The organism is Listeria grayi (genome assembly GCF_900638015.1).
In the GTDB taxonomy this organism is placed as follows: domain Bacteria; phylum Bacillota; class Bacilli; order Lactobacillales; family Listeriaceae; genus Listeria; species Listeria grayi.
This window is the reverse complement of the sequence record NZ_LR134483.1, coordinates 686,373-744,043: the sequence shown is the minus strand read 5'-3', so window position 1 is coordinate 744,043 and position 57,671 is coordinate 686,373. Positions and strand designations below refer to the sequence as shown.

Here is a 57,671-nt window from a genome sequence, read left to right as displayed (position 1 = left end):
CACCACAAAATTAGCAAATGAAGATCAAGGCTACGACAGTGCTTTAGAAAATTTCGAAGGCAGTTTGGAACGTCTAGGTTTAGATTATTTAGACCTTTACTTGATTCACTGGCCTGTGACTGGTAAATATAAAGAATCATGGAAAGCATTGGAAAAACTCTACGCGGAGAAAAAAGTCCGTGCGATCGGTGTCTGTAATTTTGACATTGAAACTATGGAAGATCTGCTTACAGATGCCAAAGTAGTGCCTGCAGTCGATCAAGTAGAGCTGCATCCGCTCTTGCAACAACCGGAACTGCGCGAGTATCTGGCGGATAAAGGGATTCACTTAGAAGCCTGGTCACCACTTGGCGGCGGTCAAGTACTCGGCAATAAAAATCTTGCCAAGATCGCTGCACGTTATAATAAATCCGTTGCCCAATTGATTATACGTTGGGGCTTGCAATTAGGTTTTACAACGATCCCAAAATCTGTTCATGAAGAGCGGATCATCGAGAACGCTGATGTTTTTGATTTCGAGATTTCAGAAGCAGATTTGAAAGAGATCGAGAAATTAGACGAAAATTACCGTAGCAGTTTTTGGGTAACAAGCTTTGATTGGTATAATATGAAATAGACTAAACAAGCTTTGCTCCCCACATTTTTATTGATATTAAAAAACACTACTATATAAATAGTAGTGTTTTTTAGCGGAATGCATTCAAAATCTGATGATTCAACATCGATTCCAGTACAGCCACAGCATCCTGTTTACTGCGTGTGTCCAATGCTTGAAACAGTTGATTTATATTCACGATCAAACGATCCAATGAACGATCGATCAGACTGCGAACATCTTGGTCACTAAATTCCTGCAGCTTTAGGAAAAGTTCTTTTACAATAAGGTTGTACTGGCTATTTGGAATAGCTTGTAAGATTGTATAAATAAATGTCTGCTCATACGTGAAGCCTTCTAAACCCGATTTATGATAAGCTTCTCGCCCTTCAGACACATCCAGCCGCCAAGATAGCGAATCGATCGACAGCTGCTTATCACAGATCTTTCCAATTGCTTCTTTTACAAACAAAAACATGACTTCAATGATTTCAAGATAGGACTCTTTCGTCACGATGCAGTCCTTTACAGTTGCCCCTCGATAATCTTCATACGTGGCATAGCCGTCTGCAGCAAGCATCCCCACCGCTTTTCGGATCGGCGTCCTACTCATCTCCAGTTGCTTCGACAGGGCACTTTCCACCAATCTAGTCCCCGCTGCTAGTTCGCCTGTTCGTATTTGATTTTTAAGTATCCGGTAGCACTTCCGCTCTGCCGTCTCGCGTTTTTCACTATCCATGAGCTTCCTACTTTCCTGTAAAGATTAGAAAAATGTCTTCGCGTTCACTAGTTCTGTGAGGAAATCATTTTTTTCCACTTTACTCTTCATTTCTAAAAACGGATGATACGTTGTGTTTTCTCCTACTAATAACAACGTTTGAATCGCAATGATCTCTTGTTTTAAATGATAGGTGCTTTGCAGCTTCAGCACTGCTCCTCTCGTTACAAGGCGCCAAATAGCTCGAATCAGGAAATATAACAAAATAGTTCCTATTAATAATAGTACAGCAGTGATGATTTTTTCAAGTGGTGTATATAAAGGAAAGAGGGCATTTTCAATCAAAACAGTAAAGATACTGGCACAAATGAGTCCAAAAATGAAAGTGAGCATCAATGGTGTTTGTCTGAAAACATGTTTATTTGTCAGTGTAGTATCTAGTAATACTAATAAGCGGTCTAAATCGTCTTTCGTTGCAAAACCGTTTTTGCGGAGATAGGCAGCCAAGATATAACGCTTTAATTTGGCAATATCATCAAAGTTATTTAGCCGATAATGAATGCGGATATGTTTACGCGCCCGCCGGATGATCAATAAATAATAAACGAACGGCAATCCTAGAAAAAGTAGTATGGTACTAACAATGAGGAGTGCAAGTTGCGTGGTTATCAACGCCACGATAAAAAAAGCAATCATCAGTAAGGCAATACTAATAAAAATTACCCAATAACGCTTCAAAAAACTATGTATTAATTGCCACTCACTAAGTTTTTTAAAATAAAAAACTTTTAATTTTTCTATTTCCATTGCGACACTCTTTTCTATTTTTACCTTATCTTAGTAGTTTACCATGAGTTAATCGTTTATTAAAGCTAGTCCAAATAAATTTTATTAAAAAAAGCCTAGATTAATCTAGGCTTTCTTACAATTATTTAGCAAAAGTGATAACAATTTTACCAACAGCATGATGCGTTTCACTCAAAGCATGTGCATCGTAGAGATCTTTTTCAGAAAACGGGAAGGTTTCTCCAACGATCGCTTTGACGCTGCCATCTGCTAACAGATCAGCAATTTCTTGCAATTCCTGACCATTTGGTTCCAACCATATGGATTCAGCTTTGATTCCTTTTTCTTTCGCATACTCTTCATCTTCTAAACCGACGATACTTACTAAACGTCCTTTTCCAGTCCGCAGTACTTGTAAACTTTTGCGCTGCACATCGCCGCCCATTGTATCAAAGACAACATCGATATCAGAAAGCACATCGACAAAATCAGTAGTCTTATAATCGATCACTTCATCTGCTCCCAAGTCTTTGACAAGCTGATGGTTGCGTTCGCTTGCCGTCGTTATCACATAGGCACCAGCATGTTTGGCAAATTGGATCGCAAGGGAACCAACACCACCCGCGCCTGCATGGATCAATACTTTTTCACCTGCTTGCAGTTTTGCATGATCAAATAATGCTTGCCATGCTGTCAATCCTGCTAACGGGATCGAAGCTGCTTCTTCAAAAGAGATCTCCCGTGGTTTTTTTGCTAATAAATGGCTATCTACTAAGGTATATTCCGCGTATGTTCCAAAGCGTGTTGTTTCGGGACGAGCAAATACCTCATCGCCGACTTTAAAATCCGTTACTTCTTCGCCAACTTCAGAAATCACACCGGCAACATCCCAACCTAGAATGATCGGGAATTCCCAGTCCATCATTTGTTTCAAATATCCTTCTCTAAGCTTCCAATCGATTGGGTTGATCGAGGTTGCATATTCTTTAACGACTACTTGGTTCTTACCAGGTTTTGGTGTTGCTACCTCTTTCTCTTTCAATACTTCTTTTCCACCATACTGTTCAATGACAACTGCTTTCATTGATATGACCTCCTCTATCCATTTAACCCTATCCTTTATCCGTTTTCTTAACTTTTTAAACTTTTTATTTGTTACTTTGTTTACAAACTAAAACAAAAGCGGTAGAATTAATAAGGTAATTACTTTTTGTAAGGGAGAATGAGTTATATGTCTAATGTTTTATTTATCAAGGCAAATGGTTTGCCTGCAGAACGTTCTGTAAGTGTTACTTTGTACGAAACGTTTTTAAAAAACTACAAAAGTTCTCATCCAGAAGATACGATTACAGAATTAAATCTATTTGAGGAAAACCTGCCTTATTACGATGTAACCATGATGAACGGTTTATTCAAAGAAGCTGCCGGCGAACCTCGGACAGAAGAAGAGCAAAAACTAGCGGATATTGCTAATGGCTACTTGGATCAATTCCTAGCTGCTGATAAAATCGTTATCGCGTTCCCGCTTTGGAACTTAACGATTCCTGCTCAATTCTCAACGTATTTATTCTACTTGAACCAAGCAGGCAAGACTTTCAAATACACAGAACAAGGACCTGTTGGCCTTGTGACTGGCAAAAAAGTCGCACTTTTAAATGCCCGTGGCGGTATTTATTCCGACGGCCCTGGCGTGGCACTAGAAATGTCTGTGAACTATGTTAGAAATATCTTTAACCATTTTGGTATCACTAGTTCTGATATCCAAGCTGTTGTCGTGGAAGGTCACAATGCTAACCCGGCAAAAGCACAAGATATTATCAGCGTAGGAAAAGAAGAAGCAGCTGCATTAGCTGAAAAATTCTAAAAAGCACTTTTCATTTTCAGACGTACCTAACACTTACTGTTAGGTACGTCTTTTTGATTTCCGCAGAGCCAGACCGCTCAAAAGCAGAAGAAGTCCTGCAATTATCAAAATACCGGAAAGCTGATCACCTGTTTGCGGCAATAACGGATTCCGCTTTTCCACCTTCACTTCCACTTCACAAGTAGACTGATGCGGACGAGAATCTTTAGTAGCGGGTGGATTTACCAATAGTGCAGTATTTCTAATACGTTTGCTTCCTTTTTTAGCTTTTATTTTCACTTGGAAGCGAAGAATATGCATTTCTCCTGCCGTTAATGGATCTAAACGACTGGTCAAATGATTCGCTTTCCAACCTGCTTTTTCATCGCTTACCGGGCGTCCGTTGATCGTTGTCGTTCCAGCTACATATTCTAATTGCTCTTCTAAATCATCCACTACCGTCGGATCCAACCATTTTCCACTTTTCGCTTCATTTCCGACTTTTATCATATAGGTCACTATTTGATTATTTGTCACTTTTTCCGGTGTTACTTCTTTTTCGATAAATGGCTGTGGTGTAGTCGTATTGGTTACAGGTTTAGACTGGCGATCCGGCATGTCCGGTAAGGAACCGACTGCTACATTTTTGATTTCTCCAGAGGCATTTTCATTAACGATGACTTTAAAATGTAAAATTGCCTGCTGCTCGATCGTAGCTAGTTTTACCTGAAGGTCATTCGCTGTTGTGTTATCTTCATAATCCAGCATCTTCCCCTCTTGGTCGACCACTTCCAAACTTTCTGGCACAAAGGTAAGCCCTGCCGGCAATTGATCTTTTATGGTAATTTGCTTCAATTTTGTATTCGGTATCAAATTATTTACACTGATCGAATAATGCAATTGATCCCCTACCTGTACCTGTTTGTTCTGGATAGCTTTTTCATTGGCATCATACACTTTCTTTTCCAAATTGATCGCATTATCAGGATTATCAACTGGAGTGGTCGTATTTACCTCTTCTGTTTTTGCTTCTTGCCGATCGCCGTCTTTACCATTTGCTGAAGCATAAGACTGTAGTTCCTTGGTTGGAGGCATTTCCCGAACGCGTACTTTCAGCGTGATGATATGCTTTTCGCCTGCTTCTAGATCATCTGCAGCCAAAGCAAGATTTCCAATCGTCGTGAAACCAGCCTGCTGATCTGAAATGGGGATCCCATCCATTGTAGTACTCTCAGGAATGTAGTCTAAATGCGCATCCAATTTGTTATTTACAACTATTTCCAACCATTTTCCAGCTTGTGCTTGATTGCTGACTTCGATCGTGTACATGAATGTATCGCCAACTTTTGTGCGTTCCACATCTGCTTTTTGGGTGATCAATGGTTTTGGCTTGATTTGATTTAGGACTGGCGCGGTATCTGTAGCCTCCGTATTTTTCAAGATCACGCTAGCGATATTTTCTACCGTTCCACTGGCAGCTGGTTTCACTCTCACTGCAAAGGTAATCGTTACTGGACTCTTATTGTCAAGCTGGTTTATCTGCAGATCCAAGTCCTGCCCACTCAATCCTCCTGAATAAGAAACTTGCTCGCCGTTAGCTTGACGTATTTGTAAGGAATCAGGGGCGACCTCGAAGACTTCGGGCACACGATCCAGGATTTGCAATTCATGCATGACCGTATCTTCTAGAGAGTTATTCACGGTAAGCTGGTAGTAGATCTGCTCGCCCACCTGTACCTCCTGTTGATGAATATCCTTTTTTTTCTCATTGAGAACTTGTTTTTGGATCGTTACTGCATGATTAGGATTCACCACAGGCAATTCAGATATCGATTCTTTCGCGGAGACTGAACGGCCATCATTGTCTTCACCCGATGAAGTTGCTATATTTTGGATTTTCTGTTGTTTTGGGATCTCACTTATCTTCGCTTTGAATTTGATTTCGTGGGTTTCCCCAGCAGTAAGAGCAGAAAAATTGATCCGAAGCCTATTATCGGTCCAGTCCTTTTCCTCTTCTTGCGGTTCAAGCAGCTCGCCGTCGATCTTAGTTGTTCCTTTCAGATACATCAGCTCTTTGGGAAGAGTATCTTCGACATGTGCTTCAAACCATTTACCACCAGCTTCATCATTTTTAACTACAAGCGTATATTCCACTATTTCTCCTAAAACGGCTTGGTCATGGCTTACCGTTTTTTTGACGTATGGATGTGGTTCAACAATGGTGCTGACTTCATTGGAAAAAATCGGTTTTTCGCCAGACAGATTTACTGTAGCTTTATTTTTTACGATCCCGCTGGCTTCACTTGTTACCACGACATCGAAACGAATGATGGCACTTTTTCCTGCTTTTAATTCGGCTAGATCCAGAGCAAGCGTTTGTTGGTCAAAGCCACCCGTATAAGCGCTCGACTCGGAAGTTTCCAAGGTATGCGGCAGTACTTGGAAGACGGAAGGTACCTGGTCTTTGATGTGAAGATCTCGTAATTTTGTTCCGCTGGTAAGATTCTCAACTTCTATTTCGTACTGGAGTCTATCTCCAACTGCCGCATATTTTGCATCGATATCTTGTCCAGCTTCATTTTGCACTCGTTTTTTTATTTGCAAGGAATCAGGATTGTTCTCAGCTTGGATAGTCGTTTTCGCTTCCTCTGGCTGATAGATCCTCCCATCCGCATCTTGTCCACTTCCCTGCATAGTGTTGATGATCCATTTATTTGTTGGTGTTTCAATGTTTTTTGCTTGGAAAGTAACTTGGTGGACTTCTTGTTCCTGCATATCTAGCAAGGAGACCGTCAACCTATTATCTTTCCAACATGCCGCATCATCTAGCACTTTTTTACCATCTACCTGCAATGTCCCGCTTTGATATTGTAGATGTTCTGGCAATTGGTCTGTGATGAACGGAGAAAGCCACTTCCCTGCTTTTGGCTGATTGGCTGCTGTGAGTGTAAACGTAATGCTCTCTCCTAATTTGATTGATTGTTTATCCGCTTCTTTTTTCAAGTATGGATTTGGTAGCGCACGCATACTTACTTCATTGGAGTCTATAGCAGGCTGGTTTGGTAGATTTGCCTGTGCCGTATTTTTTATATCGCCACTTGCGTCAGGTTTTACAGTTACCGCAAAAGTGATGAAGACAGGTTCTTTTTCAGTAATCGTTAGGTTTTGAAGATCCAATCCGGATTCGCTAAAACCACCTTGGTAAGGTACTGAGTTGCCGTTTGCCTCCACTTGCAAGGAAGATTTGTCGATTGCGAGCACGGCTGCCAATTTATCTATTACCTGTACATCCTTCAATGTCGTATTGGCTACTTTATTGGTTACTTGCAAGCGATAATATACTTTATCCCCCACATTGATAATCGCGTTCTCCAAATGTTTTCCTTTTTCATCTATGATTTCTTTGCTGATATCGAGATCATCTTCCCCATAATCACTAGAGACCACCACTTCGGCCGGTGGCGGCGAATGCTCTTTTCCATCTTTATCAAAGCCTGTCACTGTCGCTGTATTGACTAATTTATTGGCAGGAGGTATTTCTACTACGCGTACTTGGAATCGTAGGAGATGGGTTTCACCAGCTTGTAATTTTTCAATTGTGGTCTCGTAACTATTCTCCTTCCAGCCTTTATCCCCTATCGGCTTTTCATTGATCGTCGTAGTTCCCGGTATATAGTGTAAATAGGACGGTAATCTGTCTTTTAAACTGATCAGCTGCCACTCGCCGCCTCCCGCATTATTTTTCACTTCTATTTCGTAAGTAAAAATATCGCCTAATGTAGCTTTTTCAACGGAAGCCCGTTTTTGAACGCTTGGTCGTGGCGGATTTATCACATCACTAGGATTGGATTCTTTTTCCGGAATCCCATCTAAGACAGCCGCCGCAACATTCTTGATCTCTCCGGATGCTTCTGGCGTGATCGTTGCTGCAAAACGGATAATGATAGGTGCTGTTCCTTTTAATTCCGCTAAGTCGATTGCGAGGTTGCCATTTTGAAACCCTCCGGTATAATCAGTAGTTTTTTCCTCTTGGGTCACCGTTAGCGTCTCTGGTTCAGCGCGGAGACCTTTTGGTATCATATCGCTGATGCGGATATGTTGTTGAACACTGTCAGCTATTTGATTCGTAACTAAAATCGAGTAGTAGACCTTATCGCCTGTCTGTACTTCTTTTTTATCCATATCCTTTCCAGCTTCGTCAGCGACTTGTTTTTCAATACGGATACCGTCCGGAGAATTTGAAGCTGGAATTTCTTTTTCTGTTTTCACTGGAGGCGTTTCCTTCCCCTCAGCGTCTTCACCAGTTGCTTGTGCTTGATTGCGAATTTTATTATTGACTGGTTTTTTCGTTACTTTCACTTGGAAAGTGATCACTCTTTTTTCTCCTGCTTGTAGTTCTGGAAACTCAGTAGTCAATTCTTGATCTTGCCAAACTGCTGTCTGGTCACTTATGCTTTTCCCGTCTATTTTAGTACTGTCAGCGATATACTGCAGTTCTTCTGGCAACTTATCCTTGATCACCGGATGATGCCAAGCACCGCCGCCTTTGCCATTTTCGACAGTAAGCTGATAAGTAAGAAGCTCTCCGATTGTCGCTTCTTGCTTATTGACACTTTTTTGAATGCTTGGCTGCGGTGGTGTAGTGGAGGAAGTTTCCGTTTTTTTCTCTGGTGTATCTGGAATTTGTGCAAAAGCAATATTTTTAATGGTTCCTGATGCGTTTGCTAGAATTTCTGCCTGGAAAGAAATTGTAATAGGTTTACTGTGCACTAATTCTGCTATGGTCAGTGCCAATTCATTTTTGTTGAATCCGCCGTGATAGTTTACATTGACCCCACCTGTCGCTACTTTCAAACTCGCCGTATCGACTTTCAAGCTGTTTGGAACGGCATCTTTGACATCGATAGCTTTTAAAGTCGTTCCGGCGATTTCGTTGGTTAGCTGGATGTGGTAATTCATCTTGGTACCTACTTCTACATTTTTCCCTTCTAAACTTTCCCCTTTAAGTGATCGGACTTGTTTCTGAATAGCCATTCCCTCATGATTTTGGACCGAGACGCTGCAGCTGGATTCTGACGGATTGCGAGGAGAGCCATCCGTGTCTTGACCTGTCGCGATCCCCCTATTTTCCACTATTCCATTTGGAGGCAAGGAAAGTACTTTTGCTTGAAATGTAATCCGTTTACTGGCACCTGCTGCTATATGATCGGTTCTATAGATCAGATGTTTGTTCGTCCATACCGCTTCTTTATCGGACACAGATCTGCCATCGATCTGTGTACTTCCTGGAATGTATGCTAGCTGTTCTGCAAGGTCGTCTTCTAATTTAACAGCTTCCCAACTGCCTGCTCCCGCTGCATTTTTAAGTTCTATGGTATAAGTGATCGTATCTCCTATCTTTACTTGCGTTTGATCAGCGGTTTTAGTAAGTAACGGTTTTGCTTGTAAAACATTTGGGACGATTTGAGTCACCGGCTCTGTCTGACCAGTCGGAATAATGACTTTATACGCCGTGTTATTTGGAGAATATCCAGCTAATGGTTTTATTTCTTTGACATAGTATTCCCCTGGCGACAAATGTGTGAAAACTAATTCTCCATTTGCATCTGTTTTTCCATCTGCTAATGACTCTTTTTTGGAATTGAGTAATGTAAATTCCACGCCTTGGAGCGATTTTTTTGAAACCGCATCTTGTTTGATGATTTTCATATCTCCGCTAGCGATTTTGGTATTGTTTGTTTTGATTGGCGCGGTCAGGTCGCTTTCAATCGTCGCAGCGTTATGGATCACGCCATATTTTTTAACACTTGCTTGAAAAGTGATGCGGATCTTGCTCCCGGCTTCTACTTCTTTTAGAGTAACGACGCCATTTTCCCATTTGGAAGCCACAGCTTTACCGTCAACGGTCACATTTAAACCACCTAGATAGGATAAAGAAGGATCTAACTGATCCGTGACCTTCACCGTTGGCAGCGTGACATTGTTTCTTTGGTCTGCCTCTGCAGAAATCTCATACTCGACGATGTCCCCTTTGGAAACGATCTGTTCCGTTTGAAAAGAAGTGTTTTTACTGACGTTCTTTACTTTCTTTTGCGTATTTAGAAAGCCTTGATCTGGTAGTTTGTTGATGCTGACAGCTTGGAAATTATGCATTCCACCGGTCGATCCGGTAAATCCCCAATATACTTTGGTGCCTCCGAAAACTTTCTGCACATCGGAAACCGTATATCTTTGTTCTGGATAACCTGCAAATTTATAAATGAATGTTTTGGTGGCTGCATCCCAGCGCATATTCAGCTTCTGCCATTTTCCATTTGCTAAGCGCGAACCATATAAGAGGTTCTCATGTTTCTTGACCGATAATGCCGGTTTTGTGATCGCGATATGACCGCTTTCTTTTGCTATATCCGGAACTTGTTCGTCATTTGTATTGGGTTCTGAACCGCCTTTTGCGTTGTAATAAGTATCGAATTCTAGCGTCAGTGCATTTTGAATATAGCTCGATTTTGAAATATTTGCATAAGCACCAATCCCAGCTCCAGTGGCACCAGTGGCTTCAAGACCGCGTGGATCATTTTGGAAGGTGAACGTCAGTCCGTCCGCACCGCCCTCAGAATGTGACTTGTTTCCTAAGTAATAATACATCTCCGTCGAAAAATCCGCACTTAAATTCAGCGGATATTTATACCATGCCCCGCCATACTGCCACTTTTCATCATCCGTTACGACGACTTCACTAGGGTATTGCTTATGTACATACGAATTCGCTTGCGAAATGACATTAAAACTTTTGCTGATGTCGATATCGCTGGCTGGAGGTGCAATTCCAAGGTCTGCTGCGAGCGGAGCCGCTTTTGTTTTCGGGAGCGCTTTGCTTTCTTTTTTAGGAATTGCTGATGGCACTTTTTCCGTTGGTTCTTTAGGATCTTTTGGAACTTGCTGTTCTTGTTGCTTTTCTTCCCTTTTTTTATCTGTTTCCAGATTTTCTTTCTTTTCAGGCTCGATTACTTCAAAAGGGATAGGCTCGCTTTGCACCTCTCCATTTTCTAGGGACTGTCTCGCAGATAAAACTTCCTCCCCTAATACCGCCTCCTTATCTGCCTCCACCACTAAAAGTAGCTCGCCCGTTTTTTCAGGCGTTTTTTCCCAGTCTAAAATAAGCTGATTCGTATTGGCTTGATATTGCAATTTCATCTCAGCTAAATCGTTTTTTTCCTGTGTTTTTACTAGATTCAGTTTTGTCTTTTTAGGTAGCAAAATCGTGACTAGTTTATCAAATCCGTTTTTTTGTTTGAATTTTATCACATCGGCCTGCTTATTTTCCATCCGCCATTTTTTTAAAGGCTCATTTCTTTCTGTTTCGAAAAGCAGATCATTTGTTACCTGTTTTTCTTCTGTTGCTTGTCCCGTCTTTGTCTCCATCAAATAGTGATAGACATTCTGTACAAGCGGCTGGCATAGATAGAAAAAAAATATCCATGAGAGAGCGGTGAGTGTGATTTTTTTGAGTGACATCTATTCTTCCCCCTAAAAAATAATAACTTGTTCCTTTTATAATACGGGGAGGAATTTAATTTAGAAATAACTCCAAATGCCAGTTTTGATCACTTGCCAGTTTTTTCGCCATAGTTTCAACACAAAAAATCATTTTACACTTTCGCTTTTTTAAATAACGGCTGGTTTGGCTCCTTTTCCTCGGAAAACAGTTTGGGAATATGCTACAATGAAATCATTTAAAAGGAGTGAAAAACATGAAACGACGGAACAAATGGGCGATTTTTGGCTTCTTTGGGGTCATTCTTATCATGGTGATCTTATTTCACTCTTCTTCGCAGCCTTATTCGCAGCAGTCTTTGGTGCCAACGATCGAGAAACTGCTTCCTGGCCATCCTTTTGAATCACAACTGGAGAAAATAGCATTTCCTTATGGTGGATCGGAAGTGAGTGTGAAACAGATGGGGTATGCCAAATTTTTGGAATTCTTTCTTCGCAAGGGGGCTCATTTTCTGACGTATTTTATAATGGGGCTTTGTTTATTTGTCGGCACTAATGCTACTTCTAGAAAGCCTCGATTTGCTTTTCTGGTTGCCGCGCTTTTATCGTTGGCATTTGCTGCCAGTGATGAGTTTCATCAAATGCTGACCGGTGATCGCACACCGCTTGTTCAAGATGTGCTGCTCGATTTTATTGGCGCTATTTGTGGGGCTTTGGTTGGAAGTCGTTTTTCAAAAAAATATTTTATAAAATAAAAAACCGTTTGCTAAATCACTTTTTAGCAAACGGCTTTTTATTATTTCGCTACTTTTTTCTTCGTAGCTTTGCTGGTATTTTTAGCTTTATCTTGGAGGGTTACAGCTAGGATCGTACCGCGTTTTTGTTTTTTGATTTTCACGGTGAATTTTCCTTTGCTGCTTACTTTTCCTTTAGCGATCGTCTTGTCTTTTACTTTAATGAACACCGTAGCTGCTTTTTCGCCGCTGCCGGTCACTTTTGTTGTTTTCGTTGTCACCTTATTTACTTTTGGTGCGGCTGGTGCTGTAGCGTCTTTTACTGTTATTTTTGTAGCTTTGCTAGTGTAGCCAGCTTCATCTTTTACTGTTGCTGTTAATTTAGTAGCTGCTTTTTGTTTTTTGACTTTCAGACGGAACTTGCCTTGTTGATTGGCTTTCCCGGAAGCAATGACTCTATTTTTTTGGTTTTTGACAACGATTTTTCCTGCTGGTACGGTTTTCCCAGTGATGACTGTCGTCTTATCCGTTACTTTATTTAGTTTTGGTGCCGCTGGTGCTGTCCCTTTTACTACTAAAGCATGTAGCTGTGTTTCCAGCTTTTTACTTGGATTTGTGTAAACTGTATATAATTCTGTATTTTTCTTCTGACGCGGGAATTTCAGTTTATAGTTTCCTTTACTATCAGCTTTTGCAGTTGCGATGACTTTCGTTTTTTTATAGAGTTTGACGGTCGTGCCGGCAATCGTTTTGCCGCTTACTTCCCGTTTGTTATCGTATATTTTATTGATTACCGGATGTAAGGATTGTTTGGATAGCGTGTGCCACACATTTACAACACCATAACCATCATCTAATTGGAAGAATTTCGGCAATGGGAGCTTGTGTATTTCCCCCTCTTCGTCAATGATGATATTTTCATCCATGTCAGGGCTTTCTTCCCCGTAAAAATCAACGTGGTCGGCGTTCATTCTTAGATCAGCACGGACAGATGCCAAGCTGATTTTCTTGTTTTGCCCTTTCAGCAAGGCTACTAGCGCTGCCACATGAGGCGTTGCCATACTTGTTCCGTCCATATATTGGATATTGCCATTTGGAACTGTACTTGGGATTTTTGATCCTGGTGCGGCAACATCTAATTCCATTCCTTTATTAGAGTAATCGGCGATGATGCCGAATGGATTGGTTGCCCCTACTGCGATCGCATATTTGGAAGCACCTGGATAAGATACTGGTCCACTTTCGTTTCCGCTTGCTACTACAACGGGAATATTTTTAGCTGCTGCTTGCTTCATCATGTATTCCAATGTTGGGCTGTAGTCGCCGCCGAGGCTCATATTAATGACATCTGCTTTTTGTTTGATCGCATATTGGATACCTAAAGCGATACTGTCAGTTTCCCCCTCGCCGCTCTCATCTAGCACCTTGATTGGAAGAATCTTGGCATTTGCTGCGATACCGTTGATACCATATTGATTTGAAGCGTTAGCAGCAATGATTCCGGAAACATGTGTCCCGTGTTCATTGTCGTCTATATAGGAACCCTCGCCATTCGGATCGACGAAGTTTTTCCCTTCACTGCCTAGTACCTTACCTTGTAATTCGCGCAAACGATCATCTACACCTGTATCGATCACGGCTACTTTAACAGATGCTAGGTTTTTATTGGCAGTCGACTGCAAGAACTGCGACTGCTTGATGTCGACGTTGTTTCGGCCTTTATTGCTGGCTTTGCTATTGATGCTCCATTGATAATTTGCGTAGCTGGCTTCGGACGCTTTGTAGGTTTTTACTTCTTCGACAAAATCAACATTAGAAAGCTTATTGAAGCTCGCTTTTCTATTACTTGCTTCTTGTTTGGAAAATGATTTTAACACGTTTGCTTTTTTCTCTTGATAAACAACATAAAAATCTTTCAATGCATTATCGGATGCTGGTGCGATACGTTCTGCTTTCATAGCAAACGCAGCTGTTTTTTGCTTCAATGATGCTGCAGAAGCATTGGGTTTCATTTTAACGATAAATTTCGACACACCTGGATCTGATAATTGTGTATCGATATGCAGCTGTTTCAAAATATCACTGACATGCGTCCCAGCTAGATCAGCGCTTTGAATATCATTTTGGATCTTTTCGATGTCTTTTTTTAATGGTGTTGGTACTTTTCCTTTTGTATATTCGGCTAGATCTTGGATCGCCTTTGCTTCCTCTTTGGATAGGACATAATCTTGTTTTGCAGCTAATGCTTTGAGCACTTTATTTATTTTTTTCAGATTTCCTGCTACTTGATTGCGTTCTGTAGCATTCACTAGTAATGATTTTACTAAATACGGAGAAGCACTGTAATATAATTTATTCAGTTTTTTCCCTGCATCGGATTTCAACAAAATCCCATCGCGGATCGTGCGCATATTTTTTAATTGGGTGATCGCGTCGCTTTTCCCTTGTTCTGCGACTTCCACCGCACAGTTACTGTCTTCCGCTGCGCCATATTGTGGCGCTACGAAAACTTGTTCATAACTTAATGTATAGGTTGCTTCTACTTGCTTATCGTCTTCTGGAATATACGAAACTTTTACCCAATAGTCCCCTTCCCAAGCTTTTGGAAAGTGGATCGTTGCTGTTCCGTCTTTCGTGCTTGTATCCGCTATGTACTCTGGAAAGCCCTCATCTTTTTCTGCTTGTTCTTTATTCGCGTATACGCTCAATTGAACGATCTGTTTGCTGCTCAAGGTGATTTTCAAATGCGTATCGGCTGTGTTTTGCAGATTTGGTGTAATCTTGTACCATGCCTCAGATTCTTTGGCAGGCAATTCCCCATTGATCGTTTCCCCATCAAATTGCTGTGCCTGATCGATCGTAGTAGCAGCGGCTAGTGCGCTGTTTCCTAACGGGATCATAAAAAATGATACAAACAACATAGTAATAATCAGTATGCTAAAAATTTTTTTCATTGTTCTCATTCACTCCTTTTTTTATATTTCAAATTTAACATTATCGTAATCTTTTTGCAATAATTTTCTAGGATAAAAAAGAATTTTGTGAAATTTTTATAAATTCGCTCCCTTGACAGCAGTCACTGACATGTTATAATATATTTTGTCAGTCACTGACATTTATAGACTGCACTTATTTTGGGTAATCAAAGGGGATGAAAATTTGTTTAAAGTGACACAAAAAAGATTTTATTTAATCACAAGAATCACGACATTGACGCTCACTACTGCGCTGATGTCTTTTGCTTTAACGTTGCTCAATCGAGGTATCGATGCGTTCCAAGTAACTGCTTGGTTAAAAGCATGGCTTTATGCTTTTGTCGCAATCGCTGTACTTAATCTGTTTCTTCCTAAAACGATCATTTCGTTGCTCCGCTTTATCATGCGGGCTGAGGATTAGCGATAGGCACAGGTTCTCTTCATTAAAAAAACGAACTCCTCTTCCTATTAAATAGAAAGAGGAGTTCGTTTTTTGTTATTGTCTTGCATATTTCGCATAGATAAAAAGAGCTATCACGAGGCAGACAAGTGAGACGATCGGTCGAAAATAGATACCTGTATAAGTTGGAACGAAAAGAATGCCGAAGATCAAACTGAAACTCCAGATCAAAATCGATAAAGAAATCAAAAACATACTTTTCCTGGCTAAAAGCATCAATATTCCCGCGAGGATCATCCCGACTGTCAATGAATAACTGGTGATATGTGTTAATTTGGTAGAATAGCCTATCAAATTCAGACTTGTATTCTCGCCTTTTGTCAAATACTCTGCCACCCAGCTTATCACGCCTGTCTGGATGGATAAAATGCCACAAAAAATCCGCATACCTGTGTTCACCCACTTGTTTTTAAATAGCCTGGGCTCCTGTGAACTGACTATTATAGAGATCAGCATAGAAACCATCTTTGGCAAGTAAGGATTGGTGAGTCCCTTTTTCGATAACATTCCCGTGGTCCATTACCAAGATCAAATCCGCATTACGAATAGTCGATAATCGATGCGCAATGACAAAACTTGTGCGGTCTTTCATCAAATTACCCATAGCCAACTGGATATTGAGTTCTGTTCGGGTATCTACACTGGAAGTCGCCTCATCCAAAATAAGAATAGAAGGGTCTGACAAGATCGCTCTAGCAATGGTAAGTAATTGTTTTTGTCCTTGGGAGATATTGCTTCCTTCTTCATTTAATATTGTATCATACCCATCTGGCAAGCGCCGAATAAATTCATCCGCATAAGCAGCTTTCGATGCGGCAATGATCTCTTCTTCGGTTGCACCGTTCTTTCCGTAAGCGATATTTTCCCGAATCGTGCCATTGAAAAGCCAAGTGTCTTGTAAAACCATTCCGAATTTTTCTCGAACTTCTTCTTTTGTCATGTTTTTCGTATCGACGCCATCGATCCGGATCTCTCCTGCATCCACATCATAAAAACGCATCAGCAGGTTGATGATCGTGGTCTTCCCTGCTCCGGTCGGGCCTACGATCGCTACCATCTGTCCTTTGTTCACGTAGAAATTTAGATCTTTCATTAAAGGTGTTTCTTCGTCATATCCGAATTTAACATGGTCAAAAATGATTGTATCTTCTTCTTCCGCATGAACAGGAATTTGTTCAGGAATAATGTCTTTTTCTTCTTCTGCGTCCATCATATCGAAAACGCGTTCTGCAGAGGCGATCGTCGATTGGATAACGTTCGCGATATTGGCAACACTGGAGATCGGTTGGGTAAATAATTGGACATATTGCGTGAATGATTGGATATCACCGACTTGGATCCGGCCATTCGTCACAAAGATCCCGCCGACTACGCAGACTGCTACATAACCTAAGTTGCCGACAAACATCATGACTGGCATCATGATCCCGGAAATGAATTGGGCTGTTTTTGCTGATTCATAGTATTCATTATTTACTTGATGAAATTTCTTCAGCGTTTTATTTTCTTGACCGAATGCCTTCACAACTGTTTGTCCACTAAATGTTTCTTCTACTGTATCATTAAGGATACCGAGATTCGATTGTTGAGAAGCAAAATATTTTTGTGATTTGCCGGCGATCAGCGAAATAAATGCGAAACTGATCGGCACAGTGGCTAGAACGATCAATGTCATTTGCCAACTGATCGTAAGCATCATGATCAATACGCCGACGATTTGAACAATAGCGGTAATCGCTTGTGTCAATGACTGCTGCAAGGTATTTGCGATGTTGTCCATATCATTGACTGCACGGCTCAAAATATCGCCGTTCGATCGTTTATCGTAATATCGCAACGGCAAGCGCGCCATTTTTTCTTTGAGATCTTTACGCATATCATAAACGGTTTGCTGTGCCACGCTCGACATGACAAATTGTTGGATAAAGTTAAAAATCGAAGAGCCGATGTAAAGTATCAAAACAAAGAATAAAATATGAAAGACTTTATCACTGTCGACTCCGGCAGGCGACATAATGCCTTTGAAAATTTCCGTTGTTGCTTTTCCGAGCTCTTTTGGACTGAAAATATTAAAAATAGTGGATAGAATGGCGAAGAGGAACACCACACTGATAGCAATTGTCCGCGGCTTCATATAACCAAGTAAGCGGAACAATGTCTTTTTGAAATTTTTGGGTTTCGCTTTTTGAAGACCGGGACCGTTTGTCTTCCCGCCTTGTCGTGCTGCACTCATGCTATTTCCTCCTCTGATAACTGCGACTTCATAATTTCTTGGTAAATTTGATTATTTGCCTTGAGTTCATCATGCGTTCCGATCCCGGCAATTTCTCCTTCATTTAAAACGATGATCTGGTCGGAGTCGATAACCGATGTAATTCGCTGAGCAACGATGATCGTTACCGCATCTGTGATAGTTTCTTTTAAGCCTTTTCGTAATTTCGCATCTGTTTTGAAATCCAATGCAGAGAAACTATCATCAAATAAATAGATCGCCGGTTTGCGGATCAATGCTCTGGCGATCGCCAAACGCTGCTTTTGTCCGCCGGAGAAATTATTACCGCCTTGGGTAACGTGATGTGCTAATTTTTCAGGTAGTTTGGAAACAAATCCTTGCGCCTGAGCAAGCTCCAATGCTTCCCAAATTTCTGTATCGGTCGCATCTTCTTTTCCGTATTTCATATTAGAAGTGATCGTTCCGGTAAATAAATTCGCTTTTTGCGGTACTAACCCGATCAAACTCCTTAATTCTTCTTGTTCCATGTCTTTCACATCAATACCATTGATCCGGACACTTCCTGTCTCAGCATCATAAAAGCGTGGGATCATATTGAGTAGCGTTGATTTTCCTGAACCGGTACTGCCGATGATCGCCACTGTTTCGCCTGCTTTCGCGGAAAAACTGATATGTTGGATAACCGGTTTTTCGGCGCCTTCATAGCGGAAAGATACATTGTCAAAACTGATCATTGCTCCTTGACCAGCTGTTTGCGGCTGCTCTGGATCGAGGATCTCTGCTTCGATGTCTAATACTTCGTTGATACGTTCTGCGGAAGCTCCTGCACGAGGGATAAAAATGAAGACAGCTGATAACATCATAAATGCCATCATGATCTGCATCGCGTATTGGATAAATGCCATTAAGTCCCCAACTTGCATATTGCCGTCTTTGATCAGCATACTTCCGATCCAAATGATCGCAATGCTCGTCAAGTTCATGATCAGCATCATCAGCGGGCTCATTAGCGACAATAGTCGGTTGACACTGATCGCAGTTTTAGCATAATCCCGGTTGGCGCCTTCAAATTTCGTCAATTCATCTTTATTATGATTAAACGCTCGGATAACGCGGATACCTGTCAATCCTTCCCGGATCACACGGTTTAGTTTATCCATCTTTTTTTGCAGCGATTTGAACTTCGGCATTGCCTTGCTCCCAAGTAAAACTACTAATAGTAGTAAAACAGGCAACACGACAACGAAGATCAATGATAATTTTGCGTTGTGCGATACAGCCATGATGATACCGCCGATAAGCATGATCGGTGCCATGACCATCATTCGCAGCATCATGTAGACAACGTTTTGGATCTGAACGACATCATTGGTCGTTCTTGTGATCAGTGAAGCTGTTCCTACTTTATCGAATTCCTGCAAGGAAAAACTTTCTACTTTCTTAAAAATGGTATCCCGAATATTGCGGCCAAATCCCATTGATACGCGCGACGCCAAAAATACGACGATGATCGAGATGATTCCTGATAATAGCGAGATGCCTAGCATTTTAAATCCGGTGGTCCAAATATAATGATTATCACCTTGGACAATTCCTTTATCAATGATATTAGACATCAATGTCGGTAAATACAACTGCCCCATCACTTGCGCAAAGGTCAGTACTAATACCGCTGTGATCCCTAACCAATATTCTTTCAATCGTTTCATTAATTTCAGCATTATTTCAATTATGCCTCCTCTTTCTCAGCCTTTTCATGGAGATATTCTGTCAATTTGTTCAATAGTTCTATGAGCATTTTCATATTATCTTCTCCGAGGTAACTGCTCATATCATCGAAATTCCCTTGGAAACGTTGCATACCATCTTGGATTGCTTCTTTGCCTTTTTCCGTCAGAATGATATGTGTCGAGCGTTTATCCTCAGGATTTTGAACACGTTCCACCAAATTTTTGCTTTCTAGTGTCTGAAGGGTTTGCGTCACACTCGGTTTGGAGATCCGTAGCATTTTCCCGAGGTCGGAACCACGGATTTTTTTACCGTGATGTTCGCCAGCATGGAAAAGCATGAATAAAAATCGTGTTTCTGATTTGCCTAAGCCGTCGATCATAAAATTGCTCATCTCTGCTTTTTTGAAATCCATAAATGCTTTGATGACGGAATTACCTAAGTTTTGTTGTTCTTGCATGTCTGTCACCTCACTTTAATTAGTTAGCCTAACTAATTATATAAACCTTCTATTTGATTGTCAAGCATCTTTTTCGAGTATTTTCTTTAGATGTATATACTTTTAGAAACGCTTAGCATATAATGGCTCTATTAGTCTAAAAACGGATATACTTTATATGTTTTTTTCAGTCTTCCCTGCCCGCTATATCTGTTTAGAAAGGAGTTTAATTTCATCTATGAGCAATTTAGAAAGAGCTAGCAAATTAGGGCTCTTCACATTAGCTTGGCCTATTTTTTTAGAACAGTTTCTGCGGATCATGATCAATTATGTCGATGTTTTTATGTTGGGACATTATTCGGATGATGCCGTCGCAGCAACTGGTGTTGCCAACCAAGTCTTGACGATCTCGATTATTATGTATGGTTTTATCAGTGTTGGTGTACAGATCTTAGTAGCACAGATGATCGGTGCCAAAAAACCGCAAATGATCGAACGCATCATTACCAATGGCATCGTTGTCGCCTTTTTGATTGGGGTCATCATGAGCGTTGTTTTCCTATTATTCTCCAGTTCTTTCCTTCGAGCATTGGGACTCAACGAACACCTAGTGGAAACAGGTCTCCCCTTCTTGCAGATCATTGGCGGAAGTTCGCTGATCATTGCGATCCATTCTGCGATCTTACCGATTTTGCGAACCTATGGTTATGTAAGACAAGCGATGTTTGTTCCTATTACTATCAGCGTTATTAATGTGATCGGCAATTATCTCTTCTTATACGGACCGCTTTCTTATTTAGATATGGGTGTAGCAGGGGTCGGTATTTCTACTGCCATCGCGAACCTTGTCGGTATGGTCATGGCTATTATTTTATTGCAGAAATTGATCGGTTACCGGTTTTCATTCAAAAAAATCCAAGAGGTTTCCCGAAAACTGCTCGGTTCTATTTTACGACTAGGGCTTCCTTCTGCTGGGGAAAACTTGTCCTATGCGGGTTCTCAATTAGTGGTGACCGCGATCGTGGCCATTTTAGGAAGTGAGGCTTTGACGACAAAAGTATATGCGTCGAGTGTCAGTCAATTCGTCGCCTTGTTTTCGATCGCGATCGGCCAAGCTTCGCAGATCATGATCGGCCGGGCTGTTGGCGCAAAGGAAGTTGATAAGGCTTATAAACAAGGACTGCGAAGCTGGAAGATCGGCTTGATCATTTCGATCAGTGTGAGTATTTGTATTTACGTATTCTCTGAACCGATCATGCACTTGTTTACTTCCAATGCGACGATCATCCAGATGACGAAGCAATTATTCTTGCTAGCGATTTTACTGGAAATTGGTAGGGCCACCAATATCATATTGATCAGCAGTTTAAATGCTACCGGCGATGTCCGTTTTCCATTTATTGTCGGGATCATCGTCATGTGGATAGTCAGTTTGCCATTTTCTTATGTATTGGGAATTTCAGCTGGACTTGCTTTAGTAGGGGTGTGGATCGCTTATATCATTGATGAGGGCGTACGCGCTTTCATGATGTATCGGCGCTGGCGAAGTAAAGTATGGTCGCTACGCTCGATAATTTAACCAGGTATCCATATCGACAAGCGGAAAGATAATTTGGTATAATGCACGGTGGAGGAGGCGAATGCATTGCGATTCGTAATTGCGTATTTAAGCGTATTTATTTTAGGCGTTTTTGCTGTGATGGGGCTTGGCTTTATCTGGTTCGGCGCTTTCACTGTAAAATTGATTTTTACGTCGATTCTATTTGCTGCTCCGATCATTTTGGTCGGTTCGACAGCAGCCGAAATTTTTTATGGTTTTAGCAGAAAAGCCACTTTATCGCGTTTCTTACTTTGGGGCTTCATTTTCGGGATCATCATGACAGTCTTAGTATCAAGCGTGATCGATTTTAGAGCTTCTTTCCTGATCGTCATAGTAGCCATCCTAGCCGGTATCATTGCCAGCATTTTAGCACTGCTATTTTATTTTATCCGCGGCGGACATGGCGGACACGGAAAAGCATCGCTTTAAATAAAAACAGACGAAGCAGCAACGCTTCGTCTGTTTTTATTATTCGACTTCTTCTTCTAAATGATGATTAAGGAATAGTCTTACTGTTTCCAGATCATGCCCGTAAAAATCTTCTGTGAACGTTTCCAAAACAACGAATCCTCGTGCCTTGTAAAACTCGATCGCGTCTGTATTTGCTTTTTCAACATTAACATACATCGGAAGTGGGATATGGAAAAGGCTTGTTCCTTCTTCCAATAGTTTCGTACCTACGCCTTTTTTCGTCCGGTTCGGGAGCAGATAAAAAGCTGCCAGTTCACTTTTTCCTTTATCCAATTCAATAAAGTTAGCGAATCCGATTACTTGATCCGCCTCTTCTGCTACGGCAAAAGGAGTCGCAGAAATGCGGTTCGATAATGTTTCTTCACTATAAAACGTATTCAAAAAGTCATCTTGTACCTTTCTTGGAATAATATCCTCATATGTGGCATGCCAGGATTGGTGCGCAATCTCTTGAATGGCTTTTACATCTTCTGTATTTGCTTTACGAATATTCACACCCATGTTGCTTCTCCCCTTTCGGTTTATATGTTAAAAAGTTTAATCTATTTATACCCTTTTTCAAAGTATTTTAACCTGAAAGCATTACACACTAAGAATAAAGAAAGCGATCATCATCAGTAGAAAGGGCACGACCAGAAATACAATTACTAGGATAAGTCCGCCGATCAACCAATATTTACGGCGATTGTTTTTTACCGGAGTCAGCTGTTCATCTTTTAAAAGATAGATATCTGCTACCAACTCACCCATATCTCCTAGATCAAAAGCGACTTCTTCCTCGCTTTTGCCACGCTCTTTACCAATTGCAAAGTGGGCTTGATATTCTGCCAATAGATTTTTGCGCTCCTGCGGGTCTAGGCTTGCTAAACGCCCATTTAGTTCATTTAAAAATTGTTTTTCATTCATTCGCTTTTCCCCCCTGTTAGCAGCTCTTCCATTTGCTGTGTGAATTGTTGCCATTCTCTGGTCAATACTTGTAAATGTTGTTCTCCCGCCGCTGTGATCTGGTAATATTTTCGGGATGGTCCCTCCGAAGAATCCTGCAAATATGTCGTACACCAACCATCGCTGACCAGCCTACGAAGTATCGGATAAATCACGCCCTCGCCTACTTTGATATAAGTGGAAACTTGCTGCGCTAGTTCATAACCATAGCAGTCTTTTTCCTGGATCAAATGCAGACAGCACAGTTCCAATGTTCCTTTTTTAAACTGAGAAACAATTGCCATGATACACGCTCCTTTGTTTTATGCTTTCAGTATACGCTTCACTACTAATTTATACAAGGTACTGAAAAAATAAAATAGTGACAAAAGCTGCTCTATAATGTTAACCTTTAAAAATAAAAAGTTGACATTAAAAAGGGGATTATTATGCGGAATCAAAAATTACAGCTACTCATTATCAATAGTTTATTTGCGGTCATCATCGCTATCTTGGCGCAGATCACCATTCCACTCGGCATCATCCCATTTACAGGACAAACGCTTGCTGTTGGGTTAGCTGCTACGATTCTAGGTTGGAAAAATGGTACGATCGCTATTCTTTTTTATATTTTTCTAGGCGCGATCGGCTTACCGGTTTTTCAAGGAGCAACATCGGGAGTCGGTGTTCTGCTCAGTCCAACAGGCGGTTTCCTGATCGGTTTCATCTTTAATGCAGCGATTACCGGCTATATGATCGAAAAAACAAATTTCCGTCCGATTCCGGCAGCGATCGCTAATGTGATCGGCGCATTCGTGACTCTAGTTTTCGGCACTTTCTGGCTGGCTTTTCAAGCACATTTAACCCTGCATCAAGCGTTTTTAGGTGGTTTTATTCCTTTTATCATTCCGGGAATAGTAAAAGCTGTCCTAGCCTCCTATCTCGGCTTGTTAATTCGAAACCGCTTGGTAAAAGCCAAATTGTTACCTACTGCACTTTTAAAATAGTTCCTAAATAGCCGATTCTCCTTTATAATGAATTTGTATCATAAAAAAAGGGGACTCGGTTTTATGCTATTCAAAAAAAATAAAGCGCTTGCTTCTAGCAGCCTGCTGGATCTATTGCGCATTTCTAATGACACTAAGCTGCCTTACGAAAGACTGCAGTTTAAGCGCAATCAAGTAATGATCGAAGAAAATCGGTCCAACGATACCTTGTATATTTTGATCGAAGGTGTTGCCGTAGCTTATCAATCTACTAGCAAAGAAGACAGTATCCTGTATTTCTGCGGAAAAAATGAGTTGATCGGTTTCTTACAACCGGAAATCGACAATCAGACATTATTCGGCTTCCGAGCCATCAGCGATGTGATCGTTTATAAATTCGATCATTCCTACTTACTGGAACGCATCAATGCCACTGCTGAACCAGTTCGCCTCATTCAGCAGCTATATATCGCTAATACGGAAGCTTTGTTGTGGCGCGAACAGCTACTTCACCTTCCTACCGATAAACGCATCCTTGCAGCCCTACTTGCGATCGGCGAAAAGTTTGGACGCACAGAACCAGACGGCTCGTATTTGATTCCATATTATTTCACTCAGAAAATTCTTGGGAGCTATTTACATATCGCTCGCACCTATGTAGCCATTAATCTGCAAAAGTTAGAAAAAGAGGGTATCCTTACGCTTTCCCCAAAACCATGGCAAATATACAAACCGGAAGAGCAGCAACTATTATTAAATGAATATTTTGCTTAGCTTGCCAACTTTTTGTCAAAAATCCGCCATTTTTCCCACTCCCTATTACTTATTCACTTATTATTTATAGCGGCAACATTGCTATTCTATAAAAAACATATAAAAGGAGCAAAAGAATGACAACAACGATCAAGAAATCACTTATTTGTTGGCTTGCTGTGCTTTTACTAATTTGTCTAAGCATCCCAAGCCATGTTTCGGCAGCTGCACCACTTGAAGGGCAAAAGATTGTCCATCCAAAAACGGCAGTAAGTTTCTCTACAGGACAAGTACCAACTCCACAAGACTTTGTTGCTCTTTCCGAACAGGAAACAATAGAAAAAGTCCACTTTAAAGGCGACGTGCCAGATACGGCAACAGCAGGAATGCATACTGCAACGCTAGTAGTGAACTATCAAGATGGTAGTCTGGAAACAATCACCGTTCCTTATAAAGTGGTTGCGATCCAGACGACAAATGTAACAGCCAAGCAAGATCTCCACTTCAAGCAAGGAGAAAAAACACCAGCAGCATCGGCGTTTATTACTGCGGAAGATCCTTCTAAGGTAAAATCCGCGGATTTCAAATCCGGAGCCGTACCTGATTTCACAACTGCTGGTCAAAAAACGATAGCGATCACGGTTGTATTTGCCGATGATACGTCCACAGAACTGCAAGTAAGCTATACGGTCACAGCGGTGCCACTCGCTCATCCAAAAACGGCACTTCGATTCCCAATCGGGAAAAAATTAGCAACAAGTGATCTACTTACAGCTGAATCCGGCGTTGCCCTTCGTGTCATAAAGGGACAGCTTTCTACTAGCAAAGTCGGTACTTTTTCTACAACAATCGAAGCTAAAAAAGGAGACCGCACCGAAACTTTTACAGTCAGCTACCAAGTAATCGATACCGAAAAACCACTTATCCAACCGAAAAAAGATCAACTTTTTGTATTCGACAAAGGTACTACCATCAAGCCACAAGATCTAGTGACAGCTACAGATAACAGCGGCAAGGTTTCACTTACTTTCAAAAAAGGATGGGCACCAAAACCGAATCAACTGGGCGATCAGCTTGTAAGAGTAGTGGCTACTGATCCAGCAGGGAATTTTTCCGATATCGAAATAGCCATTATGATCTGGAATGATGTACCAACTTTAAAAACACCAAAGCTCGATTTTTCCAAAACAACGGATCTCAAACTCGTTGGCACTGCCGATCCTCACACGCTAGTGTTTATTTTGGACGGATATAGCGAACTGATCGGGTCTACCTATGCGGATAAAAACGGCCATTTCGCACTTGAACTTGAAACAGCGCTTCCTGAAGGGATGATCGTCTCTTTGACTGCGACAGATGAAGCGGGAAATTATAGCGGTATGAGTACCTACTTCTATGATGAGGAGGAAGAGGATTATACGGATCACGAAGATGGCGGACCGGATGGCGATGACCTGCAAGTTATCATCACGAGCCAGCGGGAAAGCGGCTTAGACAACCAAAACAATACCCTCGTGCTTCGCTCTGCTCGTGTCAAAAAACTGCCTAAAACTGGCGATTCGTTTCCAGCAGCTTCAGCCGGCGGACTGCTAATTCTTTCAGCAGCCTATCTCTTGCTTCGGAAACCCAATATGCGCTGAGGACACCTTGACAATCCTTGCAATTAAGCGTAGTATAAAACTAATTTTATAACTATTTCTTATCTAGAAAGGTGGAGGGACTGGCCCTTTGAAGCCTTAGCAACCGGAATCTTAATTTACGGTGCTAATTCCAGCAGTATTTACTGAAAGATAAGTCGCGTTTATTCCATTAAAATCAACTCTAGCGACTTGTTCTCGCTAGAGTTTTTTTATTAAATCACGCATTAAAAGGGAGTGTTCGGAGTGTATTTAGAGCAAAAAGAGCTATTTGCCCACCATCCATTTATCTTAGAAAATGGGGAGCGGCTTGGTCCGATCACGATCGGTTATGAAACATATGGTACTTTGTCCCCTGAACGGGATAATTGTATTTTGCTGGAACATGCGCTTACCGGTACGGCACACGCAGCTAAACATGATGAAGCAGATACGCCTGGCTGGTGGGATCCGTATATTGGACCGGGCAAAACAGTTGATACGAATAAATATTTTGTTGTCTGTACCAATGTGTTTGGCGGCTGTAGTGGGACGACTGGTCCCTCCTCTATCAATCCACAAACAGGAGAGGCCTTTCGTCTTGAATTTCCAGGCTTTAGTGTAAAAGATATTATCAAAGTACAAAGAGAGTTGTTAGAAGAACTACATATAACGAAGCTAAAAGCAGTCATTGGTGGTTCAATGGGTGGTATGCAGGCAACACAATGGGCGATCGATTATCCGGAAATAACAGAGAGTATCATCAACATCGCCTCTCCCCTCGCTTGCGGTCCTGATGCAATCGGCTATAATCTGATCATGCGTATGGCGATCCTGAATGACCCTGATTTCAACGGTGGAAACTATGTCGGGCAACCAGAAGGCGGACTTGCCACAGCCCGAATGATCGGCATGATGACGTACCGGACAAGCGAATTGTTTTCCAAACGCTTTGAACGCTTTACTGTGGCGGAATCTTCCCCGCGAGCTTTTTCCAAAGAGCATTTCCAGATCGAGTCTTACTTGCAGTATCAGGGCGACAGTTTTGTGGAACGCTTTGATGCTAACAGCTATCTTTATCTGACCAAAGCGATCGATCTTTTCGATGTCACATCAGCAGCAGAAAATGAACGGCCACCATTTTCCGATATTTCCATTCCCTACTTATTGATTGGTATTACGACGGACCAACTGTTTCGCATCCATGATATCCGCAGACACTATCGCCTTTTAAAAGAGTGGCATGTTCCTGTCCACTATCACGAAATTGCTTCGGAATATGGACATGATGCTTTTTTAGTCGAAGAAGAAAAAGAAAAATTCGCGCCTGTCATTCAGCATTTTTTAGAAACAAAAACATTATCGACAATGCTATAAAAAAGCTGTCCTGATGGACAGCTTTTTTTATCGTACCAAAGCCAGCACCGATTCCTCTAAATCGTAATTGACTGCGGTAACACCATATTTTTCGTGTGATTTTGATTTGATCATAACGCTTTTTCTCTCGTGAGAAGCGACTTTGGCGATTCGCTTTTTTGTCCCTGTCTTGGTGTCTATTGCATATACATTGTAACCTACGACGGCTGCTTCCGGTGTGGAATGCCAGCTCAATGTCTGACCGCTTTTTTCAAGGTGGGTCGGGGCAACTGGTTTTTGCAAATGTTCTTGCCCGGAGTCATTCGTTAATTCTGCTGAAACTACCAGACGATCGATATGAGTTCGGCGCTTATGGTCAAAGGTTCCGGTGCAGGTAATCAAGTTAAGCATCGGCTTTGTATTGCTGCCAAAGATTTCAGATACTGGAGCTTTTTCTGCTAAATAACTTTTTTTCGTGCGAACAGTAAATGTCAGTTTGCGCTTGTTTTTATCATAGAGGTAAATATTGTCGCCAGGCTGTAGTTCTTTCAAATAAAAAAATACGGCTGGTCCTTTTTTACTGTCTACATGACCTGCGATCACTGCATTCCCATTGCTACCGGGATGTGTACCCGGCGAATACCATCCTGTTTCGACTGTATTCGCTGGTACTTCCATTTCCCCGTTTTTTGCTTCTCCAACGGTCTTCACAGCAGCCTTTGCTTGGATTGCAGGGATCTCGATTCGTGTTGGTTCGATTCCCTGCTGATTGTTTCTCTGACGGTTTTGGATCGTTTCGATTTCAGCTTGTTTGCTTTTCAAAACGGGAAAGCCGGCGATTCGGTTGACCACACTGCCGGATTCTTTTGGACGGTCATGAACTACCTTGATCTGCTGCTTACTTGCCTCGCTAAAAATGCCAAACGGCTTTAGCCAAATCGTTAACCCAATGATGAGTACTGCTGTGAAAATGAATGTTAGAGAAAGCTTTTTCATCCGTGAACACCTCTATTTGTTGCTTTTTACTTGACGGAAAGTGATAAATCCAGCAATGGCTAGGATAAGGGCTGTAAGAGCTACCCAGATCGTTGTCATCATGGAAGTATTATTTTCTGCGCCGCCCATTCCTGTATTCGGCATTTTAGTTGGGGCATTGTCCATAAATTTATCTGGATGCTGCATAACGATCGCATTACTTAACGCTTTACCGATGTCGAATGTTTGTGCAAATCCTTCACGCCATGTCTTGTAGCTTGCTGCATAGTTTCCTTGATTGCCTTGTTCAAATGCCATGGTTACTAATTTTTCGTGCTGCATGATGCCTTCATAAGCTGCTTGTTTCGGTAATTTATTGTCTGTAGCCGTGGACAAGAATGTCGAAAACTCATCTGCAAAATCTTTTGTCAATCTCATTTTCGCTTTATCTTCACCATTTTTGTTATCCGCTGCTGTCGCGCTAGCCAAGTCGGCTTGGGCAGCGATGTGATTTTTATTCCATACGTCACCGAATTGTTTAGAAGCATCATTACCATAAACGGAACCAATCGCTGTTTTTAAGCCTTCTGTATTTTGATCTTGTGCCCAATTGACAAAGTCATAATCCGGAGAGCCTTTTGTTCCTTCGTTCAAACTACGGACAGCAAGTGCATAATGTTGACTGATCAGCATATTCAAACCGGAACGTAAGTCAGCTGCTTTTGTATCCGCTTTTGTATTATCAAATTTTTCCGGTTTTTGTGTGGTGATTGCTGTGCTTAGCGCTTTGGAAACTCCAAAGATTTGTTCATATCCTTTTAGGAAATCTTCGTTGTATTTTTTATAATCTTTATCTACATACGCATCAAATGCTTGTTGTACGTCATTTTCATGTTCGCGAAGAGCTTGTTTTGCTGCCTTTTCAGGAAGTTTTCCTTCTGTCGCTGTATCTAAAAATTTAGCCATATCGTTAACAAATTTGTCGACTTCTTTATTTGCCTTATTTTGTGCTTGTTTGTCGCCATCTTTCACCGCTTGAGCATAATCGTCCGTTGCCATATTATGCGGGGCGAAAATCGCTTCAAATTGTTTGGCGCCATCTTCTCCATAGATATCAGCGATCGCCGGCTCCATGTCTTTTGCATTTTGGTCTAACGCTTTAGCAGCTTCTTTTGCCCCTTTGTCGCCGTCATAAGTTTTGACCATGGTATCGATCGCCAGCGTATAATGTTCCGAAAGCAAGTTGTCCAGTCCAGAACGTAATTCTGATGCCTTCGTTTCTACAGTCGGTTTCTCCGCTGCACTAACGTTTGCAGTCGCCATCGGTGTAAGTACAAGTGACAATCCAATAATTGGTGCAAGCAATCCTTTTAAATTCATTTTTTCCACTCCTTTTGATTTTGTCTACATAGAGCTAACGAATGAAAAATGGAAACGGATCACTTTTTTTAAAAAATTTTTTTTATGAAATAATACATCTTTTTTTGTTGTTTTTTCGTAAGCTATTATAGAAATACTTTTCCCGAGGATTATGTTATTCTTAGATGAGGTCACAGATAAGGGGGAATACCAATGTCTGACGTGGATATCATCTTGTACGAACAAGTAGAGGATGGCCAGCGGGAAGCACTAGAAGCACTTTATGACAAGTATCATAAGCTTATTTTCTCATTTGCTTATCGAATGGTTAAAAATAAAGAACTTGCAGAAGAGATCGTGCAAGAAGTCTTCATTAAGATCTGGACAAAAAAAGGATTATACCAAGCAGAGAAAGGCAAATTTTCTTCTTGGCTCCTTACGATCACACGTAATTTATCGATCGACCTGATCCGCAAACAAAAAGAAGTCCCCTATGAATTACAGGAAGAACGTGAAAAAGTTCCGGATGGGCAACCCTTACCGGAAGACTTAACGATCTGGAAAGAAAAACGAGCAGAAATAAATCAAGCGCTCGCCGAATTAAAAGAAAATCAGCAGCAGATCATCCAATTATTTTATTTCCAGAGCTGTACGCAGGTACAGATCGCGACTAAGCTGGATATTCCGCTCGGCACCGTAAAAGGAAGGCTGCGGCTCGCTTTAAAGCATCTAAAAGACATAATGGTGGAAAGGAGGAAATACGATGAATAAACAACAAGCAGAAGAAAAATTGATCGACTATTTAAATGGCTCGCTGACAGAATCAGAAGCGTGGCAACTGGAAGAAGCATTGCAACAGTTTCCCAGTCTGCAAGAAGAATTAGACGAACTAAATGCCTTAATGGCTGATTTGCCGTATTCCTCTGAACCTGTTTCCCCAAATGATGGTATGAAGGAACGCATATTGGAGAATGTATTCAAAACTGACGAAACAAGTTCTCCTGCTGTAGAAGAACCGACTGTGATCGTCCATAAAAAGAAACGGAATTGGATTATCCCTTCATTAGTAGCCGTCTTAGCACTTTCACTGATCGGCAATATCATTTTTTATCAAACACTCCAAGACCAAAAGCCAGCTACCCAGACCGCAACTGATACCAAGCGTGTGAAGATCTCTAAGGATCTCCAAGTTGCGAAAAATGCGCAGGGCCAAGCCATTGCCACTGTCATTCATGAAAAGAATAGCGACAAGCTTGTTATAGAAGCAAGCGATCTTAAAAAGCTTTCCGACAAAGAGCGCTACCAAGTCTGGCTGCTGAAAGACGGTAAACCAAAACGAGCCGGCACTTTCATTGCCAATAAAGACGGTAGTGGTGGCGCCGTGCATGCGATCGCGAAAACAGACAGTTATGATACTGTGGCGATCACTGTAGAACCTGATGAAAACAGTAAGACACCGAAAGGTCCGATTATTTTAAGTGCCAAACTTTAATCCACATAAAATAAATAAAAAGCTGGGAAAGATGATCCCCAGCTTTTTGATGTTCTTATTTTGTCCTGTCAGATCCGAGCTTGCTCCAAGCTGGGACTTTTTTAATCTTTATAAATCGATTCTGTCCGGTTCAGCCATGCATAAAGCAAGCCGATAACGACTCCCCCGCCGACAAAGTTTCCTAAGAAGGCAAGTACTAGATTCTGGACGACATTTCCAACTGTCATAGCTGCCATTGTTCCATGAGAAGCAAAGAAGGCAAGCGAGAACGATGAAAAGTTGGCGATAACGTGCTCAAATCCTAAGAATGCAAAGATGAAAATAATAAAGATCATGCTGATAACTTTACCAGCGTCATCTTTCATCCGTAATGTACAAAGAACAGCAGTATTCACGACGATATTGGCGAAAATACCTTCTACAAAAATTTGAACCGGTGTTTTTTCTAATTTCCCGGCCACGGCTGTAAATAAAAAGTGATCGGGTGGTAAATTATGAAATGCTGATGTGAGGGAAACCAAGTAGCCGGCGATAATCCCGCCAACCAAGTTGAAACCTACACATAATAATAAGATTTTAAGTGCCTTACTCGGACGCACGATTTTTTGATAAACACCTGTTGTCATATACATCATATTCGATGTACCTAATTCTGCATTCATATAGATGATCATTACGAGCGACCAACTAAACATAAATGCATAAGTGATTTTCCCGAGACCGGGTGCAAAATGATCTACTTTATCCCCTATCATAACAGCCACTGCTGTTCCAAGTGTTAGGAATAAACAAGCTAGCATCGCGCGTAAAATATAACGAAAAATACTATTATTAACTAAATCCACTTTCTTACGCGTACTATAATCGATCTTTTGCATTAACGGACTGTTTTCTGCATCCACAACTTTCATCTCCAACTGAAAAAATTTTAGCCACCTTTTCGGCTTGTTCATTGTATCACGAAATCTATTCATTGAAAACAGTTTTCATAGATTTTTTTCAATCAAACGCTTTCAAATCATATTGTGCTAATTCCCTGTCCTATGGCTATTCAAACCCAATGTTTTTGATTTTGTTCAGAGGGAAAAAGATAATTAATATTGCGATAGAAAGGATGGTTAGATGTCAGACAAAAAAACAGGAAATGTCGAAACACAAACCCCAAAAGAAGGTTATTTGATTGATGACGAATCGAAAAACGTCCATCCGGCTCCGAAAATCGTAAGCGATGATTATAAACCTGCGGATAAACTCCATGATAAAGTCGCGATCGTGACCGGTGGTGACAGTGGAATCGGTGCTAGTACAGCACTTTATTTTGCTAAAGAAGGGGCGGATATCGTTTTCACCTATTATGATGAAGAGGAAGATGCTGCACGGATGGTCGATTTGATTGAGGCAGAAGGTCGCCAAGTCGTTTCCATCAAAGGCGATGTCGGGGAGGAATCCTTTGCCGAGGAAGTTGTGAAAACGACGGTTGCTAAATTCGGCAAGATCGATATTTTAGTCAATGTAGCTGGGGAACAGCATGTCCAAGAACATCTTACAGACATCACCGCAGCACAACTCGATCGTACGTTTAGAACCAATATATTTAGTAACTTCTACTTTATAAAAGCTGCTCTTCCCCATTTGACGACGGGAGCATCTATTATCAATACTGCTTCCATTACTGCTTACCAAGGAAGTCCGGCGTTGCTTGATTATTCTTCGACTAAAGGCGCGATCGTCAGCTTTACTCGTTCCCTTTCGCAAAATCAAGACCTGTTAGATAGGAAAATCCGAGTAAATGCCGTCGCGCCAGGTCCGATCTGGACACCGCTTATCCCGGCGACGTTTACCGAAGAACAGCTGGAAAATTGGGGCGATACCGTTCCATTAGGACGTTCTGGTGAAGCTTATGAACTTGCACCGGCATATGTTTACCTTGCTTCCAGTGATTCTAGTTATGTAAGTGGGCAAACCATTCACGTCAATGGCGGCACTGTCATTAACGGCTAACGAAAGGAGGACAAAAAATGCCTTGGACAATGGATGATTATCCAGATTCATGGAAAAACCTGGATAAATTAGAACGAAAAAAAGCGATCGATATCGGAAATGCATTATTGAAAGAAGGTTACAAAGATAGCCGAGCGATCCCGATCGCAACTGAGCAAGCTAAAGAATGGTACAAGCATGCTTCTGCTAGCGAAAAAGAAGATCTAAAATCAAAACATGTCACTCAGCATTCCAAAGACTCTGATTCCAGCGGAGCGGATACCGTCGATAAGCCGGTACATGTCCGCTACAAAGAGGATCATTGGGAAGTGAAATCTGAAGGTGCCAAACAAGCAAGCCATACTTTCGATACGAAGGAAGCAGCAAAAAAACGTGCTGAAAAAATTGCCGATAACCGTGGTACCAAAGTGATCGTGCATAAAAAAGAAGAGTAAGCAGCTGCTTACTCTTCTTTTTGCTTAAAAATCCGTAAATCGTTTTGCGATCTCTTGTGGCCTTGTAATTGCTGAACCTACCACAACAGAATATGCTCCTCTTTTATATGCTTCTACCACTTCTGCTGGCTCTGTAATATGTCCTTCGCAGATAATAGGGATCGAGATAGTATTACGCAATTGTTCGAGCAGTTCAAAGTCAGGGCGCGGACGTGTTTTGGTATAAGGAGTATAACCGGATAATGTAGTCGATACGCAATCAAATCCGACTTTTTCGGCCGCTATCCCTTCTTCTACATTCGAAATATCCGCCATTGCTAATTTATTTCCTTCGTGGATCTTGGCAACTAGTTCGCGTGTCGTTTCTCCGCCCGGCCGTTTTCGGTCTGTCGCATCTAATGCGATCATTTCAATATTGGTTTCTAGTAATGCCTCTACTTCCTTTGACGTCGCTGTGATATAAATCTCGGAGTCCGGATAATCGTGTTTGATAATACCGACGATCGGCAAATCAACATGTTTGCGTATCTCTTCAATATCAGCCACGCTATTCGCACGAATACCAGCTGCTCCGCCCTGTGCGACTGCCAGCGCCATTCTTCCCATAATGAAGGAACTGTGGAGCGGTTCGTTTTCCAACGCCTGGCAGGAGATGATCACTTTTCCTTTTACCTGTTCAAGCATAATCTTCCCCCCAATAAAAAACACTCCTTGCAGAAAAATGTAACAGCAAGAAGTGTTTTTGTCTATTCTTTTGGTTTATTTTGTTCTTGTGTTTCTCCCGGTTCTACTGGCGGATATTGACTTTCCGGTTGAACACCGTATAGTCCAGAGATCCGTTTGAACCAGTCAAAAGTATGCATGACCACGACGCGAAGTACCGCGTAACCTGGTACAGCGAAGATGACGCCAAGGACACCGAAAAGATTTCCGGCAACCAAGATGACAAATAGAATCGTGATTGGATGTACTTTTAGGGATTTACCCATGATTTGTGGTGAAATAAATTTACCTTCCAGTAATTGTACCAATACCCAGACAACGACTAGCTTGAGCAAGAGCCAAGGCGATACGACGATTGCAATGATGATCGCTGGCGTGATTGCGATTGCTGGTCCTAAGTAAGGAACAACGCTTGTGAAAGCCGCGATGATCGCAAGTGTCAGACCGTATGGTAACCCAATGATCAAGTAGCCGATATAAAGCAAGATACCAATACAGAAGCTGACGATGATTTGACCACGGATATAAGAACTGATTTGATGGTTTGCTTCTTTTAAAACTTGTCTGCTGTGTGCTCGTGCATTAACAGGAAGCAATTTTAAAATAAATTCCGGCAGTTTTTTGCCGTCTTTCAATAAGTAGAACAAGACAAATGGTGTCGTAACGATCGCCAAAACAACTTCGGTAACTGTACCGACAAAGCTGCCGATACCATCGATCGCGCTATTGACAAAGCCTGTTCCTTTCGAAGAGATCGTTTTTGTGATCTCACTTAAATTGGAATTCAAGCGCTCTCTGATTTGATCAAATAAGCCTGTTTTCGAAAAGTTATCGAGCTCATTCGTAAGCGTATCCCAATAATCCGGGAACTTATTCAGTAAGCTGGCAATTTGATCTTTCACTGCCGGTACGACAAAGCTGAAGAGTACGATCAACGCCCCGATAATAACGAGATAGAGCAGACCGATCGACCAGCCGCGTTTCCATTTATGTTTTTCCAGCCAATCTACCACTGGATTGAATAGGTAGTACAGGATTCCCGCTAAAATGATCGGCGCAGCGACCGTTTTTAAAATAACCCCTACCGGCTTGAAAATAAACGATATTTTTGTGAGAAGTAAAATATCTAACGCAACGATCAGAAAGATAAGTAATGCCAATACAAACTTATTCTCTATAAAGAATTGCTTAAACTTGGATAATTGATTTTTCATCTATTCACCTTCATTCCTTTTTATATATTCTTGAGTTACCCTTATTCTACCTAAAAAACATGGCACTGTCTAACCTTATCCCATTACCAACCCATCTGGTTCCAGTTCCAGCAAAGCATGTGCGAAATAAAAATGATACTCGGATTGGAATTTTTTAAACAATTCGCCGCCTTCTTTTTGATACATCACAAGCGGATCTTGCTGCGCGTAAGCACGCAGATGGATCCCTTCGCGTAACTGTACCATCTCATCTAAGTGCATGACCCACATTTGATCCATGAGATTTAGATAGACTTCTTTCTCGATCGCACTCATGGTTTCGGCAGGGATTTTTTCGCGTTGTCCTTTATGCCAGTTGATCAATTTTTCAATCACGACATCTGGATCTTCACGTTTGATTTCTTCCATAGACATAGGGAAGGAAGTTCCTGCTAAAAATTCTTCCTGACGTTTATAGGCTTCCTCCATGGTTTGCTCGTCGCCTGTTACTTTGAAAGTTTGTTCCGCGATCTCCCGCAAGATTTTTTCAGAAGATACGCCAAGCTTTTGACGCTGCAGTAATTCATTCCGCTCTTGATAAACCATTTTTCGTTGAAGGTCAATGACTTCATCGTAGGAGAGCAGCTCTTTCCGCAGATCATAATTGGCGCCTTCTAGACGTTTTTGCGCCTCGTATACATAAGTATGCAACCGCAGTTTGTTAACTGGTTTGCCTGTCCGCGGTGCCCGTCGCAACAATTTTTCCCGCAGCTTTATCCAGCGTTTGCTATCATAATCCGCCAACAGGTCATCCTCCAGAGAGATCATAAACTTACTAAAGCCAAGGTCCCCCCGTCTGCCGGCACGTCCCATCAGCTGCAGATCGATCCGCCTACTTTCATGACGTTCTGTACCGATGACGGCTAATCCCCCCAGCTGATGGGCATCTTCATCTAATTTGATGTCCGTCCCACGTCCAGCCATATTTGTCGCTAAGGTCACCATACCTCGTTTACCCGCTTTCGCAATAATCTCGGCTTCCTGGGCATGGTTTTTAGCATTCAGCACTTGATGCGGAATATTGGCATCGGTGAGCAAGCCGCTGATCCATTCATTATTTTTGATTGAGGATGTTCCTATCAAAGTAGGCTGACCCTTATCATGACGCCACGAAACTTCGTAGATGATCGCCCGGCCTTTTTCTTTTTGCGTATAGAAAATGTCATCAGGCATATCTTGCCGGTTGACTTTTAAATTGGTAGGGATCACCACGACGTCCATGCCGTAGATCTCTTTAAATTCTTCTTCTTCCGTCTTTGCCGTCCCCGTCATACCAGAAAGCTTTTTGTACATCCGGAAGTAGTTTTGGATCGTGATCGTTGCCAGTGTTCGCGATTCCTCTTTGACAGCAGCACCTTCTTTTGCTTCGATTGCTTGATGTAGGCCGTCATTGAAGCGACGTCCCGGCAATGCTCTGCCTGTATGCGGATCAATGATCAGCACTTCATCATCGAGCACGACATAATCCTTATCTTTCTGCATCAAAAAGTGCGCACGCAATGCCAGCATCGTAATCCGCAGAAAATTTTGCGCTTCTTCTAAATATAGCGACTCAACTTGCCAAAAGCGTTGGGCTTTCTCAATTCCGGCATCATTCAGCCAAACAAATCGTTTTTGCTCATCGATCTCATAATCATCTTTCAGCATACTTTGGACGAGTAACTCAGCATCTTGGTACAAGGAAAGATCTTCTTCTTTTTTATCTGAGATCAAAAGCGGCGTTCTTGCTTCATCAATAAGAATTGAATCTGCTTCATCGATCAACACAAAATCTAGTCCTGACTGAACTTTATCTTCCCAAGCACGGACCATGTTATCACGTAGATAGTCAAAGCCAAACTCTGCCGCGGTGCCATAAATGACATCTGCTGTATAAATGGCTTTTTTCTGAAATTTATCTAGCTGCGCTTCGTTCAGTGCAACGGATACACCTAAATATTCCAAGACCTGTCCGATCTCCTCGCGGTCCCGTTTCGCCAGATATTCATTTGCGGTGATCAAGTGCACACGATTGCCGCGAATAACCTCGATATACATCACAAAAAGCGAAACAAGCGTTTTACCTTCCCCGGTTTTCATTTCCGCTACTTTACCGTCGCCTAGTACAAGAGCTCCGATCAATTGAACAGTAACCGCTTCTAAACCGGTGATCCGTCTTGCAGCTTCTCGAGCAAGTGCAAAAATATTGATCTTATCTCGTTCTGTCATTTCTTTTGTTTTAAATTTTTCACGCCAAATGGCCGTTTGTTCTTTTAATTCCGCTTGGTCCATATTGTGATACAGACCTTCTTTTTTCACAATTTTCCGAGCGACTTCACGGTAAGCTCGGACGATTCGTTTGTCATTAAAACTTTGTTCCATTCTTATCGGCCTCCATCTTCCCTCATTATACAATAGATAAAAGAGTTAGAACAAATTCTTTTTTCCACAGTAATAATTTTCTCATTACTGTGGAAACGGTAAATATAATATTACAATTAGATTAAATTTATCCACCAGATAATTAGAAATTTTCTAATAAAAAGAAAATTTATATGTGATTTAGTTTACATTATCCTCTGTAAATGGCAAATTTATACTATTCCGCGCCTTAGGAAACACACGTTCTACTTCTGTTTATTACAACAAAGTTACAAATAACAATGATTTAAAAAGTAATTTTATTTGCTTTTGTAATAGACACATTGTCTTTTGAATTTAAAGTCTGTAAAATGGATATTAATCAAGCAAATCTGTTGAACTCATTCATTGATATAATCGGAATTTTAAAACTGAAATATAGAAAGGGGTCACATTTAATATGAAAAAAGCAACGATCGTTTCCGCTGCTGCTGGAATAGCTGTCACAGCATTCGCTGCTCCATCGGTTGTCTCAGCAAATACAGTGGTTGTCGCATCTGGTGATACACTTTGGGGGATCGCTTCCAAAACTGGTACTACCGTTGACCAACTAAAACAACTCAATAAACTTGACTCTGATAGAATCGTACCGGGACAAAAATTAACAATCAAAGAAGTAGCTGCTCAAAAAGTAGAAAAATCTGTTAGTGCAACATGGCTGAATGTTCGTCATGCTCCTGACGCAAATGAAAAAATACTTACTTCCCTAAAAGGCGGTACAGTTGTCAAAGTAGAAAGTTCTGAAGCTAATGGTTGGAACAAGATCTCTTTTGACAATGGTAAAACTGGTTATGTAAACGGAAAATACTTATCTGACGCAAAAGTCGCTGCTCCTGTCGTTACGAAAGCAGTGACCCACAAAGCAGAAGCAAAAGTCGCTGCTACTTCGACACACGCAGTTAAAGTGGATACGAACGCTTCTACTTACAAAGTAAAAAGCGGTGATACAATCTGGGCTTTATCTGTCAAATATGGCGTTCCTGTTCAAAAATTGATCGAATGGAATAATCTTTCTTCTTCTTCGATCTATGTTGGTCAAACGATCGCAGTAAAAGAAGCGGCTGCTAAAGCTGCTCCAACAACTGTAAAACAAGCCGCTCCTGCTAAAGTCGCTCCGAAACAAGAAGTGAAGCAAACAGCACCGGCTAAACAAGAACAAGCAAAACCAGCTGCTAAAGAAACAGTGAAACCAGCTGTTTCCAAGCCAAAAGCAGCTACACCAGCCCCTACAGCGAAACCAGCTGTAGAGCAAAAAGCAAGTACACCTGCAGTTGACACAAACGCTGCTACTTATAAAGTACAAAATGGTGATTCCCTTGGGAAAATCGCTTCCTTATTCAAAGTTTCAGTAGCTGATCTAACAAACTGGAACAACTTGAATGCAACCAGCACGATCTATGCTGGTCAAGAATTGAGCGTAAAAGCCAGTGCTGCAAAACCAAAACCAGCTGCTCCTGCGAAACCAGCAGTTTCTAAACCTGCTACCAGCACACCAGCTAAAGTAACACCAACTAATACAACAAATAACAGCACGCCAACAACAAATGTAAACAACAATACTTCGCAGTCTAGCAGTGCAAGCTTCTCTGCATTATATGCAGAAGCTAAAAAACACTTAGGCAAACCTTATACTTGGGGAGCTAGAGGCCCAAGCACATTTGACTGCTCTGGTTTCACTAGCTATGTTTTCAATCAAGTAGGTCTTAGCCTTTCTGGAAACTCTGCAACACAATATGCAAACTCTACAAAGATCTCTGAATCGCAAGCACAACCAGGCGACTTGGTATTCTTTAACTACGGCAGCGGCATCGCCCACGTTGGTATCTACATCGGCGGCGGACAAATGATCGATGCACAAGATAACGGCGTTTCTATCGATAATATCCATGGAAATGGTTGGGGACAATATCTAGTTGGCTTCGGTCGCGTAGCTAATTTCTAATAACGACTAATCACTAAGACCTGTAGGCGAAACAGCTTACAGGTCTTTTATTTGAATAGAAAGAGTGATAACATGGCAAAAACGTATACGATCCTTGCAGAAAATCAGCAGATCGCCAAAAAATACCGAGGCGGCTATCCCCTGATCCAAGCAGATAACTTTAAAAATTGGCCGCAGCAGATCGAAGAAGGCGCGGTATTGATACTAGCAGATCCTGGCCAAACATTTATCGCAAAGGGCTATTATGGCAAACAAAACAAAGGCGATGGCTGGGTGTTTTCTCAAAGAGAGACTGAACAATTGGACGAGACCTTTTTCACAGCTCGCTGGAAAAACGCTTTGCAAAAACGCCAAGCGCTCTTTGCAGATGAAACTACCACAGCATTTCGTTTATTTAATGGTGAAGGCGACCATTTTGGCGGATTAACGGTCGATTATTATGATGGTTATCTCCTTTTCCAATGGTATAGTGCCGGCGTCTATACCTATAAAGAAGCGATCATCCAAAGCTGGTTGCAGTTTGATTTTGTCAAAGGTATCTATGAGAAAAGACGCTTTGATAATACGCAGCAAGAAGATTTCGTTGCAGGAGAGCAAGCGGATTTTCCGATTATGATCCAAGAAAACGGTATTTCCTATGCAACTTATTTAAACGATGGTTGGATGACCGGTATTTTTCTTGATCAGCGCCAAGTAAGGCAGCGGATCACAGACGCGTATGCGAACAATAAGCGCGTTTTAAATACCTTCTCCTATACCGGTGCTTTTTCCGTTGCAGCGGTCATGGGCGGTGCTTCTGCTACTACAAGTGTTGACGTTGCCGGACGCAGCCGAGCTAAAACACAAGAACAGTTTGAAGCGAATGGGATTGACCCTACTTCGCAAACGATCATCGTGGAAGATGTTTTTCAGTACTTCAAATATGCAGGACGTAAACAACTCGAGTTTGATCTGGTCGTCATCGATCCACCTAGTTTTGCACGCACAAAAAAGTTGACTTTCCGAGTTGCCAAGGACTACCCGAATTTGCTGAAAGAAACGATCGCGATCACTGCTGAAAAAGGGCACATCATCGCTTCGACTAATTATGCGGGTTATGGAATGACCGCTTTTAAAAAAGTAGTCGCAGAAGCCTTTGCAAATACAGGCCGAAGCTACCGTATTGTGGAGAGCTACACACTCCCTCCTGACTTTGCAGTCGATAAGGCATTTCCAGAAGGCAACTATTTAAAAGTTTTATTTATTGCATTGGACATATAAAAAAGACAGCAATCTAGCTGTCTCAGACTGAAGAAAAACACCATTTCAATCATTTCCTAGCTATTCCCAGCTTGGCGAAAAATGATTAGATTCTAGGCAAAGTCGAGTACCGAAGCGGAGCGTACTTAAGTACGTGAGCATCGAAACGCAGACTTTAACGACGAAGATGAGCGTTTTTCGCCAAGCTGAGACAGCAATCTAGCTGTCTTTTTTATAATAACTCCTTTAGCGCTTGCGCCTCTTCTTCCGTTAGGGTGATTCCTTTTCCCATTTTCTCATGATCCTCCGACCAATCACGGATATCATACTTCGGCTCTCTGCCATTCCAGCTAACTTTATTCAACTCTTTGCGCCAACCGCGGGCATTTTCAGAAAGCACACCGACTTCTTCTACGATCTCATATTCGATATTTGCCATTTATAATTGGTCTCCTTTCTTTTTTTCCTATAAATATAGTATCATAAATATAATATGGATTCAGCACACAGACAGAAAGGTGGCTTCTAAAATTGGATAAGCAAGACTATTTACTGGAAACCTGTTTGATGGCAGGCAAGATCATGATGGAAAGTGGCGCAGAAATGTATCGCGTGGAAGATACGATGATCCGGATCGCGGATACGGCCAGTAAAAAGCGCGGTATCAGTTTTGTGACGCCTACTGGTATTTTCATGTCGCTGGAAGGTGAACAGAATATCCAGCTTAAACAGATACCGGCGCGAACGATCAATTTGGAAAAAGTAGCGATGGTCAATGAGCTTTCCCGTTCTTTCGCTTCTAATGTGTTGACGCTTCAAGAGCTGTATCAGCAGCTGATGGCGCTAGATGACGAAACCAAGCACTTCCCTGTTTGGTTGCAGATCGCAGCCGGCAGCCTCGTGAGTGGGACGCTGATGATCATTTTCGGCGGCGCTTGGTATGATTTTATTGCGACTTGTTTGATCGGTGGACTTGGCTATGCGATCTATTATTATGCTAATTTATGGGTCAAAGTCAAATTCATGGCCGAGTTTCTTGCTTCCTTTGCCATTGGACTGTTTGCGGTCTTAGCTGTCCATCTGAATTTGGGTATTCATTTAAGTACGATGATAATCGGTAGTTTGATGCCACTCGTTCCCGGGGTCCCGATCACCAACGCTGTCCGCGATTTGCTCGCCGGTCATCTGCTGAGCGGAATGGCGCGCGGTACAGAAGCATTGCTGACCTCTTGTGCCATCGGGATCGGTATTGCTGTCATCTTTCGATTTTTCTTATAAAGGAGGAGTTTTATGTTTGCTACGATCTTGATCCACATCATCTGTAGTTACTTGGCAACGGTCGCCTTTGCTATCATTACGAATGTCCCGCGGAAAACGCTAAATGCTTGTGGCTGGACAGGAGCAACGGGCTGGATGGCTTTCTGGCTCTTCCAAAACTTCCACTTGGGTGTAGGCGCTGCCTCGATGGCAGGAGCTTTTGTGGTAGCCGTCTGTAGTCATTTTTTCGCGAAGTATAAAAAAATGCCGATCACGATTTTTAATATTCCCGGCCTTGTCCCGCTTGTTCCCGGTGGACTCGCTTATCAAGCTGTGCGTAATTTTGTGCTTGGCGATTATATCGAAGCGATCGGTTTTACGGTTCAAGTTGGTGTCGTGGCAGGTGCGATCGCAGCAGGCATCATGCTATCCGAAATATTCAACCATAGTATCCGCCGCTTTCGGGAAAATAAAGAACAAATCTAAAAAACACACGCTCTCTTCCGCATGTCAGCGGCTTGATCAGCGTGTGTTTTATGTTAGTGTCTGGAAATGTTGACAGTGGTAAAGACAAATTTATCATACCGATGGCGGGCTAATGAATATTCAAAAGCTGTGCCATTATTTAAGTAAACCGTTTGCTCTACTTCAAGCACCGGCTCTTCTTTCGTACAGTGCAAATATTCCCAATCGAGTTCGCCTGATTTATCAGCGCGGATCTGTTTGTAAGAACTTGCTAGCTTCAAATGTAGCTCTTCTTGGATGTACTTGTAGATCGAGCCTTCTAATACAGACTGGTTGATCCCGGGGATCACTGTCACAGGCATATATGTCTGTTCCAATACATAGGGCTCGTCCGCTACGCTGCGGATCCGTAAAATATCGTAAATTGGCGTTTCACGTTCGATATTGAGCCGTTCCGCAATCTTTTCGGTTGGAAAAATAACTTCAAATTTAATGACATTACTCGTCACACCTTTATCGTCTAACAGCTTTGTAAAGCCATTCAATTCTTGATTATGGATCGTCAGCCGTTCTGCGTCAAGTGCCGATTTGATGATGAAAGTACCATGTCCTCGTTTTCGATAAAGAAAGCCTTCAAGGACAAGTACCTCGAGCGCTTTTTTCATTGTCATTCGACTACAGCCGAATTCCAGGGCGAGCGTCATTTCATCTGGTATCGGTTTATCTAACGGATACTTGAGATTCAAAATGCGGCTTCGCATTTCTTCTGCGATAAAACTATACTTCGTTTGATTTTGCGCCACAATACTCCTCCTCTACTTGCTTTCCTTATTTTACCACGCCTATCTTAGTCTTCAAAGCCATTATTTGCAGTAAGCTCTTTATACCAGTAACCAGATGCTTTGATCGTCCGTTTAAAGTTATTATCTAGATCGACTTCGACTAGACCGTAGCGGTTTTTATAAGCATTGGCCCAGCTCCAGCAATCCATGAATGTCCATAGATGATAGCCTAGACAGTTGGCACCTTCATCGATGGCTTGATGTAAATAACGCAAATGATCTTTGATAAAATCGATCCGATAATGGTCATTGATCTTGCCATCAGCACCGCGATAACGATCTTCCCCTTCTACGCCCATTCCGTTTTCTGAAATAAAGAATGGAATATTGTTATAATTGTCCCGCAGATTGATTGCCATGTCGTAGATTGCTTTTTCGTAAATTTCCCAGCCACGATAAGGATTCATTTTGCGATAAGGCATTTCATAATTATCAAATAGATGTTCCGGAATGAACGGTGCATCTGGATGTGGCATGTACTCTTTTGCTTTGACACGACGCGGCTGATAATAATTGACGCCGAGAATATCAATGATGTTGTTTTTGATGATAGCAAGATCCTCTGCCGTATGTTCAGGGATGAAATCACGTTCGCGCAAGATCTCAACAAGATCTTCTGGATATTCGCCTTTCGTTACTGGATCTAAGAAAGAACGGTTATAGAAAAGATCAGCAAGATGGGCGGCTTTTAGATCAGCTGGATTTTGACTGCGCGGATAAGAAGGCGTCAAGTTCAAGATCACACCGATTTTACCGTCTTGATTCAATTCATGATAATATTTTACCGCCAAAGCATGGGCAAGTGCAGTATGATAAGCCACTTGTGCTGCACGACCGAAATCATGGACGTTTGGATAATGCATGTCATATAAGTAGCCCATTTCCACTGGCACGATCGGTTCGTTGAAAGTAAACCAATATTTGACTTTGCTGCCAAATAGTTCGAAACACGTTTTCGCATAGTTCGCATATGCATCTACCACGGCACGATTTTCAAAGCCGCCTTTTTCTTGCATAGCCATTGGCATATCAAAGTGATATAAGTTGATAAATGGCTCCACACCATTTGCGATCATTTCATCAAGGACATTATTGTAAAATTCCACTGCTTTCGGATTCACTTCTCCGGTTCCATCAGGGATCAGACGAGACCACTGGATCGAAGTCCGAAAAGAATTGTGCCCTGTTTGTTTCATCAATGCAATGTCTTCTTTATATTGATAATAAAAATTGGATGTATTTTGCGGACCTACACCATTAAAAAACTTCTCCGGTTCGATTTTGTACCAATGATCCCACACACTCGGTTTCTTGCCGTCGATAGTGCTGGCACCTTCCGTTTGTGGTCCGGATGCAGCGCTCCCCCACCAAAAGTTTTCTGGAAACGTATATTTCATTATTATCTCCTCCTTTTCGGTATTATTATAACTTATTTTTCTAAAAGTATAAACTAATTTTTATAAAAATATACAAGTAAAATTTTATATTGCGTAATGACTGAAAAAGGGCTACAATAAGCAAGTCGTATAAGTTCGGAAATAGGGTCCGGACGTTTCTACCAAGCAACCGTAAATTGCTAGGCTACGAGCTGCATATAGGAGTGTAGTGTCTATTTGACGCGCGCTTATTTGAAGCTCTTTCCAAATTATGTACGACAACATAAATAGGGAGGCTTTTTTTAATGAATCGTTTTTTTAAACTGCGGGAGAATAAAACTTCCGTACGCACAGAAATTCTTGCTGGACTAACTACTTTTTTATCCATGGCGTATGTCTTATTCGTCAACCCAACTATGCTGGCGACGACTGGGATGGATCTGCATGCTGTCTTTGTAGCCACCGTACTTGCCGCTGTTGTTGGTTCTGTAGTGATGGGACTTGTTGCCAATTATCCGATCGGACTCGCACCCGGGATGGGGCTTAATGCCTTTTTTGCTTATACGGTATGTGCGCAATGGGGTATCCCCTGGCAAACTGCGCTTAGCGGCGTATTGGTATCGGGACTTGTTTTTATTTGTTTAACATTATCTGGGATCCGCGAAAAAGTGATCAATGCGATCCCTGCTGAACTTAAATATGCCGTCGGTGCCGGCATCGGCTTTTTTATCGCCTTTTTGGGACTGAAAAATGCCGGGATCATCGTAGGTAACAAATCGACGATCGTCGCACTTGGAAATCTGCACAGCGGGCCTGTTTTACTAGCTGTCTTCGGAATCGTGATCACGGTCATTTATATGACACTTAACCTACGCGGTGCGATTTTCCTAGGAATGATCACGACAGCGATCATCGGCATGATTTTCGGACTGATCGCTGTACCGCATCAGATCGTTTCTGGGATCCCAAGTATCTCACCGACTTTCGGACAAGCAATCATTCATTTGTCCGACATCTTCACGCCACAAATGTTGATCGTGATCTTGACTTTCTTCTTTATCGACTTCTTTGATACAGCCGGTACATTGGTAGCTGTTGCTAATCAAGCTGGTTTCGTTAAAGATAACAAAGTACCGCGTGCCGGTCGCTCTTTATTTTCTGATTCAGTAGCGACAGTCGTCGGTTCTATCTTTGGGACTTCGACCACGACTTCTTATGTGGAATCCACTGCTGGCGTTGCTGCTGGCGGGAGAACCGGTCTGACCGCCATCGTTGTCGGCATCTGCTTTGCCTTATCGCTCTTCTTCTCACCGTTACTTGGCGTTGTCACTAGCGCTGTCACTACACCAGCATTAGTGATCGTAGGTATTTTGATGATCGGGAATGTAGCCCACATCGACTGGTCGAAATTCGAAACAGCTGTACCAGCTTTCTTTATCGTCTTGATGATGGTGCTTACCTTCTCGATTGCTACGGGAATCGCGATCGGCTTTATTTTCTATCCGATTACCATGGTATTGAAAGGTCGCTATAAAGAAGTCCATCCACTGATGTATATCATGATGTTGCTCTTTATTTTGTATTTTGTGTTTGTAGTATAGTAGGTAAACAAAAAAACGCATGAACCACATTTTATAATGGGGTTTTCATGCGTTTTTTGTTTGAAAGAATTAATTTTCGAGACATTTCTTAATCTGCTGACGAATTATTTCTAATTATACGGCATTGCATCTTTTCGTATAACAAATTATCTAATTCGGATAATTCTTCTCCATATTCGGAAATATTCACATAAAAGTAATAATCTTCTTGATTTGCTCGGAACTCTAACGATTGCTCTTCTGTATATTCTATTTCTTCAATTTCTTCATAGGGAAGGAATACTTGATTTATTTCCAGACCTTTATCATAGAAATTAAGATATTCTTTTTTCTTAAATAAACTAACTAGTCCCCAAATGCCAATTAAAAAGAAAATAATCATTAAGCCGATCATTAAGAATCTGGGGATTATGATTCCAGATCTTCCAATCGTAAATACCATTTCTTTGATAAAAGTAACATAACCAATCGCGCCACCAACAACAAAGCCACTTAACACCATTCCCAGTTTGCCGAAAATACTGTCGCCAGAAAAACTTACGATCGGAGTTTCTGGAGACATTTCAGTATTACTGTTTTTCATTTTTCCATCTCCTTCCGTTCATCACTTTTGAATCAATTTTAATTGCTTCGTTTCTACATCTCTAGTCAATAGATAATTTTTATTGGCCTCTATCATTGCATCCAACATAAACGTTTCACATTTGCTAACATTTCTATAAAGAATGCCTGGTCGGGACGTATGTATCTCCGCTTGCAACAAATGCTTCCCTTGCTTTAGATAGATACCTTCAATTTTTCCATAAGTTCCAAAAACGTATGGTTCCTTCCCATCTACCAATTTTACATTTACAGTTTTCCCGTAAATAAAGGGAATGTTAACCCCGAGCTTATCAAAATAGATAACACTTGCATTATCATTTTTATAAGCCTCTACTTTTTCTTTATGCTGATTTATGGTAGACCGCATTAAAAACCTAGAAAGTAGAGGGACTATAATAAGAATAGCTACTGCAACGCTAACAATCATGTAATAATTCATTTATTTATCTCCTTATATTCGAAAAATCTTAATCTTTCTTCTTAAAGCCTCTATCTTCAAATTCTTTTACGGTATCTTTATAACTGATATTTTTAGAATTACTTGAACCTCCTATAATAGAACTTGCTGTTTTTGAATCTATTTTATTTAAGTCGATCGTAGTTTTTAGAACCATGCTGCTCTTAGTAAATTCTGTTGTTAAGGATAATCCTTTCGCCCCTTTTTTGAATTCATTAAATTGAGTTGCTACATTCTTTTCCAACTCTTTTTTAGTTTTTTCATCTAGCTTTTTCTTTTCATCAATACCAAAATACGATAATGCATATTCCATTTTTTGACTGACTTTCTTCAGCTTATCTCCTTCATGTGTAAAAGCAACTTCCATTTTCGCACCATTTTCATTGGATATAAAAGTATCTGTCTCCGCTTTTTTCGCACTATTACCACAAGCTGCGACAACTAAGCTTATAGTCAGAATGCTTAGTAAAACAATAATTTTTTTCATTTGCTTAATCTCCCTTTTATTTGATTTGTGAATTAATTATATCAAAAATATAGGAGCGCACTTAAAAAAACAAAGCACAAAAAGCTTTATTTTATTACGAAAATATGGCAATAACATGTCAAGCATCTTTAAAATTGCTTTCCATAAAACAAAGAAGGGAACTCCCTACAGCTTTTCTTTCTTTGTATTTTCCAATATATGCTCATCTAAGAATGCCAGCGTCTGCTCCCACGCCAGCATGGCTTGCTTCGTTGATAAATCAAATTGATATTCATGCTTGATCTTGCCATCTTTTTTTGTAAAATATAATGTTTTCACCTGCACATGGTTCGCCCTTAAAGCACGCTCAAATGCTTTTGCGTGCAGATCAAACGAACTGGTATTACCATCTGTCAAAAATGTCGGCGGATAATCGGCGGAAATATGCTCCACGATTGAAGCCTGTTTCGCTTCCAGACTGTTTTCCCAATCGCGCCTGCCTAAGTAAGCCCAGCCGATCCGTTTCATAAAGAAGCGGCGTGCCGGATCTCTCACTTCCAGAATGCCCTGCAGATGATACGGCCCGCAGTAAAGCAGTGCCGCACGGATCGTCTCTATCGGGACAACCTGTTCAAGTCCCAACGCTTCTGCATAGTCTTTATTGGTTTGTATCGTAAGGAACTGAGCAGCCAGCTGAGCGCCCGCGGAATCTCCGCCAATGACCAGCCTAGCAAGGTCGAGCATTGGATAGTCCTGTTCCTTCGCTTTCAAAAAACGGTACGCATCTTGCATCTGCTGAACGGGACCGGGATAGATCCGTTCTGGCGCTACTTGATAATCGATCGATACAACAGTGTAGCCCTTACTAGCCATCATCGTACTCCAATAAGTCGCTTTTTCTTTATTTCCGCCGACGAAAAAACCGCCATGCACCCAAAAAATCGTGCCTTTTGGCTGGCTGTTTTCTTTCGGAGAGTATATATCCAGCCGATTATTTGTGAAATCGGAGGAATAGGAAATATTCTTTTGGATGCGGACTTTTTGCTGATAATCTGCATAATGCTTCGGCTTTTTCCCCTTCCCATACGAGCAAGCCCGCAGCAGATAAACAGCTAGATGAGGAGAAAATAAGCTGATGCCGATAAATACAATAAGTACGGCAGCAAGTATGACAAGCACATAGCTGCCTGCCTGAATAAAATAGTTCATGTCGACTCCTTTGTTTTGTTATAATAAAAATGAAAGGGAGGCCAGAGATTATGATTCCAGCTGAATTTGAAGAACGTGTCTTTACCATTATCAAACAGATACCTCATGGAAAAGTAACTACCTATGGACAAATCGCCTACATGGCCAAATTCCCCCGTCATTCCAGACTGGTCGGCAGTTTGCTAAAAAAATCCGTTCGGTCAAAAACCGTTCCCTGCCATCGCGTCGTTAATAGTATGGGCCGTTTAGTCCCAGGCTGGGAAGAACAGCGCTATTTGCTGGAAGGAGAAAACGTTCCGTTTAAGCCGAATGGTTATGTAAACCTAAAACTTGCTTTTTGGCAAGGCTAGTAGCCCCTGCCAACTTCACTCGCTTGATGAGCATCCGAACCATAAACGAGCGGTATGCCCATTTGTTTAGCACGCTGTACGACTTGTTCAGGTGGATACGTTTCCCGGCAATAGTCTTTAAAAAGTCCCGCCGCGTTATAATCTAATTCATAATTTCTCCTTTTGACAGATTGCAAGAGCTCCGTCATCTGCTCCATCGCCTGCGCTGTCCATTCCGTTCCTTCGTTAAAATAATGCTGGAATTTTTGGCAAAGCGATAGGTGCCCGATCCGTTTCGGTTTGTAGCTGCCAAGATCTGCCTCGATCGATGCTGCTACCATATCGAAGTAAGCAGAACGGGCCTTGGCAAAATCTCCATAATACCCGATGATTCCTTCTTGATAATCCTCCGGGCTGAAATCGATTCCCCGATACCCGTCTTTTCCTGGCAAGAAATGAACGGACAAAATACCATCATCTAATTGTTTTCCGTATTCTGCCAAAAAATCCCGCGTCCAATTTTCAAACGGCTTCAGATAATCGACTTCAAAACCGACCTCGATCGTGATATCGCTGGCATATTTATGTTTCAACGCATGCATTTTCTGCAGATAATAGCGCACATCGGTAAGCGCCATTGCCCCGGTTTCTACAACTTCCGGCGCGCCTCCGGATCGTTCTAGCAGTTCTGGCGGCAGCGGTGCATGCTCCGTGATCGCGTAATGACTGAAACCTTGCTGGATCGCTGATCGGATATAAAGCTCTACATCATCATTTGAACCATGTGGACAAAATTCTGTATGGGTATGACCATCTTTTTTAAGCAAATTCCATTCCTCCTGCCTATTCAGAATACACTGATTATAGCATAAAAAAAACGAGGAGACATTCCTCTCCTCGTCTTAACCCAAGACCTAATCAGCAATCACGGAAAAGCGTTTTCCAATGAAATCCCCTGTTTCGATCTCATCCACAACTGCCACTGCAAAATCCGCATATCCAATTGTATTTTCGCCATTTTCATTGAAAGTAAGCCTATCATTGGAAACAATGGTAAACCTATTTGTCAGCGGTGCATCAACAACAAATAACCTTGCCGGACTTGCATAAGTCCAATTGACATCCGTTCTGATTTTAAGCGCATCAAATGCTTTTGCCATTGAAGTAGCCAGCGCTTTAAACTCTGCAGGCATATTCGGATCATCGATCACCCGGCTTGATTTCGCTTCATCTATATATAAACTTCCCGCGCTTCCTACCACGAGCAACCGTGTATGATGATGTCCGGATAATTGATCCGCAAGTTGTTTCAGCGTGGTTTGATGAAGTAGCACATTTTGCCATTCCCCAAACGCATCCACCACTACATCAAAAGCAGCTAGTTCTTCTGTTTGCAAATCAAAAATATCTTTTTCGATAACATCAACAGATTCAGCAACTTTCGAGCGGTCACGCACGATCGTAGTCACCTCATGTTTTCGTTTTACTGCCTCTGCTAAAATAAGCTTTCCTGCGTTTCCATTTGCTCCAATAATTCCAATTTTCATTGTATCTCCTCCTAATATCTCTCATTACTATGAGTCTAGCATACCCGGATATACTTGAAAATTACGCACTTTTTAGTAAGCTAGTTACCATTCGGAAAGTGCACCGCTACAAATGTTGCTCTCCCCACGCTGCCATAGAATCCAAAATCGGTCGCAATGTTTTACCCAAGTCGGTCAATCGATATTCGACATGCGGCGGACTAACTGGAAATACTTCTCGTGCCACCAATTCATGTTCGATCATTTCTTTCAAATTCTGTGTCAGTACTTTGGGAGAAATGCCAGGGATAAGCCTCTGCAATTCATTGAATCTCCGTTTTTTAAATAATAATTCCCGAATAATCAAGACTTTCCATTTATTACTGATCAATTGGATCGTTTTTTCTACAGGACAATCCACAAGCGGTGTCAGCCTTTTCGATTCTTCCATCGTTATCTCTCCTTCAACTTCTCGCTCTTTCAAGTTTGCTTTAGTTTACTGTAATCTTTCCCACAATGCAAAAGATATTTTTCGCAAAAAATCAATTGGTTTACAAAAACGCTTTAGTGTGTTACCATGCTAATTAACTAAAATCAACATAAAGGAGTTAAATCACGTGAATTGGAATCGAAATTTGCCAGCTGGAACCAATGACAAACTATTTCGCGAAGCAGAATCGGCTTTTCAAGTCGAACAACAAGTAAACAGCTTCTTTCAAAACCGCGGATTTAAACGAATCGAAACACCGATCATGGAATTCGAAGATGTCTTCAGAGCTAGCTCCGAGAGTGCCGCTGCGATCTACCGCTTCTTTGACTCAGAAGGCCGAACGATCGCGCTTCGTCCTGATATGACATTGCCGATCGGCCGCGTGATCAGCACCGCCGCCATTACACTTCCAGTCAAATTATCCTACAGCGGAAAAGTATTCCGCGCCCACCCGGAATTGATCGGTGAACAAAACGAACAGACCCAAGCAGGTATCGAGATCATCGGCTTTTCCTCTCTCAAAGCAGAGCTGGAATGTATTTTAAGCGGAATCACGATTCTATCAAATCTAGCGATCCCCAATTTCCAGATCGAGTTAGGGCATGCGGTCATCTATCAAGAAATCTTGAAACAACTACAATTAGACGATAAGACGGAATTAATTTTCAGAAAATTATTACTAAACAAAAGTATTTCTGGTATCAAAACCTTTGTGGCCGAGAATCCTAGTTCCCTCGATGATTTTATTTTAGAATTACCATGGTTGTTTGGCCCTGCTGAAGAAATTCTACAAAATGCAAAACAACAGACTGATAATCGTGGTATTTTAGCTGCTTTGTCAGAGCTAGGACGCACGGTCCAACTTGTCGAACAGGTAGAACCCGATGTTGCTTTGAGTATCGATCTCGGTTTGATCCAAGATTTTGATTATTACACCGGTTTGATTTTCCGCGGCTACGCTGATCATGCTTCTGAACATTTCCTCAGTGGCGGTCGTTATGACCTTCTGCTGGAACGCTTTGGCGGAAACCCCACTCCTGCCGTGGGATTGGCACTGCATCTGGATAAGATCGTTCGTCTGAAAAATAAAATCGGGCAGCATTATAGAGCAAAAACGCCAGACAGCTTTGTCCATTATGGATTGGCCCAGTGGAAAGAAGCAGAACACTATCTCGCTGCTCATCCCGAAGCCGAACTTTCCTTTTTTGAGATTCCGGAAGAAAGCATTGCTTACGCGAAAAAATGGCAGATCAAACGTGTTATTTTGATCAATGAAGCTGGTATCGCAGAAATTTATCGGGAGGCGGAATAGGATGAAACCATTGAAAATCGCCTTGACAAAAGGACGGCTAGAAAAGTCTGCTACCCTATTATTGGAAAAAGCAGGCATTGACTGCACGCTGTTAAGAGAAAAAAATCGTAAACTCATTTTTGAAAGCACTACCCAGCCTGTCACTTTCATTCTCGCAAAAGCACCTGATGTGACGACTTACGTCAAACACGGCGTGGTGGATGTCGGAATCGTCGGTAAAGATATATTGATGGAGCAATCACGTTCACACTACGAAATGCTAGATCTTAAAATCGGCATCTGCCAATTTTGCCTTGCCGCTGTCAAACCTTTTGCCGCCGAAAATTATCGCCGTAAAGTGATCGCGACAAAATATCCGAACATCACCCGTAATTATTTTAACGAAAAAGGCGAAGATGTCGAGATCATCAAGATTGAAGGTTCCGTAGAACTTGCTCCGATCTTAGAACTTGCCGACGCGATCGTTGATATTGTAGAAACTGGTGCGACATTGCGGGAAAACGGACTGATGATACTAGATCAGATGTACCCGATTTCCGCAAGACTGATCGTCAACAAAGCCTCACTTAAACAAAATAAACAGCAGCTCGCAGGTTTCATCCATCGTTTAGAAGCTGCTACACGGGAGGAATAAACATGAAATGGTTGCAAGGAGATTTTACTACCATCAAAGAACTGTTAGAAATAGAACGAACTAAAGATGATCCCCAAACTAAAAAAACAGCGGATGCTGTAGCCGCGATTATCCAAGCTGTCCGTTACGAGGGCGATGATGCGCTACGTGCTTATACAAAGTCTTTTGATAATCAGGATATCCTTGATTTTCGTGTTAGCAGTGAAGCGATCACCGAGGCATTAAGCAGTTGCGATCCTGAACTCTTAAAAAGTTTGACGACAGCGAAGCAAAACATCGAAAGTTTTCATAAACAGCAGCTGGCAAATGGTTTTGTCGATACAGAAAAAGCTGGTGTCGTCCGCGGCCAATTATACCGCCCGATCGAAACAGTCGGCATCTATGTACCCGGTGGAACTGCCGCCTATCCTTCTTCTGTTTTAATGAACGCGATTCCCGCTAAGATCGCCGGTGTGTCCAGAATCGTCATGGTCACACCGCCTAGTGAAGCAGGAATCCCTTCCACTATTTTAGCTGCAGCTGCGCTTGCCGGCGTGGATGAGGTTTATAAGATCGGTGGCGCTCAAGCAATTGCCGCCCTTGCTTATGGCACAGAAAGTATACCAAAAGTAGATAAGATCGTCGGACCGGGTAACCGCTTTGTTGCGGCGGCAAAACGTGCTGTCTTTGGCGAAGTCGGAATCGATATGATCGCCGGACCTTCCGAAATCGTTGTCGCTGCTGATGAAACAGCCAATCCTGCATTTATCGCTGCTGATCTATTATCACAAGCAGAACATGATCCGGAAGCCGCCGCCATTCTCATCACTACTTCGCAAACGATTGCCGAGCAAACAGAAAAAGCAGTCACTGATCAGCTGCAAACTTTGGCAAGGCGGGCGATCGCGGAACAAGCTTTGCAAGACCACGGTAAAATCATCGTGGCAGCATCGACCGCCGATTTATTTGAAATTGTAAATCTCCTTGCACCGGAGCATTTGGAAATCCAGCTGGAATCCCCTTTCTCCTATCTTCATGCCGTCAAACATGCTGGTTCGATTTTCCTAGGTAACTATGCCTCGGAGCCGCTCGGCGATTATGTAGCCGGTCCCAACCATGTCCTACCGACATCTGGAACAGCACGCTTTTCTTCCCCACTCAGTGTGTATGACTTTCAAAAAAGAATGTCATTTGTCAGCTACACAAAAGAAGCGCTCGCAGCAGAAAAAGATGCGATCATCCGGATCGCAGAATCAGAAGGACTACAAGCTCACGCAAGAGCCATTCAAATTCGTTATAAGGAGGAATTTTAAATGCGCCAAGCCAAACGAAGCCGCAATACCGCCGAAACGGAGATCACGATCGCTTTGAATCTCGATGAAGAAACCCCCGCTTCCATCGATACGGGAGTCGGTTTTTTTGATCATATGCTGATCCTATTCGCCAAACATAGTCGAATCTCGCTCAATGTCAAAGCAACAGGAGATACGTATGTCGATGCCCACCACACAGTCGAAGATGTCGGCATCCTGCTTGGCGAACTATTTAGCGAAGCGCTCGCTGAAAAGCAAGGAATCAACCGTTACGGCACCGCTTTTGTACCCATGGATGAAGCACTTGGTTTCGCTTCGATCGATTTAAGCGGTCGGTCCTATTTGGTTTTCGATGCTGCTTTTGAAAATCCAAAATTAGGCGATTTTGATACAGAACTGACGGAGGAATTCTTCCAAGCGGTCGCCAATAATGCCAAGCTGAACTTGCATGTCCGTGTCCTCTATGGTACCAACACTCACCATAAGATCGAAGCGTTGTTCAAAGCATTCGGTCGAGCGTTCCGGGAAGCCATTACGATCAATCCTGATATCCAAGGCATCAACTCGACCAAAGGAGTGTTGTAAATGTTAGCGATCATTGATTATGACACAGGAAATACAAAAAGCCTGCAGAAAGCTTTTTCCTATTTACAAACGGATACAGTGATCACGGCTGACCCAGCAATCATCGCCAAGGCGGAGGCGCTCATTCTTCCAGGCGTAGGTGCTTTCCCCGAAGCAATGGCCGAGTTAACTTCCCGCGGACTTGTTCCTTTACTCAAAGAAGCCGATGCAGCTGGCAAACCGATTCTCGGCGTATGCCTTGGGATGCAGTTATTACTAGAAGGCAGCGAAGAACATCGTTATACGAAAGGCCTTGGATTAATTCCCGGCACTGCGAAACGACTGCCAGCTAAGCCAGCAATGCCAGTACCTCATATGGGCTGGAACCAGTTAGAGTTACAACAAGGATCCCCACTCACCAAAGGATTGGCAGGCGAATATGTATACTATGTCCACTCCTATTATGCTGATTGCCCGTCAGGCTATATTTACGGATCAAGCACCTACAGCACCTCGGTCACTGGCATTATTGCCGCGGGTCATACTTATGGTGTCCAATTCCACCCGGAGAAAAGCGGTCAAGTCGGCCTAACGATTTTAAAAAATTTCATGGAGGTGGTTCGCGCATGCAGATCTTCCCAGCAATCGATATAAAAAACGGTAAATGCGTGAGACTTTACCAAGGCGATTTTGCTAAAGAAACAATGATGAATGCTGATCCCATTGATCAAGCTGCAAAATTCGCCGCAGCGGGAGCGACTTTCCTCCATATCGTGGATCTTGATGGCGCTGTTTCCGGCAAACCAACCAACATCGCTTTGATCCAACGTCTCCAGCAGCAAGTAAAAATCCCTATCCAAGTCGGCGGTGGTATTCGCACCATGACTCAGGTCGATACGTATCTACGTGCCGGTGCTGAACGCGTCATCATTGGCTCCGCAGCGTTATCTGATCCGGATTTTGTCAAAGCAGCTGTGACGAAATATGGTGATAAGATCATCATCGGAATCGATGCGAAAAACGGCTTCGTTGCGACAGAGGGATGGCTGCAGTTGTCGGATAAAAAGGCCACGACATTCGCTGGTGAAATCGCCAAACTCGGTGTCAACACGATTATTTATACAGACATCAGCAAAGACGGTACACTGGCTGGTCCCAATTTCGAGGAATTACGTGCGATCCAGAAAAGCGCGCGAATTGCTGTGATCGCCTCTGGAGGGGTCAGCTCCAAAGCAGATCTGGAACAATTGGCTGCAGAAGGGTTTTACGGGGCGATCGCCGGCAAAGCCCTCTATGAAGGGAAAATCACCATGGCGGATGTGCTGGAGGTGGAAGGTCATGCTTACTAAACGGATCATTCCCTGTCTTGACGTGACAAATGGACGCGTTGTGAAAGGCATCAATTTCATCTCGCTTACTGATGTCGGCGATCCCGTAGCGATAGCTGATGCTTATAACAAAGCCGGCGCAGATGAACTTGTTTTCTTAGATATTTCAGCAACGAACGAACAGCGAAAAACCCTGATCGATGTCGTGGAACGAACGGCTGAGCAAGTCTTTATCCCACTCACAGTTGGCGGCGGCATAAGCAGTATTGCCGATATGAAAGCTCTTCTCCAAGCTGGCGCAGATAAAATATCCTTGAATTCTGCCGCAGTAAAAGATCCCGAACTGATCAAAGCCGGAGCTGAGAAATTCGGCTCACAATGCATCGTCGTT

At 42.1% G+C, this 57,671-nt stretch carries 55 protein-coding genes and 2 riboswitches (2 of these 57 cut by a window edge); of the genes, 27 read left to right on the top strand and 28 right to left on the bottom strand.

Annotated features, from left to right (window positions below):
- Nucleotides 1-616 carry the 3' portion of an aldo/keto reductase gene (locus EL241_RS03545; RefSeq protein ID WP_036107846.1) on the top strand. Its footprint begins 239 nt before the window's first position, so only the last 616 of its 855 coding nucleotides appear in the window; its start codon lies beyond the left edge, outside the window; the stop codon is at nucleotides 614-616.
- 70 nt (nucleotides 617-686) lie between these two features.
- Here the strand turns inward: EL241_RS03545 and EL241_RS03540 are convergent, their stop codons facing one another.
- From EL241_RS03540 to EL241_RS03530, 3 genes are all read right to left on the bottom strand, one after another.
- Nucleotides 687-1,334: a GntR family transcriptional regulator gene (locus tag EL241_RS03540; RefSeq protein WP_036107849.1), complete on the bottom strand. Its 648-nt coding sequence runs from the start codon at nucleotides 1,332-1,334 to the stop codon at nucleotides 687-689.
- A 24-nt stretch (nucleotides 1,335-1,358) separates the two neighbouring features.
- Complete coding sequence (locus EL241_RS03535) at nucleotides 1,359-2,120, bottom strand: hypothetical protein (RefSeq protein ID WP_126320356.1); 762 nt, start codon at nucleotides 2,118-2,120, stop codon at nucleotides 1,359-1,361.
- Between the two features lie 121 nt (nucleotides 2,121-2,241).
- The gene (locus EL241_RS03530; RefSeq protein ID WP_036107855.1) at nucleotides 2,242-3,183 is read right to left on the bottom strand and encodes an NADP-dependent oxidoreductase; all 942 of its coding nucleotides are present in this window, start codon (nucleotides 3,181-3,183) and stop codon (nucleotides 2,242-2,244) included.
- A gap of 147 nt (nucleotides 3,184-3,330) precedes the next feature.
- Between EL241_RS03530 and EL241_RS03525 the strand changes: the two genes are divergently transcribed.
- Nucleotides 3,331-3,963, top strand: a complete 633-nt coding sequence (locus EL241_RS03525; RefSeq protein ID WP_040486723.1) for an FMN-dependent NADH-azoreductase — start codon at nucleotides 3,331-3,333, stop codon at nucleotides 3,961-3,963.
- A gap of 39 nt (nucleotides 3,964-4,002) precedes the next feature.
- Here the strand turns inward: EL241_RS03525 and EL241_RS03520 are convergent, their stop codons facing one another.
- Nucleotides 4,003-11,457, bottom strand: coding sequence for an isopeptide-forming domain-containing fimbrial protein (locus EL241_RS03520; protein WP_126320355.1), 7,455 nt, complete (start codon nucleotides 11,455-11,457; stop codon nucleotides 4,003-4,005).
- Nucleotides 11,458-11,693: 236 nt separating this feature from the next.
- On the opposite strand from EL241_RS03520, the gene EL241_RS03515 reads away from it, so the two are divergent.
- The gene (locus EL241_RS03515) at nucleotides 11,694-12,191 is read left to right on the top strand and encodes a VanZ family protein (RefSeq protein WP_003758066.1); all 498 of its coding nucleotides are present in this window, start codon (nucleotides 11,694-11,696) and stop codon (nucleotides 12,189-12,191) included.
- Nucleotides 12,192-12,232: 41 nt separating this feature from the next.
- On the opposite strand, the gene EL241_RS03510 is transcribed toward EL241_RS03515, so the two are convergent.
- Nucleotides 12,233-15,124, bottom strand: coding sequence for a S8 family serine peptidase (locus EL241_RS03510; protein ID WP_170166139.1), 2,892 nt, complete (start codon nucleotides 15,122-15,124; stop codon nucleotides 12,233-12,235).
- A gap of 214 nt (nucleotides 15,125-15,338) precedes the next feature.
- Here EL241_RS03510 and EL241_RS03505 point away from each other — a divergent pair, with 214 nt between their 5' ends.
- Nucleotides 15,339-15,566, top strand: a complete 228-nt coding sequence (locus EL241_RS03505) for a DUF2798 domain-containing protein (RefSeq protein ID WP_143471292.1) — start codon at nucleotides 15,339-15,341, stop codon at nucleotides 15,564-15,566.
- 75 nt (nucleotides 15,567-15,641) lie between these two features.
- On the opposite strand, the gene EL241_RS03500 is transcribed toward EL241_RS03505, so the two are convergent.
- Genes EL241_RS03500 through EL241_RS03485 form a run of 4 tightly spaced genes read right to left on the bottom strand, consistent with a single transcriptional unit; the run spans nucleotide 15,642 to nucleotide 20,026 of the window.
- Nucleotides 15,642-15,992, bottom strand: coding sequence for a hypothetical protein (locus EL241_RS03500; RefSeq protein WP_003758059.1), 351 nt, complete (start codon nucleotides 15,990-15,992; stop codon nucleotides 15,642-15,644).
- Nucleotides 15,993-16,014: 22 nt separating this feature from the next.
- Complete coding sequence (locus tag EL241_RS03495) at nucleotides 16,015-17,838, bottom strand: ABC transporter ATP-binding protein (protein WP_003758057.1); 1,824 nt, start codon at nucleotides 17,836-17,838, stop codon at nucleotides 16,015-16,017.
- Entirely contained in the window at nucleotides 17,835-19,559 is a 1,725-nt protein-coding gene (locus EL241_RS03490; protein WP_036107872.1) for an ABC transporter ATP-binding protein, read from the bottom strand. Before EL241_RS03490 ends, EL241_RS03495 begins: the two co-directional genes overlap by 4 nt.
- 8 nt (nucleotides 19,560-19,567) lie before the next feature.
- Nucleotides 19,568-20,026, bottom strand: a complete 459-nt coding sequence (locus EL241_RS03485) for a MarR family winged helix-turn-helix transcriptional regulator (RefSeq protein ID WP_003758054.1) — start codon at nucleotides 20,024-20,026, stop codon at nucleotides 19,568-19,570.
- 217 nt (nucleotides 20,027-20,243) lie between these two features.
- Between EL241_RS03485 and EL241_RS03480 the strand changes: the two genes are divergently transcribed.
- Both EL241_RS03480 and EL241_RS03475 read left to right on the top strand, forming a co-directional pair.
- Nucleotides 20,244-21,584, top strand: a complete 1,341-nt coding sequence (locus EL241_RS03480; RefSeq protein ID WP_036107873.1) for an MATE family efflux transporter — start codon at nucleotides 20,244-20,246, stop codon at nucleotides 21,582-21,584.
- Nucleotides 21,585-21,650: 66 nt separating this feature from the next.
- The gene (locus tag EL241_RS03475) at nucleotides 21,651-22,034 is read left to right on the top strand and encodes a hypothetical protein (protein ID WP_036107874.1); all 384 of its coding nucleotides are present in this window, start codon (nucleotides 21,651-21,653) and stop codon (nucleotides 22,032-22,034) included.
- Between the two features lie 39 nt (nucleotides 22,035-22,073).
- On the opposite strand, the gene EL241_RS03470 is transcribed toward EL241_RS03475, so the two are convergent.
- From EL241_RS03470 to EL241_RS03460, 3 genes are all read right to left on the bottom strand, one after another.
- Nucleotides 22,074-22,577, bottom strand: coding sequence for a GNAT family N-acetyltransferase (locus tag EL241_RS03470; protein WP_003758049.1), 504 nt, complete (start codon nucleotides 22,575-22,577; stop codon nucleotides 22,074-22,076).
- A gap of 81 nt (nucleotides 22,578-22,658) precedes the next feature.
- The gene (locus EL241_RS03465; RefSeq protein ID WP_052009280.1) at nucleotides 22,659-22,982 is read right to left on the bottom strand and encodes a DUF1700 domain-containing protein; all 324 of its coding nucleotides are present in this window, start codon (nucleotides 22,980-22,982) and stop codon (nucleotides 22,659-22,661) included.
- On the bottom strand, nucleotides 22,979-23,305 hold the full coding sequence (locus EL241_RS03460; protein ID WP_036107875.1) for a PadR family transcriptional regulator: 327 nt from the start codon (nucleotides 23,303-23,305) through the stop codon (nucleotides 22,979-22,981). Before EL241_RS03460 ends, EL241_RS03465 begins: the two co-directional genes overlap by 4 nt.
- 144 nt (nucleotides 23,306-23,449) lie before the next feature.
- Between EL241_RS03460 and EL241_RS03455 the strand changes: the two genes are divergently transcribed.
- The 4 genes from EL241_RS03455 (at nucleotide 23,450) to metX (ending at nucleotide 27,732) form a co-directional block, all read left to right on the top strand.
- A complete protein-coding gene (locus EL241_RS03455) occupies nucleotides 23,450-24,007 on the top strand; it encodes a biotin transporter BioY (RefSeq protein WP_036107878.1) in 558 nt (185 codons plus the stop codon).
- A 63-nt stretch (nucleotides 24,008-24,070) separates the two neighbouring features.
- Nucleotides 24,071-24,760 carry a Crp/Fnr family transcriptional regulator gene (locus tag EL241_RS03450; protein WP_036107880.1) on the top strand — a complete coding sequence of 230 codons (690 nt, stop codon included), beginning with the start codon at nucleotides 24,071-24,073 and terminating at the stop codon, nucleotides 24,758-24,760.
- A gap of 116 nt (nucleotides 24,761-24,876) precedes the next feature.
- The gene (locus tag EL241_RS03445; protein WP_036107883.1) at nucleotides 24,877-26,379 is read left to right on the top strand and encodes a Rib/alpha-like domain-containing protein; all 1,503 of its coding nucleotides are present in this window, start codon (nucleotides 24,877-24,879) and stop codon (nucleotides 26,377-26,379) included.
- A 56-nt stretch (nucleotides 26,380-26,435) separates the two neighbouring features.
- Nucleotides 26,436-26,536: riboswitch (SAM riboswitch) on the top strand.
- A gap of 86 nt (nucleotides 26,537-26,622) precedes the next feature.
- Entirely contained in the window at nucleotides 26,623-27,732 is a 1,110-nt protein-coding gene (metX, locus tag EL241_RS03440) for a homoserine O-acetyltransferase MetX (protein WP_036107886.1), read from the top strand.
- Between the two features lie 27 nt (nucleotides 27,733-27,759).
- On the opposite strand, the gene EL241_RS03435 is transcribed toward metX, so the two are convergent.
- Both EL241_RS03435 and EL241_RS03430 read right to left on the bottom strand, forming a co-directional pair.
- On the bottom strand, nucleotides 27,760-28,707 hold the full coding sequence (locus EL241_RS03435; protein ID WP_126320352.1) for a class F sortase: 948 nt from the start codon (nucleotides 28,705-28,707) through the stop codon (nucleotides 27,760-27,762).
- 12 nt (nucleotides 28,708-28,719) lie between these two features.
- Entirely contained in the window at nucleotides 28,720-30,066 is a 1,347-nt protein-coding gene (locus tag EL241_RS03430; protein WP_036107889.1) for a hypothetical protein, read from the bottom strand.
- 192 nt (nucleotides 30,067-30,258) lie between these two features.
- Between EL241_RS03430 and EL241_RS03425 the strand changes: the two genes are divergently transcribed.
- Both EL241_RS03425 and EL241_RS03420 read left to right on the top strand, forming a co-directional pair.
- Nucleotides 30,259-30,816, top strand: coding sequence for an RNA polymerase sigma factor (locus tag EL241_RS03425; RefSeq protein WP_003758028.1), 558 nt, complete (start codon nucleotides 30,259-30,261; stop codon nucleotides 30,814-30,816).
- On the top strand, nucleotides 30,809-31,537 hold the full coding sequence (locus EL241_RS03420) for an anti-sigma factor (RefSeq protein ID WP_036107892.1): 729 nt from the start codon (nucleotides 30,809-30,811) through the stop codon (nucleotides 31,535-31,537). Before EL241_RS03425 ends, EL241_RS03420 begins: the two co-directional genes overlap by 8 nt.
- Nucleotides 31,538-31,638: 101 nt before the next feature.
- On the opposite strand, the gene EL241_RS03415 is transcribed toward EL241_RS03420, so the two are convergent.
- On the bottom strand, nucleotides 31,639-32,439 hold the full coding sequence (locus EL241_RS03415; RefSeq protein ID WP_036108044.1) for a formate/nitrite transporter family protein: 801 nt from the start codon (nucleotides 32,437-32,439) through the stop codon (nucleotides 31,639-31,641).
- Nucleotides 32,440-32,659: 220 nt separating this feature from the next.
- Here EL241_RS03415 and EL241_RS03410 point away from each other — a divergent pair, with 220 nt between their 5' ends.
- Nucleotides 32,660-33,538, top strand: a complete 879-nt coding sequence (locus EL241_RS03410) for an SDR family oxidoreductase (protein ID WP_126320351.1) — start codon at nucleotides 32,660-32,662, stop codon at nucleotides 33,536-33,538.
- Between the two features lie 17 nt (nucleotides 33,539-33,555).
- Nucleotides 33,556-33,972 (top strand): DUF2188 domain-containing protein, encoded by a 417-nt coding sequence (locus tag EL241_RS03405; RefSeq protein ID WP_003758021.1) that lies wholly within the window; start codon nucleotides 33,556-33,558, stop codon nucleotides 33,970-33,972.
- 24 nt (nucleotides 33,973-33,996) lie between these two features.
- Here EL241_RS03405 and EL241_RS03400 read toward each other — a convergent pair whose 3' ends face one another.
- The 3 genes from EL241_RS03400 to secA2 all read right to left on the bottom strand — a co-directional run bounded on the left by EL241_RS03400 (nucleotide 33,997) and on the right by secA2 (nucleotide 38,309).
- A complete protein-coding gene (locus EL241_RS03400; protein ID WP_036107897.1) occupies nucleotides 33,997-34,656 on the bottom strand; it encodes an N-acetylmannosamine-6-phosphate 2-epimerase in 660 nt (219 codons plus the stop codon).
- A 62-nt stretch (nucleotides 34,657-34,718) separates the two neighbouring features.
- Entirely contained in the window at nucleotides 34,719-35,909 is a 1,191-nt protein-coding gene (locus tag EL241_RS03395; protein ID WP_126320350.1) for an AI-2E family transporter, read from the bottom strand.
- 75 nt (nucleotides 35,910-35,984) lie between these two features.
- Nucleotides 35,985-38,309: an accessory Sec system translocase SecA2 gene (gene secA2 / locus EL241_RS03390; RefSeq protein ID WP_036107900.1), complete on the bottom strand. Its 2,325-nt coding sequence runs from the start codon at nucleotides 38,307-38,309 to the stop codon at nucleotides 35,985-35,987.
- A 439-nt stretch (nucleotides 38,310-38,748) separates the two neighbouring features.
- On the opposite strand from secA2, the gene EL241_RS03385 reads away from it, so the two are divergent.
- Nucleotides 38,749-40,290, top strand: a complete 1,542-nt coding sequence (locus EL241_RS03385; protein ID WP_036107903.1) for a LysM peptidoglycan-binding domain-containing protein — start codon at nucleotides 38,749-38,751, stop codon at nucleotides 40,288-40,290.
- Nucleotides 40,291-40,362: 72 nt separating this feature from the next.
- Complete coding sequence (locus tag EL241_RS03380; protein ID WP_126320349.1) at nucleotides 40,363-41,550, top strand: class I SAM-dependent rRNA methyltransferase; 1,188 nt, start codon at nucleotides 40,363-40,365, stop codon at nucleotides 41,548-41,550.
- A 211-nt stretch (nucleotides 41,551-41,761) separates the two neighbouring features.
- On the opposite strand, the gene EL241_RS03375 is transcribed toward EL241_RS03380, so the two are convergent.
- Nucleotides 41,762-41,968: a YdbC family protein gene (locus tag EL241_RS03375; protein ID WP_003758007.1), complete on the bottom strand. Its 207-nt coding sequence runs from the start codon at nucleotides 41,966-41,968 to the stop codon at nucleotides 41,762-41,764.
- A gap of 128 nt (nucleotides 41,969-42,096) precedes the next feature.
- Between EL241_RS03375 and EL241_RS03370 the strand changes: the two genes are divergently transcribed.
- Nucleotides 42,097-42,807 (top strand): threonine/serine exporter family protein, encoded by a 711-nt coding sequence (locus EL241_RS03370; RefSeq protein WP_052009289.1) that lies wholly within the window; start codon nucleotides 42,097-42,099, stop codon nucleotides 42,805-42,807.
- A 12-nt stretch (nucleotides 42,808-42,819) separates the two neighbouring features.
- Nucleotides 42,820-43,272, top strand: coding sequence for a threonine/serine exporter family protein (locus EL241_RS03365; RefSeq protein WP_003758004.1), 453 nt, complete (start codon nucleotides 42,820-42,822; stop codon nucleotides 43,270-43,272).
- A 53-nt stretch (nucleotides 43,273-43,325) separates the two neighbouring features.
- Here EL241_RS03365 and EL241_RS03360 read toward each other — a convergent pair whose 3' ends face one another.
- On the bottom strand, nucleotides 43,326-44,054 hold the full coding sequence (locus EL241_RS03360) for a GntR family transcriptional regulator (RefSeq protein WP_036107913.1): 729 nt from the start codon (nucleotides 44,052-44,054) through the stop codon (nucleotides 43,326-43,328).
- 44 nt (nucleotides 44,055-44,098) lie between these two features.
- A complete protein-coding gene (locus EL241_RS03355; protein ID WP_036107918.1) occupies nucleotides 44,099-45,490 on the bottom strand; it encodes a 6-phospho-beta-glucosidase GmuD in 1,392 nt (463 codons plus the stop codon).
- 105 nt (nucleotides 45,491-45,595) lie between these two features.
- Nucleotides 45,596-45,697: riboswitch (purine riboswitch) on the top strand.
- A gap of 77 nt (nucleotides 45,698-45,774) precedes the next feature.
- Between EL241_RS03355 and EL241_RS03350 the strand changes: the two genes are divergently transcribed.
- On the top strand, nucleotides 45,775-47,070 hold the full coding sequence (locus EL241_RS03350) for an NCS2 family permease (RefSeq protein WP_003757998.1): 1,296 nt from the start codon (nucleotides 45,775-45,777) through the stop codon (nucleotides 47,068-47,070).
- Nucleotides 47,071-47,158: 88 nt separating this feature from the next.
- Here the strand turns inward: EL241_RS03350 and EL241_RS03345 are convergent, their stop codons facing one another.
- The 4 genes from EL241_RS03345 to EL241_RS03330 all read right to left on the bottom strand — a co-directional run bounded on the left by EL241_RS03345 (nucleotide 47,159) and on the right by EL241_RS03330 (nucleotide 49,805).
- A complete protein-coding gene (locus EL241_RS03345; RefSeq protein ID WP_036107919.1) occupies nucleotides 47,159-47,653 on the bottom strand; it encodes a hypothetical protein in 495 nt (164 codons plus the stop codon).
- 21 nt (nucleotides 47,654-47,674) lie between these two features.
- Nucleotides 47,675-48,112 (bottom strand): hypothetical protein, encoded by a 438-nt coding sequence (locus EL241_RS03340; protein WP_036107922.1) that lies wholly within the window; start codon nucleotides 48,110-48,112, stop codon nucleotides 47,675-47,677.
- 28 nt (nucleotides 48,113-48,140) lie between these two features.
- Complete coding sequence (locus EL241_RS03335; protein WP_036107925.1) at nucleotides 48,141-48,617, bottom strand: DUF1307 domain-containing protein; 477 nt, start codon at nucleotides 48,615-48,617, stop codon at nucleotides 48,141-48,143.
- Between the two features lie 165 nt (nucleotides 48,618-48,782).
- Complete coding sequence (locus EL241_RS03330; protein ID WP_036107926.1) at nucleotides 48,783-49,805, bottom strand: alpha/beta hydrolase; 1,023 nt, start codon at nucleotides 49,803-49,805, stop codon at nucleotides 48,783-48,785.
- 50 nt (nucleotides 49,806-49,855) lie between these two features.
- Between EL241_RS03330 and EL241_RS03325 the strand changes: the two genes are divergently transcribed.
- Nucleotides 49,856-50,155, top strand: a complete 300-nt coding sequence (locus EL241_RS03325) for an MGMT family protein (RefSeq protein ID WP_036107929.1) — start codon at nucleotides 49,856-49,858, stop codon at nucleotides 50,153-50,155.
- Here EL241_RS03325 and hisJ read toward each other — a convergent pair.
- The 3 genes from hisJ to EL241_RS03310 all read right to left on the bottom strand — a co-directional run bounded on the left by hisJ (nucleotide 50,152) and on the right by EL241_RS03310 (nucleotide 52,111).
- Complete coding sequence (hisJ, locus tag EL241_RS03320; protein ID WP_036107932.1) at nucleotides 50,152-50,961, bottom strand: histidinol-phosphatase HisJ; 810 nt, start codon at nucleotides 50,959-50,961, stop codon at nucleotides 50,152-50,154. The genes EL241_RS03325 and hisJ overlap by 4 nt on opposite strands.
- An 87-nt stretch (nucleotides 50,962-51,048) precedes the next feature.
- A complete protein-coding gene (locus EL241_RS03315; protein WP_036107935.1) occupies nucleotides 51,049-51,681 on the bottom strand; it encodes an NAD(P)-dependent oxidoreductase in 633 nt (210 codons plus the stop codon).
- Nucleotides 51,682-51,787: 106 nt separating this feature from the next.
- A complete protein-coding gene (locus EL241_RS03310; protein ID WP_036107938.1) occupies nucleotides 51,788-52,111 on the bottom strand; it encodes a winged helix-turn-helix transcriptional regulator in 324 nt (107 codons plus the stop codon).
- 166 nt (nucleotides 52,112-52,277) lie between these two features.
- Between EL241_RS03310 and hisZ the strand changes: the two genes are divergently transcribed.
- The 7 genes in view from hisZ to hisF are tightly spaced (at most 2 nt apart) and all read left to right on the top strand, a layout consistent with a single transcriptional unit that may run on beyond the window.
- Nucleotides 52,278-53,462, top strand: coding sequence for an ATP phosphoribosyltransferase regulatory subunit (hisZ, locus tag EL241_RS03305; RefSeq protein WP_036107942.1), 1,185 nt, complete (start codon nucleotides 52,278-52,280; stop codon nucleotides 53,460-53,462).
- Nucleotide 53,463: 1 nt separating this feature from the next.
- Nucleotides 53,464-54,096 carry an ATP phosphoribosyltransferase gene (hisG, locus tag EL241_RS03300; RefSeq protein ID WP_036107947.1) on the top strand — a complete coding sequence of 211 codons (633 nt, stop codon included), beginning with the start codon at nucleotides 53,464-53,466 and terminating at the stop codon, nucleotides 54,094-54,096.
- Between the two features lie 2 nt (nucleotides 54,097-54,098).
- Nucleotides 54,099-55,388: a histidinol dehydrogenase gene (gene hisD, locus EL241_RS03295; RefSeq protein WP_036107949.1), complete on the top strand. Its 1,290-nt coding sequence runs from the start codon at nucleotides 54,099-54,101 to the stop codon at nucleotides 55,386-55,388.
- Complete coding sequence (hisB, locus tag EL241_RS03290) at nucleotides 55,389-55,973, top strand: imidazoleglycerol-phosphate dehydratase HisB (RefSeq protein WP_003757977.1); 585 nt, start codon at nucleotides 55,389-55,391, stop codon at nucleotides 55,971-55,973.
- Nucleotides 55,974-56,606 (top strand): imidazole glycerol phosphate synthase subunit HisH, encoded by a 633-nt coding sequence (gene hisH / locus EL241_RS03285; protein WP_036107952.1) that lies wholly within the window; start codon nucleotides 55,974-55,976, stop codon nucleotides 56,604-56,606.
- Nucleotides 56,579-57,301 carry a 1-(5-phosphoribosyl)-5-[(5-phosphoribosylamino)methylideneamino]imidazole-4-carboxamide isomerase gene (gene hisA / locus EL241_RS03280; protein WP_003757973.1) on the top strand — a complete coding sequence of 241 codons (723 nt, stop codon included), beginning with the start codon at nucleotides 56,579-56,581 and terminating at the stop codon, nucleotides 57,299-57,301. Before hisH ends, hisA begins: the two co-directional genes overlap by 28 nt.
- Nucleotides 57,291-57,671, top strand: partial view of an imidazole glycerol phosphate synthase subunit HisF gene (hisF, locus tag EL241_RS03275; protein ID WP_036107955.1) — the 5' portion only. 375 nt of this gene lie beyond the right edge of the window; only the first 381 of its 756 coding nucleotides appear in the window; its start codon is at nucleotides 57,291-57,293; its stop codon lies off the right edge, out of view. The genes hisA and hisF overlap by 11 nt, the downstream gene beginning before the upstream one ends.

Excerpts from the sequence above, each read along its gene's own strand:
- EL241_RS03540 (WP_036107849.1), bottom strand. The coding sequence starts at position 1,334 with ATGGATAGTGAAAAACGCGAGACGGCAGAGCGGAAGTGCTACCGGATA.
- EL241_RS03535 (WP_126320356.1), bottom strand. The coding sequence starts at position 2,120 with ATGGAAATAGAAAAATTAAAAGTTTTTTATTTTAAAAAACTTAGTGAG.
- EL241_RS03530 (WP_036107855.1), bottom strand. The coding sequence starts at position 3,183 with ATGAAAGCAGTTGTCATTGAACAGTATGGTGGAAAAGAAGTATTGAAA.
- EL241_RS03525 (WP_040486723.1), top strand. The coding sequence starts at position 3,331 with ATGTCTAATGTTTTATTTATCAAGGCAAATGGTTTGCCTGCAGAACGT.
- EL241_RS03520 (WP_126320355.1), bottom strand. The coding sequence starts at position 11,457 with ATGTCACTCAAAAAAATCACACTCACCGCTCTCTCATGGATATTTTTT.
- EL241_RS03515 (WP_003758066.1), top strand. The coding sequence starts at position 11,694 with ATGAAACGACGGAACAAATGGGCGATTTTTGGCTTCTTTGGGGTCATT.
- EL241_RS03510 (WP_170166139.1), bottom strand. The coding sequence starts at position 15,124 with ATGAAAAAAATTTTTAGCATACTGATTATTACTATGTTGTTTGTATCA.
- EL241_RS03500 (WP_003758059.1), bottom strand. The coding sequence starts at position 15,992 with ATGCGGATTTTTTGTGGCATTTTATCCATCCAGACAGGCGTGATAAGC.
- EL241_RS03495 (WP_003758057.1), bottom strand. The coding sequence starts at position 17,838 with ATGAGTGCAGCACGACAAGGCGGGAAGACAAACGGTCCCGGTCTTCAA.
- EL241_RS03490 (WP_036107872.1), bottom strand. The coding sequence starts at position 19,559 with ATGCTGAAATTAATGAAACGATTGAAAGAATATTGGTTAGGGATCACA.
- EL241_RS03485 (WP_003758054.1), bottom strand. The coding sequence starts at position 20,026 with ATGCAAGAACAACAAAACTTAGGTAATTCCGTCATCAAAGCATTTATG.
- EL241_RS03480 (WP_036107873.1), top strand. The coding sequence starts at position 20,244 with ATGAGCAATTTAGAAAGAGCTAGCAAATTAGGGCTCTTCACATTAGCT.
- EL241_RS03470 (WP_003758049.1), bottom strand. The coding sequence starts at position 22,577 with ATGGGTGTGAATATTCGTAAAGCAAATACAGAAGATGTAAAAGCCATT.
- EL241_RS03465 (WP_052009280.1), bottom strand. The coding sequence starts at position 22,982 with ATGAATGAAAAACAATTTTTAAATGAACTAAATGGGCGTTTAGCAAGC.
- EL241_RS03460 (WP_036107875.1), bottom strand. The coding sequence starts at position 23,305 with ATGGCAATTGTTTCTCAGTTTAAAAAAGGAACATTGGAACTGTGCTGT.
- EL241_RS03455 (WP_036107878.1), top strand. The coding sequence starts at position 23,450 with ATGCGGAATCAAAAATTACAGCTACTCATTATCAATAGTTTATTTGCG.
- EL241_RS03450 (WP_036107880.1), top strand. The coding sequence starts at position 24,071 with ATGCTATTCAAAAAAAATAAAGCGCTTGCTTCTAGCAGCCTGCTGGAT.
- EL241_RS03445 (WP_036107883.1), top strand. The coding sequence starts at position 24,877 with ATGACAACAACGATCAAGAAATCACTTATTTGTTGGCTTGCTGTGCTT.
- EL241_RS03435 (WP_126320352.1), bottom strand. The coding sequence starts at position 28,707 with ATGAAAAAGCTTTCTCTAACATTCATTTTCACAGCAGTACTCATCATT.
- EL241_RS03430 (WP_036107889.1), bottom strand. The coding sequence starts at position 30,066 with ATGAATTTAAAAGGATTGCTTGCACCAATTATTGGATTGTCACTTGTA.
- EL241_RS03425 (WP_003758028.1), top strand. The coding sequence starts at position 30,259 with ATGTCTGACGTGGATATCATCTTGTACGAACAAGTAGAGGATGGCCAG.
- EL241_RS03420 (WP_036107892.1), top strand. The coding sequence starts at position 30,809 with ATGAATAAACAACAAGCAGAAGAAAAATTGATCGACTATTTAAATGGC.
- EL241_RS03410 (WP_126320351.1), top strand. The coding sequence starts at position 32,660 with ATGTCAGACAAAAAAACAGGAAATGTCGAAACACAAACCCCAAAAGAA.
- EL241_RS03405 (WP_003758021.1), top strand. The coding sequence starts at position 33,556 with ATGCCTTGGACAATGGATGATTATCCAGATTCATGGAAAAACCTGGAT.
- EL241_RS03400 (WP_036107897.1), bottom strand. The coding sequence starts at position 34,656 with ATGCTTGAACAGGTAAAAGGAAAAGTGATCATCTCCTGCCAGGCGTTG.
- EL241_RS03395 (WP_126320350.1), bottom strand. The coding sequence starts at position 35,909 with ATGAAAAATCAATTATCCAAGTTTAAGCAATTCTTTATAGAGAATAAG.
- secA2 (WP_036107900.1), bottom strand. The coding sequence starts at position 38,309 with ATGGAACAAAGTTTTAATGACAAACGAATCGTCCGAGCTTACCGTGAA.
- EL241_RS03385 (WP_036107903.1), top strand. The coding sequence starts at position 38,749 with ATGAAAAAAGCAACGATCGTTTCCGCTGCTGCTGGAATAGCTGTCACA.
- EL241_RS03380 (WP_126320349.1), top strand. The coding sequence starts at position 40,363 with ATGGCAAAAACGTATACGATCCTTGCAGAAAATCAGCAGATCGCCAAA.
- EL241_RS03375 (WP_003758007.1), bottom strand. The coding sequence starts at position 41,968 with ATGGCAAATATCGAATATGAGATCGTAGAAGAAGTCGGTGTGCTTTCT.
- EL241_RS03370 (WP_052009289.1), top strand. The coding sequence starts at position 42,097 with ATGGCAGGCAAGATCATGATGGAAAGTGGCGCAGAAATGTATCGCGTG.
- EL241_RS03365 (WP_003758004.1), top strand. The coding sequence starts at position 42,820 with ATGTTTGCTACGATCTTGATCCACATCATCTGTAGTTACTTGGCAACG.
- EL241_RS03355 (WP_036107918.1), bottom strand. The coding sequence starts at position 45,490 with ATGAAATATACGTTTCCAGAAAACTTTTGGTGGGGGAGCGCTGCATCC.
- EL241_RS03350 (WP_003757998.1), top strand. The coding sequence starts at position 45,775 with ATGAATCGTTTTTTTAAACTGCGGGAGAATAAAACTTCCGTACGCACA.
- EL241_RS03345 (WP_036107919.1), bottom strand. The coding sequence starts at position 47,653 with ATGAAAAACAGTAATACTGAAATGTCTCCAGAAACTCCGATCGTAAGT.
- EL241_RS03340 (WP_036107922.1), bottom strand. The coding sequence starts at position 48,112 with ATGAATTATTACATGATTGTTAGCGTTGCAGTAGCTATTCTTATTATA.
- EL241_RS03335 (WP_036107925.1), bottom strand. The coding sequence starts at position 48,617 with ATGAAAAAAATTATTGTTTTACTAAGCATTCTGACTATAAGCTTAGTT.
- EL241_RS03330 (WP_036107926.1), bottom strand. The coding sequence starts at position 49,805 with ATGAACTATTTTATTCAGGCAGGCAGCTATGTGCTTGTCATACTTGCT.
- EL241_RS03325 (WP_036107929.1), top strand. The coding sequence starts at position 49,856 with ATGATTCCAGCTGAATTTGAAGAACGTGTCTTTACCATTATCAAACAG.
- EL241_RS03315 (WP_036107935.1), bottom strand. The coding sequence starts at position 51,681 with ATGAAAATTGGAATTATTGGAGCAAATGGAAACGCAGGAAAGCTTATT.
- EL241_RS03310 (WP_036107938.1), bottom strand. The coding sequence starts at position 52,111 with ATGGAAGAATCGAAAAGGCTGACACCGCTTGTGGATTGTCCTGTAGAA.
- hisG (WP_036107947.1), top strand. The coding sequence starts at position 53,464 with ATGAAACCATTGAAAATCGCCTTGACAAAAGGACGGCTAGAAAAGTCT.
- hisD (WP_036107949.1), top strand. The coding sequence starts at position 54,099 with ATGAAATGGTTGCAAGGAGATTTTACTACCATCAAAGAACTGTTAGAA.
- hisB (WP_003757977.1), top strand. The coding sequence starts at position 55,389 with ATGCGCCAAGCCAAACGAAGCCGCAATACCGCCGAAACGGAGATCACG.
- hisH (WP_036107952.1), top strand. The coding sequence starts at position 55,974 with ATGTTAGCGATCATTGATTATGACACAGGAAATACAAAAAGCCTGCAG.
- hisA (WP_003757973.1), top strand. The coding sequence starts at position 56,579 with ATGCAGATCTTCCCAGCAATCGATATAAAAAACGGTAAATGCGTGAGA.